This window comes from Streptomyces sp. NPDC002513, from assembly GCF_053595355.1.
In genome coordinates this window covers 1-55,869 of record NZ_JBSFXK010000018.1, presented here as the reverse complement: position 1 = coordinate 55,869, position 55,869 = coordinate 1, and the positions used below count along the sequence as shown (strand labels likewise).

The following is a 55,869-nucleotide window of genomic DNA, read 5'->3' as shown; positions in this document are numbered from 1 at the left end:
CCCAGGACCCGTGCGCACTCGGCGAGCGCGGCCAGCCGTGCCTCGTCGGGACGGTCCGCGCCGCCGAGGCCGAGGGAGACGCCGTGCGGGACGACCGTGACACCGCGCTCGCGCAGCCGCACCAGCGACTCGGGAAGATGACCGGGGCACACGTTCTCGGCGACGGCCTCGACCCAGTCGATGCCCGGCATCCGCTCCACGGCTCCGGCGATCTCCGGCCGCCACCCGATGCCCGTACCCAGTCGTTCCATCGTTACCTCCTCCGCCACGGGTCCTCCGCCGCGTCCTCGGGCGGACCACGGCCGCCGCACCGGGCGACCCGGCCGCCTCCGCGTCCTCGCCCGGCCGACCCCGCCCGTCGCCCGGCCGACCCCGTCCGCCCCCCCGTCGACGACCGCCGCCGCCGGTGTGACGGAGTGATGGCCCCGGTCCCCGGGGCCGAACCCTCCCCGGGGACCTTCAGAGGAACATTTGAGGGTTCCACTCCAACGGCGGGCACTACGGCACGCGACCTCCAGGAAGAGCTGCTGGTGACCATGCGGCACCGCGCGGCGGCCCACGGCGTACGCCTGCCGCCCGCGGCTCGCGGCCACGGCCCACCCGGAGGAACCCGTGATCACCCGTCTCCACAGGCACCGCCGGCGCGGTGCGGTCGCCCTCGCCCTGGCCGCCCTCGTGGCGTCTCCCGTCGTGACCCGCAGCGGGGTCCCGGCGCACGCGGCCACGCCGTCGCAGGACGCCTGCCACACCGTCGGCGACGCGATGCCCTACGGCGACTGCGGGCCCTTCCACCAGGTCTTCGCCGACAACTTCAACGGCCAGTACGTGCCGCTCGGGGCCTTCACCGGCTGTGCCGGCGACGGTGACTTCCACTGCGCCGGGCTCAGGACGTCCGGCGGCGTCTACCACCAGATCGGCGCCTACCCCCGCGGCTGGTACGACACGGCCAACCCCAAGAATCACTCCAACGGCAACACCCGGACCTTCGGCGGCGAGTACCGCGCCGACGACACCACCTGGATCGGCCCGTCCGCCACCGGCGACGGCCAACTGCACGTGCGCATGTACCGGCCGGCGACGGGCGACAACCATGTGGCCGCACTGGTGCCGCTGGGCTGCATGAACATCCGCTACGGCAAGTTCAGCGAGCGCTGGCGCGTCCACGGCGCGCTAGACGGCTACAAGATGGCCCATCTGCGCTACGCCGGAAGCGAGATCGACTTCCCGGAGGCGGGCGAGAACTTCGTCCACGACCCGATCAGCGCCTTCGTGCACGGCTTCCGCGAGTACAACGCCGACGCCCCCGGCCGCTGGACCGACTGGCACACCAGCACCTACGAGATCACTCCCTCCGGCGTCACCTTCTACCTGGACGGCAAGAAGATCGGCCATGTGACGGGCAACAACCCCGACACCACGCCCTGGGTGCTCCAGAACGAGTCGAGCCTCGGCGGCCACTACGCCGCGAAGGGCTCCTCCGTCCAGATCGACACGACCTGGCTGACCTGCTACAGATACGAGGCGGCGCGCCGATGAACCCCTGACGAGCCGCAGACCGCGGACCGTCGACCTCGGCTCAGGCCTGCGGCCCCGCCGGCCACCGTCGGCCGCGCGCCCGGCCCGGGAGCGCGCCGGGCCCCGGACACCCCTGCGTCACACCGCGTGGATGTTCGGCCGGACCTCCACGATGATGTCCGCGTCCGCCGCGTCGCCCTCCTCCTCGCGCCAGAGGAAGACGCGCACGTGCTTCGCCCGGGGAAGGCCGCGCGCCTTCCACTCGGTCATCAGGTCGGCGACGACGAGGGCGACGGCGTACTGGGCGCCCTCGCTCGAATCGGCGGCGGTGATCGCGCCCCGCCACCGTTCGGGGTCGCTGCCGTAGGGGCGCCATCCCTCCGAGCCATGCGGCTCGAACACCTGGTACACCCAGTCCGTCTCGGTGCCCATAACGCCGATCCTGTCACCAAGGAGTCCCCCGCGCCGCATCGGACTCTTGTGCGGGACGGCGCGCGCCGCGGGCCGTCAGCCCCGGCGCAGGGCCGGGTGGTCCGCCACCACGGTGCAGCTTCCGGGGGCGATCTCCGTGAAGCCGGCGTCGCGTACCAACGGCAGGCCGGACGCGGTCAGTTCGGGCCAGCGGGACGGGGGCGCCGTGCGGACCTGGAGCGTGAAGCCGGCATCGCGCCAGGCGGCGCGCTCGTCGTCCGGCAGGGCCCACCAGGCGAGCTGTGCGCCGTGACCGGCCTGGGCCATCGCCTTGCCCGCGGTCATCTCCAGGTCCGGGTTCAGCCACAGCACCGGCGTCGACGGGTCCGGCTCGACCGGCGGCTCCGGGTCGTCGAGGTCCGTGCCCGAGACCTGGAGCCGGGCCAGGTCCTTGGGCCAGCCGTCCAGCGGCACCGGGGGGAAGACCCGGATCTCGGCGGACTTGCCCGTGACCGTGATGCCGGGCAGTGCCTCGGCCCGGCGCCACTCCGCGCCGCGCGCCCGGCGCACCACCTTGCGGATGCGCGCGTCCTGCCAGTCCCGCATCGCCTGGGCCCATTCGCCCTCGCCGAGCGAGCGCTCGTCGCTGAGAAGCACGAGCACGGCGCGCGCCGCGGTCTCCAGCGCGTCCGTTCGCGCCGGGGGAGCGGCCCGCTCGATGCGCACCACCATCGGCATGACGAACTGCGGTGCCTCGTCGCGTGCGGTGCGCTCGGCGTGGAAGGGGCTGTCGCTGTCCTGGCCGTCGTTCGGGGAGTCCGCCGACGCTGCGGGGGTCTGGTCACTGCTCACGACGCCAAGTGTGCCAGGCGGAAGATCGGGTCATCGGGTGAGCCGTCGTGGGGGAGGAGGCGGCCGGGACGTCATCCGGAGCAGGCCGTGCGCTGTGCCTCCTGCCACGTGCAGACCGGGCAGAGCGTGATCCCCTTGAAGGACTCCGGGTACTCGGTCGGCTCCCGGCACAGCACGCACTCGGCGAACGGCGGGCCGCCCGCCGCGGGTACCGGGGCCACCGCCTCTGCCGCCCGGGTATCGCAGTAGTCGCTCATGCCCCCAGCGTAAGCGGAGGCGGCCGACGCCCACCGGCGTCCGCCGGGGCGCGAGGCCGTGCCGGCCGGGCCGCTGCCCGGCCGGTCGGGTGGATACGGCCCCGGCGTCGGTGCGCCGGGCCGGGGCGACCGCGAAGTCATCCGCCCGGCCGCCGCAGCCGCCCCGCCGGCCGGCCCCTCGGGAGCGGAGCCGGCCGAGGCGGTGGGTCACTCGTCGTGGGTGACCGAGGCGGGGGCAGGTGCCGGCGGCTCCTCCTCGGCCGGGGGCTCCGCCCACAGCTCCGGAGGGGCCTCGCCCGAAGGAGTCGCGGCGCCTTCGCCGATGGGTACCTGGGCGAGCCCGTGCGCGGGCGCGGCGGCCTCCTCCGGAGGCTGTGGTGCCGCCTCACCCGTCGGCGCGCCCTCGGCCGACCGCTCCGGAGCCTCGACGGCCGGCCGGACCGACGTGCCCGGCGCTGACCGTGCCCCGTTCTGCCCCGTCGCGCTCTCGGAGTACGCCGACCGCTCCAGGAACCGCAGCAACTCGACCGGGAACGGCAGGACCAGCGTGGAGTTCTTCTCCGCCGCGACCGCCACCACGGTCTGCAGCAGCCGTAGCTGGAGCGCGGCGGGCTGCTCGGACATCACCCCGGCGGCCTCCGCCAGCTTCTTCGACGCCTGGAGTTCCGCGTCCGCGTTGATGACGCGCGCCCGGCGCTCGCGGTCCGCCTCCGCCTGGCGGGCCATCGACCGCTTCATCGTGTCCGGCAGCGACACGTCCTTGATCTCGACCCGGTCGATCTGCACGCCCCAGCCCACGGCCGGGCTGTCGATCATCAGTTCCAGGCCCTGGTTGAGCTTCTCCCGGTTGGACAGCAGGTCGTCCAGATCGCTCTTGCCGATGATCGAGCGCAGCGAGGTCTGCGCCATCTGCGAGACCGCGAACCGGTAGTCCTCGACCCGGATGATCGCGTTCGCCGGGTCGATCACCTTGAAGTAGACGACGGCGTCCACGCGCACGGTCACATTGTCCCGGGTGATGCCCTCCTGTGCCGGGATCGGCAGCGTCACGATCTGCATGTTGACCTTCTGCAGCCGGTCGACGAAGGGCACGATCACGGTGAAGCCCGGCGGCCTGGGCGTGCCGAGGAGCCGTCCGAAGCGGAACACGATCCCGCGCTCGTACTGTTTGACCACCCGGGCCGCCGCGGACACGTACACGAGTCCCACGGCACCGAGTCCGACCAGCGCACCCACCAGCTCCGAGAGCATGACGACCTCCTCACAGAGAGGTCCGGTATATCCCGTCAATCTGGTGTATCCGTCAATCTGGCATATCCGGATGCATCTGCACCTACCACGATAATTCCGCCAGGGTCTATGAAGCGAGGGCCCGCCGGTGCGGCACCGGCGGGCTCCCGTGTGTCTGGCGCCGAGCGGTCCCGGGTGTCAGCCGCCGGAGGTCAGCCGGACGGGATCCGTCCCGGCCGCGCTGTGCCGCTCCGCCCAGTTCTCCAGGGCCGTACGGCAGGCGTGGTCCAGATGGTGCAGCCCGGCCAGGTCCAGCTCCACCGGCCGGTCCTGCGGCAGCGCCTCCAGGCTGTCGAGGATCTTCGGCAGCCGCAGGAACGTCGCATTGCCCGACAGATACGCCTGCACCGGGCCCGCGCCCTTGTCGATGACCTCCAGCCGGATGTGCGAGGCCTCCCACGCCGTCTTCACCACGGCCAGCGCGAGCCCGATGAGCACGCCCTCGAACATACTGATCGCCACGATGGACACCGCCGTGACCAGCAGGATCAGCGCCTCACCCCGGTGCTCGCGCCACAGGGTCACCAGCACCCGTACGGGGACCAGCTTGGCGCCGGAGTACACGAGAACGCCGGCGAGCGCCGGGATCGGTATGTACGCCAGCGCGGACGGCAGCAGCGCCGCGAACAGCAGCAGCCACACACCGTGCAGCACACGCGACGCCTTGGTACGGGCACCCGCCTGGACGTTGGCCGCGCTGCGCACGATCACCGCGGTCATCGGCAGTGCCCCGAGCAGCCCGCACACGGTGTTGCCGGTGCCCTGCGCCATCAACTCCTTGTTGTACTGCGTGCGCGGACCGTGGTGGAGCCGGTCCACGGCGGCGGCGCTGAAGAGGGACTCGGCGGAGGCGATCAGCGTGAACGCGACGATCGTGCCGAGCAGGCCCACGTCCGCCAGTTGGCCATAGGCGCTCAGGGAGGGCGGCTGGACCGAGTCGAGCAGCCCCTTCACCTCGACCGTGGCCACCGGCGGGCCGAGGACCACGGTGGCGAGGGTGGCGAGGCCGACCGCGGCGAGCGGACCGGGCACCGTGCGCACCGCGCGCGGCAGGTGCTTCCACAGCACGAGGACGGCGATGGTGCCCGTGCCGAGTGCCAGGGAGGCCAGCGCGCGGGCGCTCGACGCGGCGTCGACGAGCGCCCAGGGCAGTCCGGCCATCTTGCCCAGGCCCGAGGCCGGGGGCTTCGCCCCGACCACGGAGTACAGCTGTCCGGCGATCAGCACCAGGCCGATGCCGGCCAGCATGCCCTCCACGACGGACAGCGAGATGGCACGGAACCAGCGCCCCAGTTTCAGCGCGCCCATGAGGAGTTGGAGCACCCCGGTGGCGAGCACGATCACGCCCAGCGCCGGCAGCCCGAACTCCCGTACCGCTTCGAAGACCAGCACGGTCAGTCCGGCCGCGGGTCCGGAGACCTGGAGGCTGCTGCCGGGCAGCACTCCGGTGACGAGGCCGCCCACGATGCCGGTCACCAGGCCGAGTTCGGCGGGCACGCCGGAGGCGACGGCCACGCCCACGCACAGCGGGAGCGCGACCAGGAAGACGACGAGGGAGGCGGTGAAGTCCCGCCTGAGGTAAGGGAATGCGCTCATCGGGCCGCTCACAGGGCTTCGAAGGTGTCGGTGGCGGTGCGGTGTTCGTGCACGGCTCCGGTGTGCACCTCGTAGTACCAGCCGTGCAGGCGCAGTCGGCCCGCCGCGAGGCGCTGTTCCACGCACGGGTAGGACCGCAGGCGCAGCAACTGGGCGAGCACATGGTTGCGTACGGCGTCCGCGACCGCCGGGTCGTCCGCGCCGGTCGCCCGGGGTTCGGGCGCGGCGTGCGCGAGCCAGTCGCGCACGGCCGGGACGGCGGTCAGGTCGTCGCCGCGCACCAGCGCGCCGACGGCACCGCAGTGGGAGTGGCCGCAGACGACGACGTCCTTGACGCCGAGCACCTCCACGGCGTACTCGATGGTGGCCGCCTCGCTGGTGGGGTGCTCGGAGGCGTACGGGGGCACGATGTTGCCCGCGGTGCGCAGTTCGAACAGCTCACCGGGCCGGGCTCCGGTGATCAGGGCGGGCACGACCCGGGAGTCGGAGCAGGTGATGAACAGGACCTGCGGGGACTGGCCCTCGGCCAGCCGGGCGAACTCCTCGGGGCGCTGTCCGTGCGCACGGGCGTGATCGATGAGGGGCTGCATTGTCAGTTCCTCCTGGCGCGCTTGGTCCGGCGCGTCGGTGTACGAGAACGTGGCATATGCGGATACGGCGACAGGACCCCACGTCGACGCGCTCGGCCAACGTGGCGTGGTGAGGGGAGGTCGCTGTCCGTCCGTACCGGATGGACCGCTCAGTGGCGGAACACCTGGAGTGCCGCGGGAGTGTGAGCGGTCGAGGGTCTGGATATGTGCGGTGAGGCGGGCCGGCCGGCCGGGGCGCCGCTCGCCGACGGCGTCGGCGTGGGGGCCCCCGAGACGGGTTCCGCGGCCGTGCGGTGGCGGTCGCGGGTGCGCAGCGGGCCGGTCGGGCCCGCCAGATGTCCGGTCCCGCCGCAGCGGACGATCTCGTCCGTGTCCTCCGCGCGCTTGCTCGTGACAGGCTCCGGGAAGCCGGCGGCGGTTGCCTGGGTCCGGTCCGCGGAGGCGGAGGAGGCGGTGGGCGTGACGAGGTGCAGAGCCAGCAGGGCCGACAGGACGGCGGACAGCGCCGTCAGCACCCACCGGACCGTCGTGCCGCGAACCATGCGCCCCCTCCCCGCTGCGTGCGTGCGTCCGTCACGGATGACGTGAGCAACACGTTAACCTGGCCGGCTCGTTTGCAGGGTTAACTTCACGTTTCAGGTAAAGGACAGCCCAAAAACCGAGGTGAGAGTGGCTAGAACGCGCCGGTGGCGCACAACCGTTTGGGACTGTTACGCCTTCACGAGACCCTGTGCGTCGCGGGCGAGGGCGGTGAGGCGGGAGATCGCACGGAAGTACTTCTTGCGGTAGCCCCCTTGCAGCATGTCCTCGCTGAACAGCCGGTCGAACGGCACGCCGGAGGCGAGCACCGGCACCTCCCGGTCGTAGAGCCGGTCCGCGAGCACGACCAGCCGCAGCGCCGTCGACTGGTCCGGCACCGGCCGGACATCGGTCAGGCAGACGGCCTTCACCCCGTCGGTCAGCGCGCCGTAGCGGCTCGGGTGGACGCGGGCGAGGTGCTCCAGGAGATCCGGGAAGGCGTCGAGCGAGGCGCCGTCGGTGGCGTACGCCGCCTTCTCGACCTGCTCCTCGGTGAACGGCGCCGGGGCCTCGGGCAGGCCGCGGTGCCGGTAGTCCTCGCCGTCGATGCGCAGGGGGCGGAAGTGCGCGGACAGACCCTGGATCTCCCGCAGGAAGTCGGCGGCGGCGAACCGGCCCTCGCCGAGCTTGCCCGGCAGGGTGTTGGAGGTGGCGGCGAGCGCGACGCCCGCGTCGACGAGCTTGCCGAGCAGGGTGGAGACGAGGACGGTGTCGCCGGGGTCGTCGAGTTCGAACTCGTCGATGCACAGCAGACGGTGCCCGGAGAGCGTTCGGACCGTCTGCTGGAAGCCGAGCGCACCGACCAGATTGGTCAGCTCCACGAAGGTGCCGAAGGCCTTGAGCGCGGGCTCGGCCGGGGTGGCGTGCCACAGGGAGGCCAGGAGGTGGGTCTTGCCGACGCCGTAGCCGCCGTCGAGGTAGACGCCGCGGGGTCCCGCCGGGGTCTTGGGGGTTCTCGCCTTCCCGAAGCCGAAGAGCGAGCGCCTGGCGGGCGCGGCCGGGGTACCGCCGATGCTCGTGGCGAAGCTCTCCAGGACGCGCACGGCCTCGCTCTGGCTGGGCTGGTTCGGGTCCGGAACGTACGTCGCGAAACGGACCGAGTCGAAACGCGGCGGCGGCACCATCTCGGCGACGAGCCGGCCGACGGGGACGTGCGGGTCGCGGGCGCTCAGGGACAGCGGAACCGCTTCGGCTATCGGGTCGATCCCGGAAGCGGCGGAGGAGGAGGACACGGTTCCCCATGCTAAAGGCCGTGCCACACTGCACGTCATGCGACGCCTGTTCCCTGTGACCGACGAGACAGCGCCCCGGCCCGGTGGCACGCCCCCCGGCGGGGCGGAGACCGCCGATGCCGGCCCGATGGGCGGGCATCCCGCCCCGGACGCCACCGACCGGGAGTGGAGCCTTCGGGAGCTGGCCGCGGCGTACGCCTACCCCGAGCCCGGACCCGGCGGCCGGGAGCCCTGGCTGCGCGCCAACATGGTCGCCACCCTCGATGGCGCCGCCCAGCACGAGGGGCGCTCCCAGCCCATCTCCGGCACCGGCGACAAGCGGATCTTCGGCACGCTGCGGGGGCTCGCGGACGCCGTGCTCGTGGGCGCGGAGACGGTACGGCAGGAGGGCTACCGCCCGGCACGCGTGGGTGCGGACTTCGCGGGGCTGCGGGAGGCGGCCGGACAGGGTCCCGCGCCCGTGATCGCCGTGGTCAGCGCCGGCCTCGACCTGGACTTCTCGTGGCCGCTGTTCACCTCGCCCCTGGTGCCCACGCTGGTGCTGACCGGCGCCGGCGCGGCGCCGGACCGGGTGGCCGCGGCGGAGAAGGCGGGCGCCCGTGTGCTGATCGCCGGGGACGGCGTGCGGGTGGACCCCGCCCGCGCCGTCCGCGCCCTGGCGGACCTCGGAATGACCCGGCTGCTGAGCGAGGGCGGCCCGCACCTGCTCGGGCAGCTGGTCACGGCGGGGGTCCTGGACGAGCTGTGCCTGACGGTCTCCCCGACGCTCACGGCGGGCGACGCGCAGCGGATCGCCGGGGGCCCCTCGATGGCGGTGCCCAAGCGTATGAGGCTGGTGTCGCTGCTGGAGGAGGAGGGGTTCCTCTTCAGCCGCTACTGCCGGGCCTGACGGTGTCCGTTTGCCGTACGGCAGGCACACTAGATCTTGCTATCCCCGTGCGATCACGGGGCAGGATGGTCTCCGCAGGGCCTCTACGGCCCACGGACAAGAGGCCCCCCGGAGGGGTCCTCGGAGGAGGAAGGGGCGCCTGCCGTGTTCACGAGCGTCTTGATGATCGAGAAGGCTCTCACGTCGGCCGATGTGGAGTTCGTGACGACCTTGCACGGTGAGGAGCCGGTCACCTTCCGTGTGCTGCTGCAGCCGCGCGGCGACCAGGCCGACCGCCTGTTGCGCGCCATCGACGACATCGCCCTCGGCGAGTTGGACGAGGCCGCACACGAACGGGAGACCCCGGAGGGCAAGAACGCCGCCGCCCTCGGGCAGCAGGCTCTGGAGGTGTCCCTGACCGCGCTGCGGGCGGCCGGCAGCGAGGCGGAGGGCCGCCTCATCGAGGAACATCCGCTGGACGCGCTGAAGACGCTGGTCGACGAGGTCCACGCGGACGAGGTGATCGTGCTGACCGACCCCCACTACGTGGAGGAGTTCTTCCACCGCGACTGGGCGTCCAGGGCCCGGCACAAGGTGGGTGTGCCGGTGCTGAAGCTGTTCTCGCACAGCAAGGCGTAGCCGCCGGGCCGGGCGGGGCCCGGTGCCCCGCGAAGCCCGCTTCCGCACGGGGCGCGGTCGCCCGCGTCCCGTGCGAGGAGCCGCCCCGGTACGCAATAGGCTGGGGGCGCGTTCTCGCGCGAGGACGCCCACCGTCGTACCGGATCTTGGGGAGATACACGCATGGCACCCGGCCTTCCTACCGCCATGGACCGACCGCACTTCATCGGCATCGGCGGCGCCGGGATGTCGGGCATCGCCAAGATCCTCGCGCAGCGCGGCGCCCGGGTGGCGGGCAGTGACGCCAAGGACTCGGCGACCGCCGAGGCCCTGCGGGCGCTCGGTGTGACCGTGCACATCGGACACGCCGCCGAGCACCTCGCCGACGACGCCACCTGCGTCGTCGTCTCCTCCGCGATCCGGGCGGACAACCCGGAGCTGACGCGTGCGGCGGAGCTGGGCATCCCCGTGGTGCACCGCTCGGACGCGCTCGCCCGCCTGATGGACGGCCTGCGCCCGATCGCGGTCGCCGGCACCCACGGCAAGACGACCACCACGTCGATGCTGGCGGTGTCCCTGACCGAGCTGGGCCTCGCCCCGTCGTACGCCATCGGCGGCGACCTGGACGCCCCCGGCTCCAACGCCCTGCACGGCGAGGGCGAGATCTTCGTCGCCGAGGCCGACGAGAGCGACCGCAGCTTCCACACGTACGCGCCCGAGGTCGCGATCGTCCTCAACGTCGAACTGGACCACCACGCGAACTACGCGTCCCTCGAGGAGATCTACGAGTCCTTCCAGACCTTCGCGGGCCGGATCGTGCCCGGCGGCACACTGGTGATCACGACCGACCACGAGGGCGCGCGCGAGCTGACACGGCGGCTGGACGGCTCGGTGAAGACGGTGACGTACGGCGAGGCGGAGGACGCCGACGTACGCATCCTCTCGGTCGTTCCGCAGGGTCTGAAGAGCCGGGTGACGGTGCTCCTGGACGGCGCGGAGCTGACCTTCACGGTCTCCGTCCCGGGCCGCCACTACGCGCACAACGCGGTCGCGGCACTCGCGGCGGGCGTGGCGCTGGGCGTCCCGGCGGCCGAGCTGGCCACGGCCCTGGCCGCGTACACGGGTGTCAAGCGCCGCCTCCAGCTGACGGGCGAGGAAGCCGGCGTCCAGGTCATCGACTCCTACGCGCACCACCCCACGGAGATGACCGCGGACCTGGAGGCGATGCGGGCCGCGGCCGACGGCTCCCGCATCCTGGTCGTCTTCCAGCCGCACCTCTTCTCCCGCACCCAGGAGCTGGGCAAGGAGATGGGCGAGGCGCTTGCTCTCGCGGACGCCTCCGTGGTCCTGGACATCTACCCCGCCCGCGAGGACCCCGTCCCGGGCGTGACGAGCGAGCTGATCATCGCGGCGGCGCGGGCGGCGGGCGCCGAGGTGCGGGCCGTCCACGACAAGGCGGAGGTCCCCGAGACGGTGGCGGGAATGGCGAAGCCGGGGGATCTGGTTCTCACCATGGGCGCGGGGGACGTCACGGACCTGGGCCCGCTCATCCTGACCCGTCTGTCGAAGTAAGGGGCTGACACAGCATGGCGTACGACGTGGAGAAGCCGGACGAGCAGTGGCGCGCGGAGCTGAACCCGGCCGAGTACGCGGTTCTGCGCAGGGCCGCGACGGAGCCCGCCTTCGTCGGTGAGTACACCGACACCAAGACCCGGGGCGTCTACTCCTGTCGGGCGTGTGGCGCCGAGCTCTTCACCTCGGACACGAAGTTCGACTCGCACTGCGGCTGGCCGAGCTTCTACGACCCGAAGGACAGCGACGCGGTGGAACTGGTCGAGGACCGCTCGCACGGGATGCTCCGCACCGAGGTGCGCTGCGCCCGCTGCGGATCGCATCTCGGGCATGTCTTCGAGGGCGAGGGCTACCAGACCCCGACGGACCAGCGGTACTGCATCAACTCGATCTCACTGCGGCTGGAGCCGACCGAGGACTGAGGTCGGCGCCTTCCGCGCCGGTGTCACCACGGGCAGCGCCGGTACGACGCCACCATCCCGCTCGCCGAGAAGCGCCACCAGGCACACCTCGCCGAACTCGACACGGGGGAGTACGGGGGACGCCGACCGGACGGAAGTCGCGACGCTGCGGTCGTACGTGGAGGCCCTGGGAGGCAGGCTCCGCGTGATGGCCGACTTCGGCGACACGGAGTACACCGTCGCCTGATCCCTTTCCCTGCCGATGGCGGAGCAGAGCGAGGGGAGAGGTACCGCTCGGGTTTGCGGCGCGGCCGTGACGTATCGCGGCACGTAAGTCAATCGACTGAGTCGCGCCTGCCCGGCTTGCGCGAGGGTGGGCGCAGGACGCCCGTCGGACCCTGCGGTCCGCTGGCCTCCAGATGTTCGGCAACTGCCCCAGGAGACGACGTCATGTCTGCCTATGACCCCCTTGGGCCCGGTGACCCCCGGACCGCGCCGACCGCGCGGCCCTCGGAGGAGTCCCTGGCCATTCCCCGGCTGGCGCCCGGCCGCGCGCTGGCGCACCTCTACCGGCCGGCCGGGACCGGCGCCCCGCTGCCGGTCATCCTTGCCGCCGGCGGGGGCGCGGAACCGGGGGGCGATCCGCTGTCCGGCGACACCTCGCTGCGCAGCCTGGCGCGCCTGACGAACGCCGCCGTGGTCCAGTTGGCGTGTGGTGACAATGCAGGCACCTCGGCTCTGGACGACGACTGCTTCACCGCGTCGTCGTGGCTCGCCGCCCATGGACACGAGGCGGGCCTGGACGGCACGCGTCTGGCTCTCGTGGGCCTGGGGGAGGCGGCCGGCGCGATGGCGCGGGCCGCACGCATGGCCACCGCGTGGGGCAGCCCGAAACTCACCGCGCTGGTGCTGGCGCCTTCCCGGGACGAGGCGGAGTCACCTTCCCTCGGTCCGCAGGACACCCGGGACTTCGCGGCTCTGGATCCCCGCTACCCGTGGCCCCGCATCTGGATCACGACCGAGCAGACCTGGGAAGGGGCGTTCGAGAAGGTGGTCGCCTTCCTGCGTTCGGCACTGACGGAGACCTGGCCGGCCGACGGACGGGAAGAGGCCTGAGGGTCCCCGCGTCAGGGGATCGGTACCCGCACCCGCGCACGTCGGCTGTCGGCGCTCGACCGGGATTGCCCGCCGCCCGGTCGGGGACTATGGTCTGTCAGGATCAGTCAAGGGATCATCCGGTGGCAGTTGCCATGCCGCCGCACTTCCATCGCCGCCCGGTCGCCCAGGAGCCGTCGGAGACGGCGTTCGTCCGTGAGGCACCGGCACTGTGCCATGCGTCACTTCTTCCCCCGGCGGCCTGGCGGTGTGTCACAGCCGCGTCTGGCGGTCCGTCCCAGGGGCGCCTGGGGCCGGTGGGGTCGGTGAAAGGACGTACGAGGTGGGGACCCACGGTTCCGCCGAGCCTGGCGTGGGCAGGGGTGCTGGGATCGTGGGCCGAGCGGAGGAACTGGTCCTGCTCGCCTCCGTACTGAGTGGCGTGCGGGAGTCCGGGGCAGCGCTGCTGCTGCGCGGCGACGCAGGAGTGGGCAAGACCGCCTTGCTGCAGTGGGCGGAGGACTACGCCCGTGAGGCCGGCACCCGTGTGATCCGCGCCGAAGGGGCGGAGCAGGAGTCGGAACTCGCCTTCGCGACTCTGCACCAGGCGCTGTATCCGCTGCTTGACCACATGGAGCGGCTTCCCCCCGCCCAACAGGCCGCGCTGAACCGGGCCTTCGGAGCGCTGGACGACGAGGCACCGGACCGGTTCGCCATCTCCGCGGCGGCCCTCGCCCTGCTGCGCTTTGCTTCCCGGCCCCATCCCCTGCTGGTCATCGTCGACGACACGCACTGGATCGACGCCTCGAGTGCCCAGGTCCTGGGCTTCGTCCAACGCCGGATCGCCGCGCTGCCCGTCGTCCTGCTGACCGCGGCCCGCGTGGGCTGGGGCAAGCCGATGGATCTGACGGGTGTTCAGGCGGTGGATGTCGCTCCGCTGCCTCCCTTGGAGGCTGCCGCGCTGCTGGCGCGGGAACACCCGCACCTCGCGATCCCGACCGCGGAGCGGCTTCTCGCGGAGGCGGCGGGCAATCCCCTGGCCCTCGTGGAGTTACCCACGCGGCTCGACGAGCGGCAGCAGCGCGGAATCGCCCCGTTGCCTTCGGCGCTGCCCCTGAGTGATCGGCTGGAGGACGTCTTCGCGGGACGGGTCCGGGCGCTTCCGGAACCGGCCCGCTACGGGCTGCTGCTGGCCGCCCTCGCGGGAAGCGGCGCAGGCGGCCTGCGTACGGTCCGGGCAGCGGCCCAGGGCTGGGAGGGGTGGAGCGAGCAGGCACTCCAGGCCGCGGTCGGCAGCGGACTGGTCAGCATCGATTTCACCCGCGAGGCGATCGCCTTCCGGCATCCGCTCGTGCGCTCCGCGGTCGTGCATGTCACACCTCCCGTGGTGCGCCGTGCCGGACACCGGGCGCTGGCCGAGGTGCTGGCCGACCAACCCGAGCGGCAGGCCTGGCATCTGGCGGATGCCGCGGCCGGGCCGGTCGAGGCAGCCGCAGTGGCACTGGAGCACGCGGCCGATCGGGCCCTGGGCCGAGGCGGCCCGGCGGAGGCCGCGGCGGCGCTCTCCCGTGCGGCCGATCTCAGCCCGACGGCGGAGGGCCGCGCGCGACGCCTGGTCGAGGCGGCTTTCGTCGCCGTGATCGGCGGCCAGATGGAGCTGGCCGAGGGGTTGCTGGAGACGTGCGAACGCGAAGCCCTGCCCGCTGATCCGCTGAGACGGGCCACCGCGGCCGCCTACCTCATGTTCTTCCGCGACGGCGATCTCGAGGGAGTCCGCAGAACGCTCCCGCCCCTGCTGGACGAGGCCTACGGGGGCGAGCAGTCCGAGCCGGTCCTGGACGACGCGTTGTACGTCCTCATGAGAGCCTGCGTGTACCTGGGCCAGGCCGATCTCTGGGAACCGGTCATCGGGGTGCTGGACAAGGGGTCCCCGCACGCCCGTATCGGCTTCGACGCCATCGCCGATCCGGCGCGCACCGCGTACACCGTCGCCGACCGGCTCCGCGCAACCGTCGCGGACCTGCCGTCCGGCCTGCCGGCGTGGCAGGCGCGATGGCTGACCCTCGCCTCCATCCACCTCGACTTCTACAGCGAATTCGCGGAGGTGTGGGTGGGGCTGACGAGCCGCAGCTCCCACGCCATCCAGCAAGTGGTGACGGCACTCGCCCTCTACCCCATGTTCCTGGAGGGCCGCTGGGACGAAGTCGAGGCCATGGCCGAGGAGGCCGTCGAGCGGGCCCGCGGGCACGGCGACCAGTTCCACGTCGGTCTGATGAGCTACTACCTCGCCCTGGTCGCGACCGGACGCGGGGACGAGGAGCGGCTCACCGTGCTCAACGCGCGGATCGCCGACTGGGCGCGACCGCAGCGGCTGAACGCCGTGCTGGGCATGGTCGAGGAGACCAACGCCCGGGCCGCTCTCAGCCGGGGCGCTTACGAGGAGGCCTACGCACACGCGAGCTCGGTCACCCCGCCGGGCGTGCTGCCGCCCTTTTTCTTCATCTTCCACCGGGTCTTCCTGGACGTGGTGGAGGCGTGCATGCGCACCGGCCGCGTCGACGAGGCGCGGGCCCATGTGGCAGCCGGTCGGCAGGCCCGCATGGACGCCATCTCCCCGCACTACGCGTTCATCCTCGCCGGCGCGGCCGCCACGGCTGCCGGGGACGAGGAGGCCGATCAGTTGTTCCAGGACGCTCTGTCCCTGGCCGACCGTGACCGGTGGCCCTTCGAGAAGGCGCGGATCCAGCTCAACTACGGCGAGTGGCTGCGCCGCCGCCACGACCGCCGCCGCGCACGCCAGCTGCTGAACCGCGCACTGTCGACCTTCCGCCGGCTCGGAGCCGAGCCCTGGGCCAGGCGCGCCGCCGAGGAGTTGCGTGCCGCGGGTGCCGCCGCGCCGGCCATGGCCCTCGCCGAGGGTGCCTCCGCGCTCACCGCCCAGGAACTGCGCATCGCGGAACTGGCGGCGCAGGGGAAGACCAACAAGGACATCGGCCTGCTGCTGCACCTGTCCCCGCGCACGGTCGGAGCCCATCTCTATAAGATCTACCCCAAACTGGGCATCTCTTCCCGCACCGCTCTGCGGGACGCCCTCGCGGGCGGCTCTCCGCCGGGTTAGATCTGCCCCCGCGACTGCGTCAACTCGCCTCCCGGGTCTCCTGCTCTGCCACGGCGCAGCGCCACTCGCGCAGTGACATGCCGTACGCCGCACGAAAGGCCCGGCTGAAGTGGGCCGGGCTGACGAAGCCCCAGCGCTGGACGACCGCCGACACCGTGGGACTGACCTGGCCGCGCCGGGCGAGTTCGCTTCTGCATTCCTCCAGCCTGCGTAGCTGGATCCAGCGTTCGATGGTGTGCTCCTCGCCCTCGAAGATCGTGTGCAGGTGCGGCACGGAGATGGACAGGTGAGCGGCGATCGTCTCGGGCGAGAGATCCGGGTCGGCCAGGTTCCGGCTGACGTACTCGCGTACCCGTGCGGTCATGGGATCGAGGTCGCCCCTGCTCTCCCGGGCCGTGCCCCGCTCGCCGACCAGCGCGGCCAGCAGATCGCCGACGGTTCCCCCGAGGAGCTCGCTCACCGGCGCGGGGTGGCTGAACCGGCTCTCGGCCAGCATGGACAGAAGCGGTGCCAACCTCCCGGCCACGCCCTCGTCCGCGGACAGCGGCAGGGCGGTGACCGAGCGGACGTCGCGGTCCGGAACCGCCAGAACGCTTTGCGGCACCTGGAAGACGTGCATGCGGAAGGTGCCGGGCTGGTCCAGGGTGAAGGGCCGGGCCGACGAGTAGAGCACCATGTCGCCCGGGTTCAGGAGTGCGGTCCTGCCGTCCTGGACGAGTGTGGACCGGCCCTGGGCCTGCAGGCCGACGGACACGAAGTCGCCGGCGGTCCGGACGCTGGCCGCGTGCGCGGCGGTCCGGCTCATCCGTTGCGCGTCCGCCTCGATGGTCGCGACCTTGACGTAGCCCAGGCGGCCACTGGCGATCTGTCCGGCGAAGGACGACGCGCTCTTGAGCGTGACGGACAGCGGGCCCAGGGTGCGGCTGACAGCGTGGTTCCAGAACTCCCGTTTGGCGTGACTCGGCACGGATGCTGTTGTCAGGATATTCCGCATGTGAACGACTTCCCGGGATAAGGGCGCCCGATAGGGAATCGCCCTGCTCAGACCGTAGCCGCGAACCGCAGCGCCATCGTTTCGACCGGTCTGGTCCTCTCCGAGGCGTGGGTCCGCACACATGAGGGTGGCGGTGCCGGCCGTCCTGGCAGTAGGTCAAATGACTGCTCATCCGTCGACGGAGCGGTGCGTCCGACGTAGGTATGTCCGACGAGAGCCGGTGCACCGCCCTCCATCCCGCCCGACCCCCGGGGCGTGCCGCGTCCACACCCCTCGTCGCCCGTCCGGCGGCGGCGTACACGGGCCCGGCGGCCGCTCCCGGGCGGGCTGACCGCCAGGTCACCCGCCACAGAGCCGCAACACTAGCCGTCTAGACTCTCCCGGCAACGGCCTGTGCGACACCGGCCGGAATCGGGCCGCTCCTGCCACACCCGAAGGGTATTCGGCGCTTTGATACGGATAGATTCAGTCACCAAGCGGTACCCGGACGGCACGCTGGCGGTCGACCGGCTGTCCCTGGAGATACCCGACCGCTCGATCACCGTCCTCGTCGGCCCTTCCGGCTGCGGCAAGACCACGACCCTTCGCATGATCAACCGCATGGTCGAGCCGAGCGAGGGCACGATCACCATCGACGGCGTCGACATCAGCCGCCGGCCCGTGAACTCGCTGCGCCGGTCCATGGGGTACGTCATCCAGAACGCGGGCCTCTTCCAGCACCGCACCATCGTCGACAACATCGCGACCGTGCCCCGGCTGCTCGGCTGGAGCAAGGACCGTGCCCGGACGCGCGCCCGGGAGCTGATGGAACGGGTCGGCCTCGACGCGTCGCTCGCCCAGCGGTACCCCTACCAGCTCTCCGGCGGGCAGCAGCAGCGCGTCGGCGTGGCGCGGGCGCTCGCCGCGGACCCGCCGGTGCTGCTGATGGACGAGCCGTTCTCCGCCGTCGACCCGATCGTGCGCAACGGGCTGCAGGAGGAACTCCTCAGGATCCAGGACGAGTTGGGCAAGACCATCGTCTTCGTCACCCATGACATCGACGAGGCGATCCGGCTCGGCACGATGGTCGCCGTCATGCGGATCGGGGGCCGGATCGCCCAGTTCGCCCCGCCCGCCGAACTGCTCACCTCCCCGGCAGACTCCTTCGTGGAGGCCTTCCTCGGGAGTGACCGGGGCATCCGGCGGCTGTCCTTCTTCATCTCCGGGACACTGGAATTGGCCATGGCCCCGGTCGTCGCCGTCGACGCCACCGCCGAACAGATCGCCTCCCGCGCCACCCCGGACACGCCCTACCTCCTCGTCACCGGCCTCGACGGCAGGCCGCTCGGCTGGAGCGAGCCGGAGAACCTGGTCGCGGGGGACATCGCGCCGGAGCGGCTGCTGCCGTACGGGAGGCCGTTCGTCCACGGCAAAGACTCACTGCGCACCGTGCTCGACGGCGCCGTGCTCTCGCCCACCGGCTGGGCCGTCGCTGTGGACGGCGACGGCCGGGTGGTCGGGGTCGTGTCGCAGCAGTCGGTGGGCGAGGCCATCCGCAGTGCCCGCACCGCAGGCGCGCAGGGGGAGAAAGTCGCCGGATGAATCGGTTCTTCGATATCCCGAGCGATCTGCAGAGCAGCTATCTCGGCCTGATCGGCCTGCACCTGAGGGAGGCGCTGCTCCCGGTCCTGGCGGGCCTGCTGGTCGCCCTGCCCGTGGGTCAGATCTGTGTGCGGTTCCGATGGCTGTACCCACCGGTGCTGTGGGTGACGACCGTGCTGTACGCCATCCCGTCGCTGGCCTTCTTCGTCGTCCTCATCGACTACACCGGCCAGACGGAGACCACGGTGATGATCCCGCTGGCCGTCTACAGCCTGGTCGTCCTCGTTCCGGCGATCGTGGACGGCGTCCGTTCCGTGCCGCAGGAGACGCTCGACGCGGCCGCCGCGATGGGCTTCGGACCCGTACGCCGGTACCTCCAGGTCCAGTTGCCGATCGCCGTGCCCGCCGTCATCGCCGGACTGCGGGTGGCCACCGTGTCCAGCATCAGCCTGGTCAGCGTCGGCATGCTGATCGGCAACCAGGGCGCGCTGGGCAACCTGCTCAACGACGCGAACATCTACCACCGTCCCGAACTCGCGTGGAACTCGGTGATCACCACGGCGGTCCTGGCGATCCTCGCCGACGCCGCGCTGGTCCTCGTCCGTGTTCTGCTGACCCCGTGGATGCCGAGCGGCGCGCGCCGCCGGAAGCCCAAGGCCGCCGTGGCCCGGCCCGATCAGGCCGTGCCCGCCCTGGAGGACGCCGCCCGGTGAACGTACTCGGTTTCGTCAGCGCCTTCTTCAACGACAGCGCCCACTGGCACGGCTACGACGGCATCCCCACGCGCCTGTGGGAGCACATCCAGTACTGCCTGGAGGCACTCGCCTTCGCCGCCGCCATCGGGCTGCCGGTCGGCCTGGTCACCGGCCACTACGGGCGCGGGGGCACCGCCCTCTCCCTGATCGCCACCGCCGCCAGGGCCCTGCCCAGTTTCGGCCTGCTGGTCCTGATGGTCACCCTGCTCGGGTTCGGTCTGCTGCCCGTGATGATCCCCCTGGTGGTCCTCGCCGTTCCGCCGATCCTGGTCACCACCTACGAGGCCGTCCGTTCCGTGGACCCGTCCCCGGTGGACGCCGCCCGCGGCATGGGCATGCAGGAGTCACGCATCCTCTTCCAGGTGGAACTCCCGGTCGCGCTCCCGCTGATCCTCAGCGGTCTGCGCTCGGCGGCCATCCAGATCGTCTCGACCGCCACCATCGCCGCGTACCTCGGCCTCGGCGGCCTCGGCCGGTACATCATCGACGGTCTCTACCAGAAGAACTACGAGAAGGTGGTGGGCGGCGCCACGCTGGTGGCCGTGATGGCGCTGACGACGCTCGCCGTGTTCGGGGCGGCCGGGCGGCTCGCGGTGTCGCGGGGGGTGCGGCGGAGCGCCTGACGCGACGACCGGGGGCCGGGAACCCCCCTGTCCCGGGCCCCCGTGTGGTGTGTCATCCCTCGCTGCGGGCCAGCGCCTGCTCCAGTACGACGAGCAGCGCGTCCCGCACCGAGCCGCGCTCCCGGGCGTCGAAGACGACGACCGGGACGCGCGCGGCGACATCCAGTGCCCAGCGGACCCCGTCCAGGCCGTACTCCACCTTTCGGTCGAAGGCGTTGAGGGCGACCGCGAACGGGATCTTCCGGTGCTCGAAGTAGCCCACGGCCGCGTAGCAGTCGTCGAGGCGGCGGGTGTCGACGATGACGAGCGCGCCGACCGCGCCCTCCACGATGGTCCGTCCGTCATTTCTTCACGACCGGACGTGCACTCCGGACCATGCATCGAGGCCAATCGGTGACCGAAATGGTCTTGACCGACCGAGAACCGGCTGGATTGGATCGGTGGGTGCGGTGCCCGCACCCCCGCACAGCTGTGCCATGCCCTGCTTCAACCCCATAGCCCGGAACGGGAATCGTGACTTCTACCGCGAACACCAGCACGTCCAGCAGGAGACTCCCCGGCGCGGCCGCCGTCGCCCTCGCCGCCACGGCGGCACTGCTCGCGGGGTGTTCCTCGTCCTCCGGCAACAAGTCCGACAACCCCCTCGCGGGCGGCCAGGCGGGCGGTGACACCGTCGTCGTCGGCTCCAACAACTTCGCCGAGAGCATCCTCCTCGCCGACATCTACGGCGAGGCTCTCAAGGCCAAGGGCATCAAGGTCACCTACAAGCCCAACATCGGCAGCCGCGAGACCACGTACGGCCTGCTCAAGAACGGCTCCCTCACGGTCCTTCCGGAGTACAACGGCGCCCTGCTGGCCTATCTCGACAAGAGCGCCGCCCCGAAGACGGCCGCCGCCACGACGGCCGCGATCAACGCCAAGCTCGACGCGAAGCTGATGTTGCTCGACGCGGCGCCCGCACAGGACAAGGACTCCGTCACGGTCAACGCGGCCACCGCGACGAAGTACCACCTCACCGACAAGTCCAGCATCGCGGACCTCAAGGACGCCGCCAAGGACTTGGTCATCGGCGGCTCGCCGGAGTTCCAGACCCGGCACCAGGGCCTGGTCGGCCTGAAGGACGTCTACGGACTGGAGTTCAAGTCCTTCAAGGCGCTCGACGCGGGCGGCCCGCTGTCCGAGGCGGCGCTGCAGAAGAACACCGTGCAGGCCGCGGACCTCTTCACCACGAACCCGACCATCTCCAAGGAGAAGTTCGTCGTCCTCCAGGACACGGAGAACCTCTTCGGGTTCCAGAACGTGCAGCCGCTGGTCTACAAGCCGGGACTGTCCCAGAAGGGCGTCGACGCGCTCAACGCCGTCTCGGCCAAGCTCGACACCGCGGCCCTGCTCGACCTCGACACCCAGGTGCAGCTCGGCAACAAGGACCCGCTCGACGCCGCCCAGGCCTGGCTGAAGTCGGCGGGCCTGGACTGACCCGTCCGCCGTGGAGACCACCGCGGACGGACGGTGACTACGTCGACGTGCGGTAGGTGCAGCGCGTGCGGTGGGCAGTAAGCAGGACGAGGTCCTGGAGGCAGTACGCCCCGGCCCCGGGGAACCCCCTGTTCCCTGGGGCCGGTTCGGTGTCCGGTGAGCCGGGCGGCACGGCCGCCGGGGCGGCGCCGGACGAGGTCATCCGCGGGACGGCTCCTTCACCTGCGCCGCCGGGGTGCCGCGGTCCTGGCGCGGCGGGGCGGGAACCCCGACCAGCAGGGCGACGAGGCCGAGGACGACCACGCAGCCGATCAGGTAGATGACGTAGTTGATGCTGCCGGTCCCGTCCTGGATCCAGCCCGCGACGTACGGGATGACGAAGCCGGAGAAGGTGCCCATCGAGTTGATGATGGCCAGCGCGCCGGCGATCGCCGCACCGCTGAAGAACCGGCCGGGCAGGGGCCAGATCAGCGGGAAGGCAGCGGTGATGCCCGAGGCCGCGATGGTGAACAGGATGATCGACAGGACCGGGTTGTGCACCCAGGTGGTGACGACCAGCGCCGCGATGCCGATGGCCTCCGCCACCGCGATGTGCCAGCGCCGCTCCTGCGTCCGGTCGGAGTGGCGGCCCAGCCAGATGGTGGCGACGGTCCCCGCCGCGAAGGGCACTGCCGTGACGAGTCCGATCTCACCCGAACTGAAGTGGCCGAGCGTACCGACGATGGTGGGCAGCCAGAAGCTGATCAGGTAGAAGCCGGAGAGCAGGGCGAAGTACACGAAGCCGAACACGTACAGCCGCGGCTCGCGCAGGGCCGCGCGGAAGTTGTGGTGCTGTTCCGTGTGGACCGTGGAGTTGTCGTCCTTCAGGAGTTCCTTCTCCTCGGCGGTCAGCCAGCGGGCGTCCTGCGGTCCGTCGTCCAGGACGCGGGGCAGGAGTATGCCCAGGATGAGGGTCGGCACTCCCTCGATGAGGAGCAGCCACTGCCAGCCGCTGAGCCCGAGTGCGTGGTGCAGCTCCTGGATGATCTCGCCCGAGATCGGGCTGCCGAACGCTCCCGCGAACGCCGCCGCGGCCAGGAACCACGCGCTCGCCGCGCCGCGGCGCCGCTCCGGGTACCAGTACGTCAGATAGAGCAGGACACCGGGGACGAAGCCGGCCTCGAACGCGCCCAGCAGGAAGCGCAGGACGTAGAACTCGGCCGGCGAGGTCACGAGGGCGGTGCCGGCGGACGCCAGGCTCCACAGGACCATGATCGTCGACAGGGTGCGCCGGGCCCCGAACCGGGTCATCAGCAGGTTGCTGGGGACCTCCAGGGCGATGTAGCCGATGAAGAAGATGCCCGCGCCGAGGCCGAAGGCGGCGTTGCTGAGATGCAGGTCCTGCTGCATCTGGAGCTTGGAGAAACCTATGTTCACCCGGTCGAGGAACGCGACCGTGTAGCAGGCGAAGATGAAGGGGATCAACCGGCGGTTGACCTTGCGGTAGACCTGGTCCAAGGGGTTGTGCGGCATCGCTTTCTCTTCTCCCTCCCGTGCGGCGGATGTCTCGGTCATCTGATCCGCACCCGCTCTTTGGCCATGTCGTCCACGGAGTTGACCCCGATGAGCTGCATGGTCGTGACCATCTCCGTACGGAGGATCTCCAGGACGCGGTCGACGCCGGCCTCTCCGCCCGCCATCAACCCGTACAGGTACGCCCTGCCGATGAGTGCGGCGCGGGCGCCGAGACCGACCGCGGCGAGGATGTCCGAACCGGACATCACGCTTCCGTCGACGTAGACCTCGGCGCGGTCCCCGACGGCCGCCGCGATGGCCGGTAGCTGCTCCAGCGGCGTCGGCGACTGGTCGAGCTGGCGACCGCCGTGGTTGGAGACGACGACGGCGTCCGCGCCGGCGTCGACCACCGCCTGGGCGTCGGCGACCGTCTGGATGCCCTTGACGATCAGGTGCCCGGACCACTCGTCCCGCAGCCAGCGCAGGTCGGCGACGGTGGTGCTGGGGTCGAAGACCTGGGTGGCCAGTTCCGAGACCGTTCCGGCGAACGAGGACAGCGAGGCGAACTGGAGCGGCTCGGTGGTCAGGAAGTCGAACGTCCAGGCGGGGTGCCGGATGCCGTCCAGGAAGGTCGACGCGCTCAGGGCCGGGGGGATCGTCATGCCGTTGCGCACATCCCGCAGGCGCAGCCCGCCGACGGGCGTGTCCACCGTGAGCACCAGTGCCTCGTAGCCGCTCCGCGCCGCGCGGCGGACGAAGTCCCTGCTCGCCTCGCGGTCGCGCCACAGGTAGAGCTGGAACCATCGGCGTCCGCCCGGCGCCTGCTCGGCCAGCTTCTCGATGGAGGTCGTGCCCATCGTGGACAGGGCGTACGGCAGCCCGGCCCTGGTCGCGGCCCGCGCGACGGCGGGCTCGCCGGCGTGGTGCATCATCCGCGTGAAGCCGGTCGGAGCCAGCACCAGGGGCATGGCGGCGGGCCGTCCCAGCACGGTGGTCGAGGTGTCCACCTTCGTGACGTCGCGCAGCACGCCCGGCGTGAACTCGACCCGCTCGAACGCCTCGCGGGAGCGGCGCATGCTCACTTCCCGCCCGGCGCCGCCGTCGGTGTAGTCGAAGACCGCCCGCGGCACGCGGCGCTTCGCCTGCCGGCGGAGGTCTTCGATCGAGGCGGCCTGCCGCAGTCGACGGGTCGTGGGGCTCTCTGCGGACAGGTTGGTGCGGAGCAGCGGTCGCAGCTCCGACCAGCGGGGGAGTTGTCGGCGGGTCATCGCCAGCCTCCAGGAAATGAGAGGGCGGATAGAGACTCCCTGTACGCTGCATGCTGAATGCAGCATGCGGGCACGCCTTGAAGGATGCGACTCCGAGTGGCGGAAAACAAGAGCCCGGTATGCTGCATGCATCACGCGAAGGAGTGGCAATTGATCCGATTCGAACCGGTTCAGCGGCCGTCGTCGCTGACCGACCTGGCCTACACCCGGCTGCGTGCCGCCATCCTCGACGGCGATCTGGCGCCCGGGGAGGCGATCAGTGTCGTCGCCCTCTCCGAGCTCCTCGACATGAGCCGCAGCCCGGTGCGGGCGGCCGTCGAGCGGCTGACCGCGGAGGGCCTGTTCTCCCTGTCGGGCGGCAGTCCGGTGGTGCGGGAGGTCAGCAAGGCCGATCTGCTCGACGCGCTCCAGATCAGGGCGCCGCTGGAGGGACTGGCGGCGGAGCTGGCGGCGCCGAGGCTGACCGAGGAGCAGACGACCGAACTCGCCGAGCTGAACGAACGCTTCGCGGCGGCCGTGTCGCAGGGCGACAGCAAGGCGGCCCGCAAGGCCGATCTGGAGTTCCACCAGCGCGTCCAGGCCGAGTGCGGCAACGCCATGCTGGTGGAGCACCTGGACCGCGTGCAGTCGTTCCTCGTGCTCGCCGCGTACTCCGCCGCGTGGGAGCACACCTGGGACCAGGCGGTGCCGGAACACGCGGCGATCATCGACGCCCTGCGAGCGCGTGACCCCCGGGCGGCGTGCCTGGCCGCCTCGGCGCATGTCAGCCGGGCGCGGGAGCGGGCGCAGCGGGAGTTCGCTCGGTGAACCTGCCGGACAGCTCCCGAACTGCGGTGACGATCCCATAGGGTGCGGCGGACGGTGGCGGTGCCGAGGTCTTCCCCGCGCACGCCGAGGAGTTCGCCCTTGTGCAGGCCGGTGCGCAGGGCGAGTTCGAACGTCGTGCCCACCCCCTCGCGCGGGATGCACGGCCGCCGTCCGTCGCGAACATCCGCCTACCGAAGCAGCCTGCACCGTGCACAATGCAATTTTCAACTTGCTGGTTGCGAGGAGTTGTTGGCGGATGCCAGAGTGTCCGTATCGCCGGAGGCCGATGAACGTAGCGGCTGAGCAGCTCGGTTGGGGGACCGGGCTGTGCGTTCAGTCATCTGCGGCGCGGGGGACACGGGGCGCGCGTCCGGGCGTCCGGCGGCGGGCACCGGCCAGGGTGCCCAGGCAGACGAAAGGCGCACGGCGATGGCTCCGCCCTCCCTCCCCCTGTCCTCCGCCCGCCTGCCCGCGGGTGATTCCCTCCGCCGATCCGGTGTTTTCTACCTCCGGGCCGTCCCGGCCACGGTCGGCGCGGCCCGCAGCAGCGTCCGGGGGCTGCTCCGCCGGTGGGGCACCGGCGCGGAGACGAGCGAGAACGCCGTTCTGGTGATCTCCGAACTCGTCACCAACGCGGTGCTGCACACCGCGAGCGAACGCGTCGTCTGCCGGGTGAGCACCGACGGCCAGCGGCTGCGCATCGAGGTCGAGGACCAGAGCCTGAGCGGCACCGTGCCGGCCCGGGGCTGCCCCGGCCTCGACGACCAGGGCGGCCGCGGGCTGATGCTCGTCTGCGCCCTGAGCATCGACTGGGGCGTGCAGGGCGCCCCGCGCGGGTCCGGGCGCGTCGTCTGGGCCGAGCTGGCACCGGAGCCCGGCGAAGTGATCGCGGGCGGCCCGCCGCCCACCCCGCATCTGTAGGCCCGTCCCCACCCGGCCGACCGAGCCGACGGGGCGCACCGGCGGGGAGGGCGCGAGCGCACGCCCGGACCTCTCCACCCCTGCGCAGGGCCCCGGAGGTGAACGAGCACCAAGGACTGTCACCCCCCACGGAACGACCGCACGCCCCCGAACCGCTGCCTTGTTCGTCCCTCAGCCGACCGTCCCCCAGCCGGCAGTCTCCGGGTCAGCCGTTCCTCAGCCGGCGGTCTCCGGGTCAGCCGTCTCCCGGTCGGCCGTCCGCCTCCGCCGGGCGGCTGCCCCTGCCCGACGAGCTGGCCGCCACCCTGGGTTACGACGCCGTGGGCATCCCCCGGGAGCACAGCGAGAAGATCACGAGCCGTCTCTTCCGTATCGGCTGCGTCTTCGCCGACGACCTCAGCTGGTGGTGGATCGTCCCGGAAGGCTCCGACATCGGTGTGACCTGGCCGCCGTCGACGTCCTACGCGGTCGGCGCGTGCCTTCGGCGGTCCGCCGGCCCGGCGACGGACGTGCGGCTCGCCGACCCCTCCTGGGGCAGCCCCCGTCCCAGCCGGCCGCTGCTGATCCACCGCCCGGACGGTGACTCTCCGTACACGCCGCTCGTCCCGTTGTACTTTCTGGCCTGCCGCCTGGCCGGCAGCGCCCCGCACTGGTCCCCGGGTGTTCGGCGCCTGAGGCGGCTTTGGGTCTCGGGCGCCTCGTCGGTCCCTCTCCGGATGACGTCCGGCGCCCGGTGGCGCATCCTTGCAGGGGCGCGATCGGGGTACCCGGATGCCCTGAGCGAGCGACGGGAGAGGTGCCGGCGCCTCCCCCTCGACAGCGGGCGGTGTGTGGGCATGACCAAGAACGAGACAAGCGGCAAGGGGGGAGTCTCCAGCAACGCGGTGTTCGGTGCGCCGTGCTGGGTCAGCCTGACCACGCGGGACGTCGAGACCACGGAGGAGTTCTACCGGGCCGTGTTCGGCTGGGAGTGGCGGTCGAACAGCCTCGGTGACCGGTTCAGGGTCGCGCAGGTGGACGGGGTGCCCGTCGCCGGGATCGCGGCGGTGGCCTCGATGTGGCAGATGGCCGTGGCCTGGACCGTGTACTTCGCGGTCCCGAGCGCCGACGAGGTCGCGGCCCGCTGCCGCGAGCGCGGCGGCACGACGGCCGTCGGCCCGCTCTCCCTGCCGCCGGGCCGGGCGGCCCTCCTCGCGGACCGCGACGGAGCCGTCTTCGGCATCTGGGAGGGCCGGCTCCTGACGGACTGGGAGCAGTGGCGCGAGGCCGCTCCCACCTTCATCCGGCTGCACACCCGCAACGCCTTCGACGCCGCCATCTTCTACGGGGAGGTCCTCGACTGGGCGTCCTCGCGCCAGGGCTGCTGCGAGGTGCAGTACGACGGTGACGAGGTCGTCCTGCGCAGCGGGGAAGTGGTGGTGGCGCGGATCCACTCGGGGGCCGTGGAGTCGGCGCCGGACCCCACGATCCGCCCGCACTGGCAGGTGAACTTCGCGGTCGCCGACGTCGCCGCCTGCGTACGGACCGCCCTCACTCATGGCGGCGAGGCGCTGCAGTGGGAGGAGGGTGCCGAGGAGGCGGTCCTGGCCGATCCGGACGGTGCCCGCTTCACGGTGACCTCCCAGCGGGAGCGCTGAACCCGGCCCGGCTCCCTGGGGCCCCGGCGGGCGGGGCCCGGTGGGTGCCCGTGGTGGGGAGGCCGGGCTCAGGACGTGGCCGAGTCGGCGGTGGGGGACGGTGCCCGGCGGCGGCGCAGCAGGCGCCGGCGTGGCTCCTGGTCCGGCAGCCAGCCGAAGGCCAGACAGCTTCCCGTCGCGCCCAGCAGCAGGCCGACCAGAAACCCGCCGAGGTTGGACGTGACCCAGGTGCCGAGGGACACCAGGATGCCGACGATCGAGTAGAAGAGCCGCTGCGCGGGGTTGAAGAGGACCAGCAGACCGCACAGCAGCATCACCGTCGGCAGCAGATAGCCCGCGAGGCCCTGCATGCCGATGTGCAGGACCACCTTCAGCGATGCCTTCTCCGTGAGGAGGATCTCCGCCCCGCCCAGCGCGAGCAGCAGCCCGCCCCAGAAGGGGCGGTTCCCCCGCCAGCTCCGGAAGGCGGACCTCGCCCGGCCGGACATCAGCACCCCGTGTCGTGGAAGCCGAGATGGAGCCCGGGCAGGGTGAACACACCGGCCGTGGTGGCGTAGTTGGTCTGCCGCAGGTTGTCGATGTGCACGGTGTCGGCCTGCTGGCTGAAGACGCCCTTGGCGCCCTGCACCCCGCCCTTGTCCAGGGTGCTCGCGTCGTTGCCGATCTCGATGCCGTGGAACGAGGCGTTGCCGGACATCACGGTGGAGTCGGTGGTCAGACCGGTGGCGGTCACCTTGTCCTTGCCGCCGCCGGCGGTGATGTACAGGTTGGTCCCGCCCAGGTCGACACTCTGGCACAGCTTGGTGAGCGTCGCGTTCTTCACCACGGAGGTGACGACCAGCACCTGGCCGCCGGTGTCGCCGGCGTTCGGGCTGTCCTCCGCCATGGTGTCGAGGTTGCCGAACTGCTCGAAGCCGGTGCCGTCCAGGTCGACGGCGGTGACCGTGAAGGGCATGCCGGAGATCGCGAACTGCACGCCCAGCGCCCCCTGGGCGGTCATGATCGCGAGACCCGCGGCGAGGGCGGTCGCAGGCACCGCCATCACCGCGGCGCGGCGCAGGCGGACCCTCCCTCGTCTCGCGGGCGACCTCTTGGCGGTGGAACCGCTTTCTCGGTGCTCGGGGGTGGAACCGGGGGACGCCGTGGCGTCCGAGGACGAGGCCATGTCTGCTCCTGGGCATAGTCAATGCGGGGAGGGCTGCACGGGCGCGGTGTCCTGGCGCGGACAGCGGCTGCCGCGCGACGCCTCCTCACACCTCCCGGCGTGCGCAAGGGCTTTCTCGTGGCGCGGCAGTTACCGACGAGAAAGTTACCGATGGTTACACAAAGGGTCAAGGGACTTGTGGCAGAACGGTGTCGATGGCGTGACGCCCATGCGAGGAAGGCGTCGGCGTCGCACCCGGCGCACCGTCCCTCCACCTGGTCCGCGCTGACGCCACGCTCCAACTTCCTTACAACGTATTGACGGTGATGGTGCATCAGGTTTACAACTTCGACTGTTTCCCATGTTTTCCACGGATCCGTGGCGCCGGATCCGTCGCACCGCGCACGTCGCTCTCCCGGCCCCGTCCGCCTGGGGCGTCGGCGACGCCCCCGTCCGCGCGGTGCACTGCACGGATCCCCTCACCTTCCGACCGCGATCCGTTCGTTCTCCCCCGCGGCACCGGCACGGCCGCCCTCCCCTGTGCGCGGCCGGCCCCGGCGGCCGACGGTCGCTGCCGGCCCGTCCCGTCCCGTACGCAGAAGGCGTCCCGGACCGGCAACGGCACCCATCACCCGCACAGCTCCCCGTTTCGGAGAAGAGGCCCCCCATGCGTACGACTCGATCTCTGCTCGCCCTCACCGGTGCCGCCGCGGCGCTCGCCGTGGCCGCGGCCTCCCCCGCCTCCGCGGACGGCGCGGTGCTCACCGCCTCAGGCACCGCCGTCGCCGCCGGCGACGTGCTCAACGCCTCGCTGGCGAGCGGCACCACCGCCACGCTCTCCTCCAGCGCCTCCGGCGCCAGCGGCGTCTCCTGCACCTCGTCCGCGTTCACCGCCACCGTCACCGACAACCCGGCCGCGCCCGGCACCGCCACGGAGTCGGTCACCGGCCACACCTTCACCAGCAGCAGCTGCACCAGCAATGTCACCGGTGTCCTGGGCGTCACCGACATCACCGTCGACCATCTGCCCTACACCGCGACGGTCGCCTCCGACGGGACGCTCACCGTCACCCCGCCCGCCGGCTCCACCGTCCAGACCACGGTCAGACTGCGCACCCTGCTCGGCACGATCACCTGCGTCTACCAGGCCCCCAGCCTGACCGGCAAGGCCGACAACGCCGACCACAGCCTCGCCTTCACCAACCAGCAGTTCACGAAGTCCTCCGGCTCGTCCCTGTGCTTCGCCAACGGCTACTTCACGGCGAAGTACGCCCCGGTCACCGACACCAGCCAGCCGGGGAACCCGGCGGTCAGCGTCAACTGAGCCGGAGCTCCAAGGCCGCCTCCGGCCCGCCCGGACCGGAGGCGGCCGTTAGCGTAGGACCATGGCAACGGAGAGCGCCCGAGGGGCGGTCGGAGTGATATGTCCGGGCTGCGGCTCGCCCCGCGCGCGGCCGGTACCGGAGGTCTGCGCCGGCCGGACGGCCCGGAGCGAGGGCCTGGCCGACCGGCTGGCGGGGTCGCCGGACGTGCCGTCGCGGTTCGACAGCTCCCTGCACGTCGTGGAGGGCATGCTGCTGGCCGGCGTCGGTATCGCCGTCGCCTACGGCGGCATCGACGGCGGCAAGCCGCTCCACACCGCCGGCGGCTGCCTGCTCGCCGTGCTGCTGCTCATCGGCACGATCGTCGTGGTGCGGGGCGAGAGCCGCGAGCGGGCCCTCGTGGCGGCGGGCGCGCCCCACGCCCACGCGCTGTGGCGATCGGCGTACTACTGCGCCGGGTGCGCGTCGGTGTTCTGCCCCGGCGGCACACCATGGCAGGGTCGGCTGACACCGGAGCAGTTCAAGAAGCTGGTGTGGACCGAGGCCGGCTACGGACCGCAGCTCGAGGAACGGTTCACGGACGTGCACCTGCCGTCCGGGATCCCGGCCGGCCCCGGAGGAAGCCCCGACCATGTCTGACGCCCCCGTGATCCTCGCCGACGAGCCGGGTTCCTTCGCACACGGTGTGCTCGCCGGGCGCCACCCCGCCCTCATCCGCGCGGTGCGGGACGCCTTCCCCTACGGCCCCGGGCAGCGGCGGGCGCTCGACGCGCTGCTGACCAGCGCCACCGAGGGCGTCATCGAACCGCTCGGCACCGAGGACGACGAACGCTGGGCGGAGTGGGGCGCCCGCCGCTACCTCGGCCGCTCCTGGTTCGAGGTCCCCTTCCTGTGGTCCGAGAGCTACTTCTACCGCCAACTCCTCCAGGCTGTCGGCTACTTCGGCCCGGGCCCCTGGCAGGGCATCGACCCCTTCCGCCCCCTCAAGCTCGCCGAACTCGACGCTCCGGAGACGGACGAGGAACTCGCGGCGCTCGACCGGCTGACGGGGCAGCCCGAACAGGAGCAGGCACGGGCACTGCTCCACGGCTCGCTCTGGGGCAACCGCGCGGACCTCGGCTTCCGGCTCTCCGCACCCGGCGCCACCACGGCGGTCTCCCAGCTCGTCGCCGACGACAGCGAGACGCTCTGGTCGCTGCTGCCCGCCGGCACCGTCTGCCTGGTCGCCGACAACGCGGGCCGGGAGCTGATCCCCGACCTGCTGCTCCTCGATCATCTGCTGCGCCACGGGCGGGCCCGGCGGGCGCTGCTGCACGTGAAGCCGTACCCCTACTACATCTCCGACGCCACGACGGCCGATGTCGTGGACGCGGTACGCCGGCTGACCGCGGCCGACGGCGCGGCCGCCGACGCCGGGGAGCGGCTGTGGGCGGCGCTGGCCGACGGCCGTCTCGACGTCCGGGCGCACCCTTTCTCCTGCGCCCCGCTGCCGTACGCGGACATGCCGCAGGACCTGCGCGCCCAGTTCGCCGCGGCGGACCTGACGATCTTCAAGGGCGACCTCAACTACCGGCGCCTGGTGGGCGACCGGCGCTATCCGCCGACGATCCCGTTCGCGGACACCACCGCCTATTTCCCCGGCCCGGTGGCGGTGCTGCGCACCCTGAAGTCCGACGTGGTCGTCGGCCTGGACGCGGCCACGGAGGCCGCCCTGGTCGCCGCCGAGGGACAGCGATGGCGCACCAACGGCACGCACGCGCTGATCCAGGTCCGGCCCTGACCCTCAAGTGACGTGCACAGCCGGTGATGTGACGCCGTCGATGCAGTGGGAGACGAGCCGTCCCGGCGGCGTGGCCGGCCGAGCACGTCGGGCTCGTCCCGCCGGACGACGGGACGGTGCTCGCGCAGGGTGCGGCACGCCGCGTGGGGCACCCCGTCGGCGTACCGGCGGGGTCGAAGACGTCGGGCGTCGGGGACGGGCGGCGACTGCCGTACGGTCACGCCGGGGCGTCCTCGGCCCGCAGGAAGTCCTCCACCGTGCGGATCAGATCGAGGGGCGCCTCGTCCATCGCGTAGTGGCCGACCGACGGCAGTTCGACCAGCGAGCCGCCGGGATACCAGCGCAGCCAGGTCTCGCGCAGCAGCCCCGCCGTCAGCGCCGGGTCGAGCGCGCCCGCGACGGCCAGCGCGGGCACGGTCGCCCCCTCGACCTCGGCGTGGAAGTCCTCCCCGGCCCACGAGTCCAGCCACGCCCGGAACGCCGTCGCGTCGCTGGTGGCCAGCGACCGCGCGACCATACGGTCCAGCCAGGCGGCCGGGGCCCGGCCGCCGGTGGTGACATCGAGGATGGCGCGCCGGTTCGCCGGCTGGTGGGCGGCCCCCGCGAACAGCTCCCACTGGTCGGCGGGCAGCGCCACCCCCGAGGCCGGGACGGGCGAGACACCGACGATCCGGCGCAGGCGGCCTGGGGCCAGCGCGAGCAGCCGCTGCGCGACCGCGCCGCCCATCGAGTGCCCGATCACCGAGAACCGGTCCCAGCCCAGCCGGTCCGCCAGTACCACGAGGTCGGCGGCGGCCTCGGCAGTCCCGAACGCGCCGGGCGCGTCCTTCGCCGCCCCGTACCCGCGCAGATCCACCAGGGCGTAGGTGAAGGCGCGGCGGTCGAGATCCGGCAGCACCGTCGCGTACGCGGCCCGGTCGGCGAACCAGCCGTGCACCGCGAACACCTTGTGGGCGCCGTCGCCGTGCACTTCATGAGGCAGTACGAAGGAGGTCATGCGACCACCGTGGCCCCGGGGAGGAGGGGCGGCAAGAGGATGTGACGTCCCGTCCCCCGGAAAGCCGCCGCAGCCCCGGCCGCGGAAGGCTCCCGCGCCCCGGATTCACGCGATGGTGTGATCACATCCCGTCACACGGATGGCCCGCTCGGCCCACGGGTAGTGCCCGGCCATGACGCAGCCGTTCCAACTCCCGCACTTCTACATGCCGTACCCCGCGAGGCTGAACCCGCATCTCGACGAGGCGCGGGCCCACTCCACGCAATGGGCCCGCGCCATGGGCATGCTGGAGGGCTCCGGCATCTGGGAGCAGTCCGACCTCGAAGCGCACGACTACGGGCTGCTGTGCGCGCACACCCACCCCGACTGCGACGGCCCGGCCCTCTCCCTCATCACCGACTGGTACGTCTGGGTGTTCTTCTTCGACGACCACTTCCTGGAGGCCTTCAAACGCACCCAGGACCGCGACGCCGGCAAGGCCCACCTGGACCGGCTGCCGCTGTTCATGCCCACGGACCCGGCGACCCCCGTACCCGAGCCGGAGAACCCCGTCGAGGCGGGACTCGCCGACCTGTGGGCGCGCACCGTGCCGTCGATGTCGCCCGACTGGCGGCGCCGGTTCGCGGTCGCGACCGAGCACCTGCTCAACGAGTCGCTGTGGGAGCTGTCCAACATCAACGAAGGACGGATCGCCAACCCCGTCGAGTACATCGAGATGCGCCGCAAGGTCGGCGGCGCCCCCTGGTCCGCGGGCCTGGTCGAGTTCGCGACCGCCGAGGTGCCCGCCGCCGTGGCCGAGTCACGCCCGCTGCGGGTGCTCATGGAGACGTTCTCCGACGGCGTCCATCTGCGCAACGACCTGTTCTCGTACCAGCGCGAGGTCGAGGAGGAGGGCGAACTCAGCAACGGCGTCCTCGTCCTGGAGACCTTCTTCGGCTGCACCACCCAGGAGGCGGCGGACACCGTCAACGACATCCTCACCTCACGGCTGCACCAGTTCGAGCACACCGCGCTCACCGAGGTGCCCGCGCTCGCCCTGGACAGGGGACTCACCCCGGACGAGGTCGCCGCGATCGGCGCGTACGCGAAGGGACTCCAGGACTGGCAGTCCGGCGGCCACGCATGGCACATGAAGTCCAGCCGCTATATGAACAAGGACGTCCGCCCCGGGCGCCGCTTCGCCCCGACCGGCCCCGGCACGTCCGCCGCCGACGTCCGCGCACTGCTCGCCGACACCGGGGCCACGGGGAGGCTGCGCGCCTACACCCACGTCCCCTTCCAGCAGGTGGGACCGTCCCTGCTGCCCGACTTCCTGATGCCCTACGAGCTGGAACTCAGCCCGCACCTGGACGGGGCCCGTGCGAGGCTCACGCCCTGGGCGCACCGGACGGGCATCCTCCAGGAGGGCGTCTGGGACGAGGACAAACTCCTCGCCTACGACCTCCCGCTGTGCGCGGCCGGCCTGGACCCGGACGCGACCGGTGAGGCGCTGGACCTCAGCTCCCGGTGGCTCGCCTGGGGCACCTACGGCGACGACTACTACCCGCTGGTCTTCGGTCTGCGGCGCGACCTCGCGGCGGCGCGGGCGTGCACCGAGCGGCTGTCGTCGTGCATGCCGCTCGACGGCGGGGAACTCCCGGTGCCGGCCAGCGGCATGGAGCGCGGTCTGATCGACCTGTGGGCGCGCACCACCGCCGGCATGACCCTCGACCAGCGGCGCACGCTGCGCGCCGCCGTGGACACGATGACCGAGAGCTGGCTGTGGGAGCTGTCCAACCAGCTCCAGCACCGCATCCCGGACCCCGTGGACTACCTGGAGATGCGCCGTGCGACGTTCGGCGCCGACCTCACCAAGAACCTGTGCCGCATGGGCCACGGCCCCCAGGTGCCGCCCGAGGTGTACCGCAGCGGCACGGTCCGCGCCCTGGAGAACGCGGCCATCGACTACGCGATGCTGATCAACGACGTGTTCTCGTACCAGAAGGAGATCCAGTACGAGGGCGAGATCCACAACGCCCTGCTCGTCGTGCAGAACTTCTTCGGCTGCGACTACCCGACGGCCGTGCGGATCGTGGGCGACCTGATGACCCAGCGCATGCGGCAGTTCCAGCATGTCGCCGACCGCGAACTTCCCGTGCTCTACGACGACTTCGACCTCTCGAAGGAGGCCCGGGCCATCATGGACGGCTATGTCGTGGAACTGCAGAACTACATGTCCGGCATCCTGAACTGGCACCGCGGCTGCCATCGCTACGGCGCGGCCGACCTGGCCCGGCGCACCCACGGTTTCGTCCCGGACCTGGCGTCGGCCGTACGCCGGCGGCCGGAGCCGGCACCCCGCTGACCGCGTCCGGACCGAGCCGAGGCGGTACGAACGGAAGGCGATCCATGGACCAGACCGCGTCGCGCCCCGACCCGGTGCCCGGCGGGGGGCGGTCGTCCGGCCCCGCACGGCGCCCGCAGGCCCCTGCGCGCCGGGGCGGACGCCTGACCACCCTGCTGTGCGCCCTGGTCGTCGGGACGTTCATGGTGCTGTCCGGGGTGGGACTCGGCACGGTGGGCGCCACGGTCACCGGCATGAGCAGGCTCGCCCAGATGAAGCGGCACGCGGCGGCGTCCGGGCGGTTCACACCGGTCCTCGGCGGCCGGTCGCGGGACGCCGTGCTGCACGCCCCGGCGCACACCACCACGGCCCACGGGGGCGGTGCGGACCCCGTGCCGGCGCTCCCGCGGGTCACACTCGGCGTCGAGGCCGTCGACGCCGCGTCCGGCGGCGCGCTCCTGGCCGGCGTGCGCGTCCCCGGTGCGGGCCACACCGCGGGTCTCGTGCGCGGCGACGTCCTGCTCGCCCTCGACGGAACGCGCCTCGGCTCGGCCGCCGACCTCGCGCACGCGATCGCCGCCGTCCGCCCCGGCACCCCCGTCACCCTCACCGTCCGCCACGCCGACGGCACCCGTGCGCACCTGACCGCGACCCCCGGCGTCCTCACCTGAGCCGTTCCGCCGCCCGTCCCCGCCACCGGCACGCCGCGGGCCGCCATGGCCGCAATACGCTCGCGTCCGTCCCGGTGGAAGGGCAGGATGCTGCCCGTAGACCCTGGGAGAATCCGGACCCGCGGAGGACATGGATGACCGGCACGCCCGCGCACCCCGGCCAAGGCGGCCCCGCGCCCTTCACCGCCGACGACTACGCGGCCCGTATGCGACGCGCCGCCCAGGCCGCCGACGCCGCCGGGCTCGCCGGGCTGCTGATCGCGCCCGGACCCGACCTGGTGTGGCTGACCGGGTACCGGCCGGCGGAGACCGAACGCCTCACCCTGCTGGTGCTGAGGGCCGGGCACGACCCCGTCCTCGTCGTGCCCACCCTGGAGGCGCCCGACGCCGCGGAGGCGGCCGGCGGACCCGCGCTGACGCTGCGCGACTGGACCGACGGCAAGGACCCGTACGAGAGTGCCGCCGCCCTGCTGCGGCCCGACGGCCGCTACGGCATCAGCGACAACGCCTGGGCCCTGCATCTGCTCGACCTGCGCGAGCGCCTCCCGGACACCGGGCACCTCGCCCTCACCCGCGCCCTGCCGATGCTGCGGGCCGTCAAGGACACCGCGGAACTGGACCGGCTGGCGGCCGCCGGGGCCGCCGCGGACGCGACGTACGAGGAGATCAGGAAGGTCCCCTTCGCGGGCCGCCGGGAGCGGGAGGTCGCCGCGGATCTCGCCGATCTGCTGCGGCGGTTCGGGCACACGCAGGTCGACTTCACCATCGTCGCCTCCGGCCCCAACGCCGCCAACCCGCACCACGAGGCCGGCGAGCGCGTCATCGAGCGCGGCGACATGGTCGTCCTCGACTTCGGCGGCCTCAAGCACGGCTACGGCTCGGACACCTCCCGCACCGTCCACGTCGGCGAACCGACCGACGAGGAGCGCACGGTGCACGACCTGGTGCGCGCGGCCCAGGAGGCGGGCTTCCGCGCGGTCCGGCCGGGTGCCGCCTGCCAGGACGTGGACCGGGCGGCCCGCGCGGTCATCGCCGACGCCGGGTACGGCGAGTACTTCATCCACCGCACCGGGCACGGCATCGGCGTCACCACCCACGAGCCGCCGTACATGATCGAGGGCGAGGAACAGCCCCTCGTCCCCGGCATGTGCTTCTCCGTGGAGCCCGGTGTCTATCTGCCCGGCCGCTTCGGCGTCCGGATCGAGGACATCGTGACGGTGACCGAGGACGGCGGGCGCCGCCTCAACAACACCCCCCGGGAGATGGCGGTGGTCGACTGAGAGGGCAGGGCCGGCCCCGCCGCGACCGTACGGCGGAGACGGCCGGCCGCCCCGGCACCAGGAGCCCCCAGCACGCCCCCGAGACGACAACGGCACGATCATGACCCAGGCACCGACACCGACGGCGGAGACCGTACGGCGACTCGTCCGCTCCCTGCTCCCCGACGAGGAGGGACCGGACGTGAGGCCCGCCGCCGAGCGCCCGGGACAGTCCACCTGGTGGGTCGGCACCCGCCATGTGCTGCGGCTGGCCACCGACCGCGACGCCTCCGCCCGCCAGCGTCGCGCACTGCGGCTGCGCGCCCTGGTGCGGCCGCACGCCGGGGTCCCGGTCCCGACGAGTGTCGCGCACGGAGAGTGGGCCGCCGGCCTCGGCTACACCCTCGACACCCGGCTGCCCGGCACCACCGGCGAGGAGCCGGACATCTCCGCGCTCGGCGAGGCGGACCTCGCTGCGCTGCTCAGCGGATTGCGCGAGGTGCCCGTGCGTCAGGTCGAGTCGCTCGGCGTGCCCCGCGTCCCGCCCCGCTCGCTGGAGGTGCTCCGGGCCGTCGCCGCGAGCGCCGCCGGCCGCCTCGCCGCCGTCGAGGAGTTCGACCCCGCGCGACTCGCCCAGCTCACCGCGCCCGCCGGCCGCCAGCTGATCACCCAGCCCGGCGCCGCCGTCCTGGTCCACCGCGACCTCGGCGGCGACCACCTCGTGGTGAGCGGCGACGGGCGGGTGCGCGGCGTTCTCGGCTGGTCCGAGGCGGTCATCGGCGACCCGGCCGAGGACATCGCCGCTCTCGCGGTCGCCGTCGGCGCCCCCGCGGCGGTGCGCGCCGCGACGCTCGCGGGCTACGGTGCCCGCCCCTGTCTGCGCGGCCTGTGGCTCGCCCGCTGCGACACGCTCGCCCGCCTCGCCGACGGGCTCGAGGGCCGCGATCCCACCCCGCCGCCCGTCCTGCGCGCACGGCTGCGCCGCGCCTGGGAGGCGATCCTCCTGGAACGGGTCACCGAACTGCCGGACGCCGAGACACCCTAGACCTCCGGGCGCGCGGCCGACCCGCCTCGCACCAGTGGTCCCGCGCCCTCGTCACGCCCAGGTCAGCACCACGCACGACTCGCCGGGCAGATGCAGCACCCCCTCCTCGTCCGGCGGCGGCACGGGCTCCCACGCGGCCAGTACGCGCGCGTGCGGGAGGCCGAGAGGGATTTGCGCGGGCTCCTCGGCGAGATTCACGGCGACCCGTACGTCACCGCGGTGGAAGGCGAACCAGCGGGCGTCCTCGTCGTAGGCGACCTTCACCCCTTCGAGGTCGGGGTCCATCAGGTCGGGCTGGTCGCGGCGCACGGCGATCAGCTCGCGGTACCAGGCCAGCACACGCGCGTGGGGCTCACTGTCCGGCTCGGACCAGTCGAGGCACGAGCGGTCGCGGGTAGCCGGGTCCTGGGGGTCCGGCACGTCCTCCTCGGCCCAGCCGTGGGCCGCGAACTCCCGGCGCCTGCCCCGGCGTACGGCCTCGGCCAGTGCGGGATCCGTGTGGTCGGTGAAGAACTGCCAGGGCGTCCCCGCGGCCCACTCCTCGCCCATGAACAGCATCGGCGTGAACGGCGCGGTGAGCACCAGGGCCGCCGCGCACGCCAGCAGCCCGGGGGAGAGGGACGCCGAGAGCCGGTCCCCGAGGGCGCGGTTGCCGACCTGGTCGTGGGTCTGGGCGTAGCCGAGCAGACGGTGGGCGGAGACTCGCGAACGGTCCAGCGGACGTCCGTGCCGCCGGCCGCGGAACGTCGAGTAGGTGCCGTCGTGGAAGAAGCCGCCCGTCAGGGTCTTGGCGAGCGCCGCGAGGGGCGCCCGGGCGAAGTCCTCGTAGTAGCCCTGCGACTCGCCGGTCAGCGCGGTGTGCAGCGCGTGATGGAAGTCGTCGTTCCACTGGGCGTGCAGCCCGAGCCCGTGCTCCGCGCGCGGGGTGATGACCCGGGGGTCGCCGAGGTCCGACTCGGCGATCAGGAAGAGCGGCCGGCCGGTCTCGGCGGCCAGCGCGTCCACGGACGCGGACAGCTCCTCCAGGAAGTGCAGCGCGCGTGTGTCGTGGAGCGCGTGCACCGCGTCCAGGCGCAGCCCGTCGAGGCGGTAGTCGCGCAGCCAGGTCAGGGCGCTGCCGATCAGATACGCGCGCACCTCGTCCGAGCCCGGCCCGTCCAGATTGACCGCGGCGCCCCAGGGCGTGTGATACGTCTGCGTGAAGTAGGGGCCGAACGCGGGAAGGTGGTTACCGGAGGGGCCAAGGTGGTTGTGGACCACGTCCAGCACGACCCCGAGACCGCGTTCGTGGGCCCGGTCGACAAACCGTTTCAGCGCCTCGGGCCCACCGTACGGCTCGTGCACCGCCCAGAGACTGACACCCTCGTACCCCCAGCCGTGCCGCCCCGGGAACGGGCACAGCGGCATCAACTCGACATGCGTGACGCCCAGTTCCACGAGATGGTCCAGCCGCCGCGCCGCCGCCTCCAGCGTGCCCTCGCGGGTGTACGTCCCCACATGCAGCTCGTACAGCACCGCACCGGGCAGCCCGCGCCCCGCCCACCGGGCACGCCAGTCGAACCGCCCCTGGTCGACCACCGCACTCAGCCCGTCCGGACCGTCCGGCTGGCGGCGCGACCGCGGATCGGGCAGCACGGGGCCGTCGTCCACCGCGAACCCGTACCGGGTGCCGTCCCCGGCCTCCGCCTCACCGGTCCACCACCCCGAGCGCTCCGGATCGCGCTCCAGCGCGCGCGTGGCGCCCTCGCAGTGGAGCGTCACCCGCTCTGCCTGTGGTGCCCACACCTCGAACTGCACGGACGGTTCCCCCTCGTCTGCTCCTCGTGATGTAGCGCGTCCATGGTGCTGCATAAGAGATCAATCAGCCGCCGGATCCACCCGTTTGACACGCCCGAAGGACCCCGACGGCGTCGGCGGTCGTTTTGTCGTTTCCTGGACAGTGCGGGCCGACTGACCGACAATCACCTTCGTGACGTCGTCTTTCGAGTTCCACACGTACCCCGCGCGGCTCTCGGACGCCGAACGTGACAGGGCGCTGAAGATGCTCAGCGACGGCGTCGCCCTGGGGCGCCTGTCGCACGACACGTTCATGCGGCGCATGGAGCTGGCCCTGGCCGCCCGGCAGCCGCAGGAACTGGCCGCGCTCACCGCCGACCTGACCACCGAGAAGCGCTGGTCGCGTCTGGTCTTCGGGACCGTCGAGGCGGTCTCCGGGTTCACCGTGCGGCTGCGCCGCGCCTGGCAGGCCGAGCGGCTGCCGAAGCTGCTGCTGCCCCAGCCGGACAACCCCTATCCGCTGCGGATCGGCCGGGACCCCGCGAGCGGCCTCCGGCTCAGCCACGACACGGTCTCCCGTGTGCACGCCGAACTCCGGCACCAGGGCGGCCTGTGGGTGCTGCGCGATCTCGGCTCGACCAACGGCACCACCGTCAACGGCCGCCGGGTGATCGGCGCCGCGGTCGTCCGCGACGGCGACCAGGTGAGCTTCGGATCGATGGCCTTCCGGCTGGCGACGCAGTAGCGACCACCGCGCCGCCCCGGTACGCCACGCCCCTGCGGCTGGCCCCGTCGGCCACGGCGGGCGCCGCGCCCTCCCGTTCGAGTGAGTCCGGCTGGGGTCCGGGGGCCGCCATGCCGATGCATACGGAATGACGACGAAGACCACCCTCGCCCTGCGCGGCGTCCTGATCGCCGCGACCGCCCTGCTCCCCATGGCGCCGGCCCAGGCCGCGCCCCGGCCGGCCGCCACCGGCAACTGGCTCTATCTGACCGTCGCCAACGGCGATGACCGGTCCCGGGACATCAACGGCACCCTGCTGCTGTGCGACCCGCCCCAGGGCCACTCCGAGGCCGTAGAGGCCTGCGCGGAACTCGACGCGGCGCAGGGGGACATCGGCCGCATCCCGCCCGACGACTCGTTCTGCCCGATGCTCTACGCCCCCGTGACCGTGTCCGCGCGCGGCGAGTGGGACGGCCGCCCGGTGGAGTACAGCCACACCTTCGCCAACACGTGCGAGCTGCAGGCGCGGACCGGAGCGGTGTTCGCGCTCGCGGACCGGGCGCTGCCCGGCGTACGGCACCGGTCGGTTCCGGGCGTACGGCACTGAGCCACGCCTCCGCGCGCGTGCCCGGCGTCCACCGGGGCACGCGCGCGGGGTGGCTGCTTGTGCCCTCGTGCGGGGTGGCGCTTGTCCGCACGCGAGGGGGCGCCTGCGCGGGCGCCCGCGCGCCCGCGTGGCGCGGCGCGTGTGCGCCCGCGCGGGGCGGTGCCGGCGGGTGCGCCCTGGGTGCCCGCCGCCCGTGCCCGTGGGCAGTGCGCGGGGAGCGGTGCCGGGCCGGCCGGCGACGGCACGGGCGTTGACCGAGCCTGGCGCCGGGGGCGCCGCATGCGGTGCGCCGTACGTAGGTCCTCACTCCCCGGCGACCCGCTCCAGCAACGCCACCGGCAGCCGTGCGAAAAGGTCCGCCACGCGCGTGTGCCCCTCGAACCGGCGCTCAGGGGCGAGTACGTCCGCCCACCGGCCGGGTGGCAGCGTGAGGGACGTGTCGCGCCAGCCGCCGCTCTCCGCGAGACGCAGCGACAGCCGGGTGACCGCCGTGAGCACCTCCCCGGACCGCGCGAAGGCCACGCAGTGCGCGGCGGCCGGACCCTCGGCCCGAAGCGGTGTGTACGTCCCCGACGCGCCGAAGACCTCCGGGCGCCGTCCGCGCAGCCGCAGCGCGGCCCCGGTGAGGTCCGCCTTCTGCGAGGGTGCCTCCCGCGGCGCGAACGGCCGCCGGTTGTCCGGGTCGACCAGCGCCCGGTACTCGCCCTCCGTGCCCTGGTAGACGTCGGGCACGCCCGGCATCGTCAGATGAACCAGCGCGGCCCCGAGGACGTTCGCCCGGATGTGCGGCGCCAGCGCGTCCCGCAACTCCGTCACGAGCCGCCCCGGGGCCCCGCACGGCCCCTGGGCGACGAACGCCGCCACGGCCTCCTCGTAGCCCGGGTCCTGCTCGGTCCACGTGGTGTGCAGCCCCGCCTCCCGTACGTGCTTGAGCAGTGCCCCGCCCAGGCGCTCCCGGTCGGCCCGCCCGAGTCCGAAGAGCGTCTGCCAGGCGACCCACGCCAGGTGCGGGTCGGGCCCGGCGTCGCCCGCGCGGGTCACCTCGGCCAGCACGTCGGCCCAGCGCTCCGGGCACTGGGTGAGCACCGAGACCGCGGCCCGCACATCCGCGCTGCGCTTGGTGTCGTGCGTCGACAGCACCGTCCCGGTGGCGGGCCACTCGCGCCGCACGCGCGCGCAGTACGCGTGGAAGTCCTCCGGGGCGACGGCGGGGTCTCCGGGGTCGCCGCCGACCTCGTTCGCGGACAGCAGCGGCACATAGCGGTAGAACGCCGTGTCCTCCACGGACTTGGCCCGCAGCGCCGACGCCGTCTGCGCGAACCTGGCCCGGAACTCGGCGTGGACGGGCCCGTCCCCGGCCCGTCCCAGCGCGAGGTCCCGGACGACGGTCACCGCGTGGGCCTCCTCGGGTACGGCGAAGGCGGCGCGGGCCTCGGCGGCGGCCTCCTCGGTGACGACCGCGGCGGCGTCCCGGGAGGCATACGGCCGGTACACCTCCAGACGGACGAGTAGTTCGCGCAGCGCGGTCCGCAGCGCCCAGGGCGCGTGGTCGTGCAGCGCCGGGTCCGGGGAGGTCGCGCACAGGCGGCTCGCCACGCGGGTGAGACGGTCCATCTCGGTCGCCAGCTCATGGGTGACCACCTCGTACGCGGCGCGCCGCACGGTGGAGGCCCAGTGCCCGCCGCGGTCGCCCACCGGGGCCGCGAACCGCCGGTAGTGGCCGAGCAGGTCCGCGGCGCCCGCGGGGTCCGTGAACAGCCCGTCCACCCGGCGCAGGGCGTCGTATCCGGTGGTGCCCGCGACCGGCCAGGCGGCGGGCAGGTGCTCGCCCGCGGCGAGGATCTTCTCCACCACGGTCCACCGCCCGCCGGTGGCCTCGTGCAGACGGCGCAGATACCCCTCCGGGTCGGCCAGCCCGTCCGGGTGGTCCACGCGCAGACCGTCGACCACCCCCTCGTCCAGCAGCCGCAGCAGCGTCGCGTGGGTCGCCGTGAAGACCTCCGGGTCCTCCACGCGCACCCCGATCAGCTCGGAGATGGTGAAGAACCGCCGGTAGTTCAGTTCCGTACGGGCCAGCCGCCACCACACCGGGCGGTACCACTGGGCGTCGAGCAGGTGCGGCAGCGGCAGCGTCCCGGTGCCCTCGCGCAGCGGGAACACCTGGTCCTGGTAGCGCAGCACGTCCCCGTCGACCTTCAGCCGCCCGATCTCCTCGCCGAGCCGGCGCTCGAGCACGGGCAGCAGCACCTGTCCGCCCTGCGCCTCCCAGTCGATGTCGAACCAGCGCGCGTAGCGCGACTCGGGCCCCTCGCGCAGCACCTCCCACAGGGGGCGGTTGTGGCGCGGGGCGGCGGCCATGTGGTTGGGCACGATGTCCACGACCAGGCCCAGCCCGTGCTCGCGGGCGGTGCGGGCCAGGGCGCGCAGTCCCCTCTCGCCGCCGAGTTCCTCCCGTACGCGCGCGTGGTCGACGACGTCGTAGCCGTGTGCCGACCCGGGGACGGCCTCCAGGACCGGAGACAGATGCACATGCGAGACGCCGAGTGCGGCCAGGTACGGCACGGCCGCCTCGGCCGCGCCGAACGGGAACTCCGGCTGGAGCTGGAGCCGATAGGTGGCGGTGGGCACCGGCGGGGCGGGACGCTCAGGTGTCATGGAGTCCTACGTACCCGCCCCACCGGTTTTCGTGCCGGGGACGCGCCGTCGGGTGCCGTCCTGCCGCGCTCAGGCGGGCCGTTGCAGCACCACCAGGCTCCGGTCCACCAGGGCCAGCAGAGCCCCCGCCGCGATCTTGTCACCGGTGCCCGGTGTCACCCCCTTTGGGACGGCAGTGTCGACGACCACCTGCCATTCGCGCCCGTGGTCGACCGGCACCACGAACTCCAGCGGTTGCGGCGAGGCGTTGAACAGCAGCAGGAAGGAATCGTCGGTGATCCGCCCTCCGCGCGGGCCGGGCTCGGAGATCGCGTTGCCGTTCAGGAACACGGTCAGCGCGCTCGCCTGCGCCGACGTCCAGTCCCGCTGGGTCATCTCCTGGCCCTGCGGGGTGAACCAGACGATGTCGGACAGCTCGTCGTGCGTGCCCTGCACCGGGCGGCCGTGGAAGAAGCGGCGCCGGCGGAAGACCGGGTGGTCCCGGCGCAGCCACACCATCGCGCGCGTGAACTCCAGCAGGTCCCCGCCGCCGTCCTCGGGCCACCGCACCCAGGACAGTTCGTTGTCCTGGCAGTACGCGTTGTTGTTGCCTCGCTGGGTTCGCGCGTACTCGTCGCCGTGGCTGAGCATCGGCACGCCCTGGGAGAGCATCAGCGTGGCGATGAAGTTCCGCATCTGCCGGTCCCGCAGCCGCAGCACCTCCGGGTCGTCGCTCTCGCCCTCGGCCCCGCAGTTCCAGGACCGGTTGTAGCTCTCCCCGTCGCGGTTGTCCTCGCCGTTGGCCTCGTTGTGCTTGTCGTTGTACGCGACGAGGTCGTGCAGCGTGAAGCCGTCGTGGCAGGTGACGAAGTTGATCGAGGCGAGAGGCCGTCGGCCGTCGTCCTGGTAGAGGTCCGAGGAGCCGGTCAGCCGGGAGGCGAACTCCGCGAGCGTGCGGGGCTCGCCGCGCCACAGGTCTCGTACGGTGTCGCGGTACTTGCCGTTCCACTCGGTCCACAGGGCCGGGAAGTTGCCCACCTGGTAGCCGCCCTCGCCCACGTCCCAGGGCTCGGCGATCAGCTTCACCTGGGAGACCACCGGGTCCTGCTGGACGAGGTCGAAGAACGACGACAGCCGGTCGACCTCGTGGAACTGCCGGGCGAGCGTCGCCGCGAGGTCGAAGCGGAAGCCGTCGACATGCATCTCGGTGACCCAGTAGCGCAGCGAGTCCATGATCAGTTGCAGCACGTGCGGGGAGCGCATCAGCAGGGAGTTGCCGGTCCCGGTGGTGTCCGTGTAGTAGCGCGGGTCGTCCGCCAGCCGGTAGTACGAGGGGTTGTCGATGCCCCGGAAGGAGAGCGTCGGGCCGAGGTGGTTGCCCTCGGCGGTGTGGTTGTAGACGACGTCCAGGATGACCTCGATGCCGGCCTCGTGCAGCGCGCGGACGGCCGACTTGAACTCCAGGACCTGCTGGCCGCGGTCGCCCCAGGAGGCGTACGCGTTGTGCGGGGCGAAGAAGCCGATGGTGTTGTAGCCCCAGTAGTTGGCAAGGCCCATGTCCACCAGACGGTGATCGTTGACGAACTGGTGTACGGGCATAAGCTCCAGAGCGGTGACGCCCAGCTCGGTCAGGTGTTCGATGATGGCCGGATGGGCGAGCGCCGCGTAGGTGCCGCGCAGTTCGTCGGGCAGCGCCGGGTGGCGCATCGTCAGGCCCTTCACATGGGCCTCGTAGATCACCGTGCGGTGGTACTCGGTGCGCGGCCGGCGGTCGTCGCCCCAGTCGAAGTAGGGGTTGATCACCACGGACGCCATGGTGTGGGGCGCCGAGTCGAGGTCGTTGCGCCGGTCGGGGGAGCCGAACGGGTACCCGTACACCTCCTCGCCCCATGTCACGGTGCCGCTGACGGCACGCGCGTACGGGTCGAGCAGCAGCTTCGCCGCGTTGCAGCGCAGCCCGCGCTCCGGGGCGTACGGGCCGTGCACCCGGAACCCGTACCGCTGCCCGGGCATCACCCCGGGCAGATACGCGTGCCGCACGAACGCGTCGGTCTCCCGCAGCTCCACCGCCGTCTCCGAACCGTCGTCGTGCAGCAGACACAGCTCGATCCGGTCGGCGGCCTCCGAGAAGACCGCGAAGTTGGTCCCTGCGCCGTCGTAGGTGGCGCCGAGCGGATATGCCTCTCCAGGCCAGACCTGCATGGACACGACTCTCCCAGGTGTGCCGGCCCCAAGGGGCGCCCTGAAGCCGAGTCTTCCCCGAAAGTAAGGGAACCCCCTATGGCGTACCTCCCTCTTACCGGCCGACCAGTGCATACGTGAGGGCCGCGGTCACCCGTGCGACCGCGTATGCCGAACCAGTGGGGCTCAAAGCCAGGCGCTGCTCAGCGTGCGGCTTCACCACGCCCGGCAGCCGGGAATCCCAGGCCGTGTTCGTGTGCAGGAACCCGGACTGCGGCTGGTCGGGCAACGCTGACCACAACGCAGCCCGGAACGTCTTGCACCTGTACCGGATGGGCCTCGCGCTCATCCCGGCTGCCGGGAGGGCAGTCGTCAGGCGCGCCAAGCGCGTCAAGCCCGCTACCGCAAGGCAAGCAGGAATCTCCCGGCCTCAGCCAGGAGAGCACTTCAATTCACCGAGTACAACCGGTGTGAGCAGTTCGCCAGCGACAACCTCGGCAACTGCGACGCCGGCGCGGGCAAGTCGGTCGACCGGTGGGTCAACGGACAGACGCTCACTCACCCGGTGGTGTGGGTGAATGTCGGCTTCCACCACATCGCGCGCGACGAGGACCAGCAGCCCATGCCGGTCCACTGGCAGGGCTTCTCGATCGCTCCACGCGACGTCACGGCTATGAATCCCCTCACTCCGCCGGCCCTCGCGAACCAGAACGGGCAGGTGCCGCCTGGCAGTTGAGAAACGACCCTGTCCATCCGGCTGCGTCCCGCCGCTCTCCCGGAGTACTCTTCCTTGATCGTTGGCTGGGGCCTGGCCCCTGAGGAGGCTCGGGGGAGCGGAAGGCGGTGCGCGGGTGGGCTCGGGAGGGCTGGAGCTGCCCCCTGGTGACGAGGGTCACGAGGGGAACTCCACGGATGTCCCGCCCGGGGCGGTGTCCCTGGCACGGCCGATGGAAATGGGTTCCATCGGACCGGAACTGGACTGGGACGCCGAGGCATGGCGCGAGGTACGGACCCGCGCCCAGCGGGCGGGACGCGCCTACATCTGGCTGAACCTGGTCGAACAGCGGTTGCGCACGGTCGTGGCCGCTGTTCTCCGTCCCATCTACGAACCCGTCCACGGCGACGACTGGGTGGTCGCCGCGGCCGGCCCGGCCGGCCAGGAGTGGGTGCAGCGCGCGGTCGCGGTACGCGAGGTCAGCCGCCGCAAGGGGTACATGCTCGACCCCGCCGACGACAATGTGCTCAGCTTTCTGACGCTGCCGCAGCTGCGCGAGCTGATGGTGCAGCACTGGCCGTGCTTCGAGCCGTACATAGACGAGCGCCGTGACGTGGAACTCGCCCTGGACGAGCTGGAAGTGACCCGGAACGTGGTCTCGCGCAACCGGGCCCTGTCGGAGACGGTGCTCGCCCAGGCCGAGCGGGCCTCCGCCCGGCTCCTGGAAATCCTCGGCGCGGGCGGCGACGTGCCCTCCGCGCGCCGGCTGCCCGTGGACGCGGTCGAGGACCTGGTGGGCGACCGGTACGCGGACCTGGTCGCCGTCCATCCCGACCGGGTACGGCTGCTGCGGCAGTTCCCCGCCGAGGACATCTTCGGCGGCGCCCGCCGCCTCGACGCCATCGGCATCGGCCTCAACCTGCTCGTGCAGAACTTCTCCGGGCGCCGGCTGGTGCGCCTCGCGGAGACGGGCTCCCGGATGCGGCTGCTGTTCCTCAACCCGGCCTCCAGCGCCGTCAAGCGGCGCGAGCGGGAACTCGGCATCAAGAAGGGCGAGCTGAGCCGGGCCGTCGAGATGAACATCCTGCACATGCGCCGGGTGCGCGCCCGGCTCCGCGACCCGGGCGCCTTCGAGATCCAGGTCTTCGACGAGACGCCCCGCTTCACCGCGTACCTGGTGGACGGGGACGGCTCCGACGGGATCGCCGTCGTGCAGTCCTATCTGCGGCGCACCCGTGGCATGGAGGCGCCGGTGCTGGTGCTGCGCAACGGCACCCGGGTCGTCAAGTCGGACGAAGCCGTCGAGGGCGGGCTCTTCCCGACCTATCGCGAGGAGTTCGAACTGGCTTGGGCGGATTCGCGCCCCGTGTCCTGAACTGTGCCGCGCGGTAAGCGGAACGCGATCCTCGGATTGTCAGTGGTGCATGCGAAGGTGGAGCCCACTGGGGGAAAGCACCACCGAGAAGGGGGGCCGCCATGGCCTGGCACCGAGAGCTGCTGACCGGATTCGACCTGGAGACGACCGGGACGGATCCGTATGAGGCGCGCATCGTCACGGGAGCGGTGATCGAGGTCAAGGACGGGGAGCCGCTCGGCCGCCGCGAATGGCTGGCCGACCCCGGCGTGGAGATCCCGGCGGACGCGGTCGCGGTGCACGGGATCAGTAATGAGCGGGTGGCCGCCGAGGGCAGCCCGGCCGACCAGGTCGCGGACGCGATCGCCGACGTCCTGGCGGAGTACTGGAAGGCGGGCGTCCCGATCGTCGCGTACAACGCGTCCTTCGACCTCACCCTGCTCACGGCCGAGCTGCGCCGGTACGGACTGCCCTCACTGCGCGAGCGGCTCGGCGGTCTGGAGCCCGGGCCCGTCATCGATCCCTACACCGTCGACCGCAGGGCCGACCGCTACCGCCGTGGCAAGCGCACCCTGGAAGCGGTCTGCGGGGAGTACGGCGTCCCGCTGGACTTGGCGCACGACGCCGCCGCCGACGCCCTGGCCGCGGCCCGCCTCGCCCGCGCGATAGCCGGCCGTCACCCGAAGATCGCGGCGCTCGGTCCCGCGGAGCTGCACCGTCGGCAGATCGAGTGGCACGCGGACTGGGCGGCGGACTTCCAGGCGTTCCTGCGCCGCAAGGGTGACACGGAGGCCGTGGTGGACGGGGCGTGGCCGCTGCGGGAGGCCGCGGAGCACAAGGTCTGACGGGGGCTCGCAAACTCAGAAGGGGTACCAGCGCACGGTCTCGTCCCCGTCCCGCAGCGACGCCACCCGTCGCTCGAACTCTGCGAGGGCCTTGGGGTTGCTCGGCGCGTGCTGGGCCACCCAGGCGCAACTGGCGGTCTCGCGCGCGCCGCGCAGCACGGAGCAGCCCTCCCAGGTGCGCACGTCCCAGCCGTAGGTCCGGGTGAAGGAGTCGTACGCCTGCGCGGGCAGCCCGTAGCGGTCGCGGGACAGGGCCATGACCACCAGGTCGTGCTCGCGCAGATCCGCGGCGAAGGTCTCCAGGTCCACCAGGACCGGTCCGTCCGGGCCGACGTGCACATTGCGGGGCAGCGCGTCGCCGTGGATCGGGCCCGGCGGCAGATGGGGCGTCAGGGCCGCCGCCGCGGCGGCGAACCCGTCCCGGCGCTCGCGCAGATACGCCGCGTCCGCCGCGTCGATCGCATCGCCCGCCAGCCGCAGCCAGCGCTCCACCCCGCCCAGCAGATCGCGGGGCGGCAGAGGGAAGGAGGGGGAGGGGAGTGCGTGCACGATCCGCAGCAGCTCGGCCAGGTCCCGTGGCTCGGCGGGGCGTACGGGATCGGGCAGGCGGTGCCACACCGTCACCGGGTGGCCGTCCACGAGAAGCGGCCGGGGGTCGGCGGCCCGCACCGCGGGGACGTCCTCCTCGGCGAGCCAGACGGCGGTGTCCAGCTCCCGCCGTGCCCGGTCCAGGAGTTCGGCGTCGCGGCCCACCTTGACCACGAGGTCACCGGCGGCGAACACCGCGTTCTCGCCCAGGGCGAGGAGCCGCGCGTCCCCGGCCGGCCCGGGCAGCACGCCCGCCGCCGCCAGCACGCCGCGCGCCGTTGCCTCGTCCATGTGTTCGCCTCCGTGCCTCGACGCGGTCCTTGATGCGCTCGTGAACGACCGCCGAGCACACGCCCCGGCCGTCCGCCCGCCAGTCTCGCATTCCCCCAGGTCGCACCGTGAGCGGCCCTGACCCCTGCGTGGGGTTCCCGGGGACCGCCGGCAGAGCTCTGAGCAGCCGTAGCCAGTCATGTCCGCCACTCGCTCGTACCCCATCCCGGACACTGGAAGCGCAGAAATCTCCCCGGCCCGGGGGCGCCGCCTGGTCAGCCGGCAGCGTTCTCGGCGACCGGCACCTCTTTGATCGCTGGACGCTGCGCTGGTGCGGGGGATCGCAGCAGGGTGGCGGCGAGGAGGAGAGAGAGGGCGACGAGGCAGGCGCCGATGCGGAAGGCGAGCTGGTAGCCACCTGCGAGTGCTGAGGTGGTGCTTGCCCCGTCGGCCAGCAGGGTGTCCGTGTGCGAGGTGGCGAGGGTGCTGAGGACCGCGAGGCCGAAGGCGGCGCCGATCTGTTGCATGGTGTTGAACATGCCGGAGGCGATCCCCGAGTCCTCGGGCGTGGCCGCTGACATCGCGAGCGTGGCCAGCGACGGCATCGCGAGGCCGAATCCGATGCCGAGCGGCAGCAGTGCGGGCAGGACGTCCACGGCATAGCTGCCGCTCGCCGGTACGCGGCCGAGCACCGCGAGACCTGCCGCGATCAGCGAGAGTCCCAGAAGGAGTACGGCACGGGGACCGAAGCGCGCGATCAGCTTGGGCGAGAGGCCGAGGGACAGGGCACCGATCGCGACCGAGACCGGGAAGATGCCGAGGCCGGTGTGTATCTCGTCAAGTCCGAGCACCTTCTGCAGGTAGAGGACGCCCAGGAACTGGAAGCTGAACATCCCGGCCACCATGAGGGCCTGGATACCCATCGCTCCCGAGACGTTGCGTGAGCGGAACATACGCAGCGGCAGGAGTGGGTGGGTCGCCGTCGCCTGGCGGCCGACGAATGCCAGGAGCAGGACGAGTGCCACGGCGCCGAAGCTCAGCGTGTGTGCCGAAGCCCAGCCATGGTCGGTGGTCTCGACGATCGTGTAGACGCCGAGGATCAGTGCGGAGGTGACCAGGAGCGCGCCCATGACGTCGGTCCCCTTGCCGAGGCCGACACCCTGTTCGGGTGTGAGTACGCGCCAGGCCGACAGCACGGCCACGATGCCGATCGGGACGTTGACGAAGAAGATCCAGTGCCAGCTGATGGTCTGCGTCAGGGCGCCGCCGGCGAGGAGGCCGAGCGAGCCGCCGGCGGACTGGACGAAGCTGTAGACGCCGATGGCTTTGGCCCGCTCCTTCGGCTGCGGGAACAGGGTCACGACCATGCCGAGAGTGACGGAGGAGGTCACCGCGCCGCCGATGCCCTGGACGAACCGGGAGGCGAGCAGCATCGCCGGGTCCTGGGACACGCCGCACAGCAGCGAGGCAGCAGTGAAGAGGCTCAGGCCGGCGGTGAAGACGCGCTTGCGCCCGATGAGGTCGCCGAGCCGTCCGGCAAGCAGCAGCAGGCCGCCGAAGGGAACCAGGTAGGCGTTGACCACCCAGGCCAGGCTGGACGAGGAGAAGCCGAGGCTGTGCTGTATGGACGGCAGCGCCACGCTCACGATGGTCCCGTCGAGAATGACCATCAACTGCCCGGCACAGAGCACGGCCAGTGCCACCCAACGCGATGCCTGAGCTGATGAGTTGGTACTCCGCACGGGAACCCCTCCCAAAGGTGCATGGTTTGTTACAGCGGCCATCTTCTGTAACCATGACGCGTAGCGGAAGGAGGCACTTTGATGTCACGCAGTCACACCGATGTGTCCGACCAGGTCAGCAACGAGGCGTGCCCGCTCACCGAGGTCCTCGACCACGTAGCGGGCAAGTGGAGCATCGGAATCCTCGTCGCCGCCGCACACGGACCAGTCAGATTCACCGAGTTGGAACGCGCCATCACAGGCATCAGCCGACGCATGCTCACCTTGAACCTGCGCAAGCTGGAACGCGACGGCCTGCTCATCCGGACCGTCTACCCCACCGTGCCACCCAAGGTTGAATACAGCCTCACGCCCATGGCCCACGAACTCCACGCAACCCTCACCGGACTCGTCGGCTGGGCAGAACGCCACCGAACCGACATCACCACCGCCCGCGCCACCTACGACGCCGCCACCACATCGGCTCTGACGCCTACGCAGGACTCGGCAGGTTGAACAATCTCCTACTGGGGGACGCTCCCATTCGGTCGAGGTGGGCGGCTGGATGCGGCAGACTCCGACGGTGCGTGATCACGTGGAGGTTCCGACGGGTTTGTGGCTGCGAGCTGGTCGGCCGGTGACGTGCGGGCGGTCTTGACGGCATGTGCGGACCCTCTGATGCGCGGACAGGCCAGGGAGTCCGTGACGTCGGTGGAAGCCGCGGAATGTTGGCTGGCTGGGCAGGCTGAGCGGTGGCGTGCGGGTTCAGCCTTCGCGTTCGCTGTCGTCGACGGGCAGAACACCGTGTTGGGCAATGTGTCCGTGGGCGTGATCGATCGGCGTCATGGAACCGGCTGGGTGTCCTACTGGACCACCCCAGAAGCCAGGGGCGCCGGCGTCGCCTCCCGGGCCTGCCGGTCCTTGACCCGATGGGCCTTCGACGATGCCGGACTCTTCCGTCTGGAACTCGGCCATCGGGTCAACACCCCGGCCTCCTGCGGCGTGGCCAGGGCAGCCGGATGTGCGGTGGAGGGCTTGCAGCGGCAGAAACTGGAGTACGACGGCGTGCGCTCTGATGTCGAGCTTCACGCCCGCCTTGCCACCGACGCAGATTCCGACCGCATCTCTGTCGCCTGAGCCGCTCGTCACCGCTCAGGGCGCGTATCGGGTCATGATCAATCTGCGGGAATCGCCCTCGCGGCGGGGCCTGGACCGTAGATCTTCTTGCGTGACGCGAGTGCAACTGACTGACGAGGAATGGGAGTTCATCGAGCCGTACCTGCCGATCGGCGAGTACGGCCCCTACCCCGAGCGGCTGCGACAGCAGTTCGAGGGCGTGATCTGGACCAAGGGCGCGGCCGTGGCCATGCCCGTCCCGTCGCCGCGCGCGTCACCGCGGTCCTCGACGACGCCTGGCAGCGCAGGCGGTCGGCGGGCACTTCTCGTGGACGCTGATCCACACAGAGGCCCTGTAGTCGCTGGCGTCCGACTCCTACGCCGACTTCTTGCGCCGTTCCGAGGAGGAGTAGCGCATGGCCGCCCAGTTCTATCGGGCCGTACGGGACGCCGCACGCCGCGAGTTGCCGCACCTGGCCGCCGGCCACACCACCGCCCTGCAGGCCGCGAAGGCCGTCGCCGACCGGCTCGCCGCCGAACACCAGCTCACGTACGTACCCTCCGTAGAACTTGATTGCTTCCTTAGGGTGGAAAGAGGAGGAGGCAGAGAGGTGCGCAAGAGATCCGGGTACTCATACCTACCAGCAGCTAATAGTCAAGGAATCCACTTCAGGCGGGGAAACTCTTCTGCGTAACATTATCGCCCTTATGTGAATTACCGCGTCGTGTGAAATCAGGGATCCAGTCCGCTTCTAGCCGAGAGCTGCATCGCTATGCCTGATGGTTCTCATTGGTCGAGGCCGCAGTACCTCCATGAGGCCGTAACCAACCCCAACATCCACGTGGCAGGAACTCACAGTTACTACAGCCACGCCTGGTCCGGCGATTTCGAGGGGTCCGTGGTGCGTTACCTCCACGGAGATGCCTACAGCCGAGAGAACCGGAACTGGGTGCCACCCTGGCCCATTGACCAACTGCATATCGGCGACTATGTGTGCATCGGAGCCGAAGCTGTCATCCTCATGGGCGGCAACCATCTTCATCGCACAGACTGGTTCAGCCTCTATCCTTTCCGCGACATTCGCGTCGACGCTTATCAGGGAAAGGGAGACACTGTCATCAAGGATGGTGTCTGGATCGGCATGCGCGCCATGATCATGCCTGGCGTAACACTAGGCGAAGGCGCCGTAATTGCTGCTCAAAGTGTAGTCACCCGCGATGTGCCGCCCTACACCCTTGTGGCCGGCAGCCCTGCACGGGAAGTGCGGAAACGCTTCACTCCGGAGGTCATCGACCGACTCCTGGCACTGGATATCTACAAGTGGAGCGACGAAAAATTTGAGTCTCTACGTTCGGTTGTCTGCGGAGCAAGTATCGACGCCCTCGAGGAGATGTCCCAGACATGGGACATCTCAAATCTAACGGTCCATAGAAATGCAGCCGCTGCCCCTGTGGTGTGACCTCGCCCGTACATGCGCGCAGACGGAATCGGAATCACGAGGTACGGGTCTCTTCTAGACGCTTCAAGGAGGAAACAGGAATGTGTCAGATTCCTTACTCTCGTGTCGCTCTCGTCACCGGTGGGTCCGGCGGGATCGGTCGCGCCATAGTCAGACGACTGGCGGAAGAAAAGTTTTCTATAGGTGTTCACTACGCAGAAAACAAGGATGCGGCCTACAGTCTGGTGGAGGAAATAGCGTCGCGTGGCGGTCGGGCTATCGCAATCCGCGGCGATGTCGCCGATGAAGACGCGATGGCCGCAGCCTTCGATGAAGTCGAAGTCGAATTCGGGGGAATCGACGTCCTCGTGCACACCGCCGGTATCATGCGGCCTGGACCAATCGCGGCCCTGGACCTGACTGACCTCGACCAAATCCACCGCACTAACATCCGCGGCACGTTCGTCGTCGACCGGTTGGCGGCCCGGAAACTACGCGCCGGCGGAGCAATCATCAACTTCTCCACCTCCATGACCCGCACGCAATGGCCCGCCTACGGTGCATACGTCGCGAGCAAGGCGGCTGTCGAGGCAATTACTCTGGTGCTCGCTCGCGAGCTGCGCGGCAAGGACATCACGGTCAATGCTGTCGCCCCCGGCCCTACCGCCACCTCGATGTTTTTCGATGACAAGAACGAGATAACCATCGGCAACCTCACCAAGGCCGCACCGCTCGAGCGTCTGGGACGCGCCGAGGACATGGCCGAGATAGTGGCCTTCCTCGCAGGACCGGCGCGCTGGATAAACGGCCAGGTACTGTTCGGCAACGGTGGTCTTGCCTGAACCGAACAAGACTCGGTGTTGAACGTGCGCATCACGTCTGGTCATCGATGTCTTTGGCTGACGCCACATCGGGACAAAGTGATGACTCTAAACCCTCCGACCTGCAGGAACGTGAACCTCCGACTGTAATGCCAGTCAACTGATCGGGAAACTCGAATGCAAGCCCCCCAAAGAAGAGTTAGGGCATCAGAAAGTGAACAAAACGAGAACCATTAGGGTAGTCGCTGGTGCGGTATTTGCTTTGATGGGCGTGTCAGCCACTGCCTCGCCAGGAACAGCTGCTACCAGGGATGTCGGCACAGAGAAGCTCTACCTGACGGTCACTGGAACCACGCAGTACGGGTATCCGTTTACATCAAAGAAGCCGGGGGACGAATTCGGCGGCAGCGGGAAAGTTAGTGAGAGGAACGCCAGAGTAGGCGACGGAAAATTCTCGTACTACTGCAAAATCACTGCTGTCAGTACCGCTCCCAACACGCTCACCAGCATCTGTCACGCCGCGCTGGACCTGCCAAAAAAGGGGCAGATCACGCTGGAGGCACTGGTAACCCAAAAGGCTGGCACTTCGGGTTTCATGATGGCGGTTACGGGTGGAACAAACGACTACGAATTTGCAAGGGGTCATGCTGACTTCACTGAAACACCACGACCCGCGAGAATCGTCGTCTCTCTGGTCCATCCAAAGACGCCGGCGTAGTGCCCGGCGTGGCAGCACCTCGCTGACCGGCACTGTCAAGTTACTGCAGCCGGAGTTCGGCTTGCCTCGCCGAGGGCGGGGGGCACGAATTGGTGTTGAACGCGCGCATCAGCCCTGGGTCGTACAGCAGGCCCGCGCGCCGCTCGTCAGCCCGGAAGAGATACCTACACCTGGCTAGTAGGGCTTTGTTAGGTCCTGTGGTGGGGTTCGGGAGTGGGGGCGGGTTGGCCGCATATCGAGCAGGCGCCGGTCCAGGTGGCCAGGATCTT

General features: G+C 71.4%; 51 protein-coding genes and 4 pseudogenes (1 of these 55 only partly in view). 33 read left to right on the top strand and 22 right to left on the bottom strand.

What is annotated here, in order from left to right; genetic code table 11:
* On the bottom strand, positions 1–251 hold the beginning of the coding sequence (locus ACWD5Q_RS15060) for a DUF692 domain-containing protein (RefSeq protein ID WP_451427418.1). Its footprint begins 1,201 nt before the window's first position; only the first 251 of its 1,452 coding nucleotides appear in the window; its start codon is at positions 249–251; the stop codon falls past the left edge of the window.
* A gap of 361 nt (positions 252–612) precedes the next feature.
* Here ACWD5Q_RS15060 and ACWD5Q_RS15055 point away from each other — a divergent pair, with 361 nt between their 5' ends.
* Positions 613–1,536: a glycoside hydrolase family 16 protein gene (locus tag ACWD5Q_RS15055; protein WP_451427417.1), complete on the top strand. Its 924-nt coding sequence runs from the start codon at positions 613–615 to the stop codon at positions 1,534–1,536.
* A 117-nt stretch (positions 1,537–1,653) separates the two neighbouring features.
* On the opposite strand, the gene ACWD5Q_RS15050 is transcribed toward ACWD5Q_RS15055, so the two are convergent.
* The 8 genes from ACWD5Q_RS15050 to zapE all read right to left on the bottom strand — a co-directional run bounded on the left by ACWD5Q_RS15050 (position 1,654) and on the right by zapE (position 8,322).
* Positions 1,654–1,947 carry a hypothetical protein gene (locus ACWD5Q_RS15050; protein ID WP_451427416.1) on the bottom strand — a complete coding sequence of 98 codons (294 nt, stop codon included), beginning with the start codon at positions 1,945–1,947 and terminating at the stop codon, positions 1,654–1,656.
* Between the two features lie 75 nt (positions 1,948–2,022).
* Positions 2,023–2,778 (bottom strand): aminoacyl-tRNA hydrolase, encoded by a 756-nt coding sequence (locus ACWD5Q_RS15045; protein WP_451427415.1) that lies wholly within the window; start codon positions 2,776–2,778, stop codon positions 2,023–2,025.
* Positions 2,779–2,849: 71 nt separating this feature from the next.
* The gene (locus tag ACWD5Q_RS15040) at positions 2,850–3,035 is read right to left on the bottom strand and encodes a hypothetical protein (protein ID WP_451427414.1); all 186 of its coding nucleotides are present in this window, start codon (positions 3,033–3,035) and stop codon (positions 2,850–2,852) included.
* A gap of 207 nt (positions 3,036–3,242) precedes the next feature.
* Positions 3,243–4,286 carry a slipin family protein gene (locus ACWD5Q_RS15035; protein ID WP_451427413.1) on the bottom strand — a complete coding sequence of 348 codons (1,044 nt, stop codon included), beginning with the start codon at positions 4,284–4,286 and terminating at the stop codon, positions 3,243–3,245.
* A 177-nt stretch (positions 4,287–4,463) separates the two neighbouring features.
* The gene (locus ACWD5Q_RS15030) at positions 4,464–5,921 is read right to left on the bottom strand and encodes a SulP family inorganic anion transporter (RefSeq protein WP_451427412.1); all 1,458 of its coding nucleotides are present in this window, start codon (positions 5,919–5,921) and stop codon (positions 4,464–4,466) included.
* Between the two features lie 8 nt (positions 5,922–5,929).
* Positions 5,930–6,511, bottom strand: coding sequence for a carbonic anhydrase (locus ACWD5Q_RS15025; RefSeq protein WP_451427411.1), 582 nt, complete (start codon positions 6,509–6,511; stop codon positions 5,930–5,932).
* 149 nt (positions 6,512–6,660) lie between these two features.
* On the bottom strand, positions 6,661–7,053 hold the full coding sequence (locus tag ACWD5Q_RS15020; protein ID WP_451427410.1) for a hypothetical protein: 393 nt from the start codon (positions 7,051–7,053) through the stop codon (positions 6,661–6,663).
* A 168-nt stretch (positions 7,054–7,221) separates the two neighbouring features.
* The gene (gene zapE, locus ACWD5Q_RS15015; RefSeq protein ID WP_451427409.1) at positions 7,222–8,322 is read right to left on the bottom strand and encodes a cell division protein ZapE; all 1,101 of its coding nucleotides are present in this window, start codon (positions 8,320–8,322) and stop codon (positions 7,222–7,224) included.
* A 37-nt stretch (positions 8,323–8,359) separates the two neighbouring features.
* Between zapE and ACWD5Q_RS15010 the strand changes: the two genes are divergently transcribed.
* From ACWD5Q_RS15010 to ACWD5Q_RS14985, 6 genes are all read left to right on the top strand, one after another.
* Positions 8,360–9,211, top strand: coding sequence for a pyrimidine reductase family protein (locus tag ACWD5Q_RS15010; RefSeq protein ID WP_451427408.1), 852 nt, complete (start codon positions 8,360–8,362; stop codon positions 9,209–9,211).
* Between the two features lie 144 nt (positions 9,212–9,355).
* Positions 9,356–9,829 carry an indole-3-glycerol phosphate synthase gene (locus ACWD5Q_RS15005; protein WP_451427407.1) on the top strand — a complete coding sequence of 158 codons (474 nt, stop codon included), beginning with the start codon at positions 9,356–9,358 and terminating at the stop codon, positions 9,827–9,829.
* A gap of 162 nt (positions 9,830–9,991) precedes the next feature.
* The gene (murC, locus tag ACWD5Q_RS15000; protein WP_451427406.1) at positions 9,992–11,380 is read left to right on the top strand and encodes a UDP-N-acetylmuramate--L-alanine ligase; all 1,389 of its coding nucleotides are present in this window, start codon (positions 9,992–9,994) and stop codon (positions 11,378–11,380) included.
* A 14-nt stretch (positions 11,381–11,394) separates the two neighbouring features.
* Positions 11,395–11,802 (top strand): peptide-methionine (R)-S-oxide reductase MsrB, encoded by a 408-nt coding sequence (msrB, locus tag ACWD5Q_RS14995; RefSeq protein ID WP_451427405.1) that lies wholly within the window; start codon positions 11,395–11,397, stop codon positions 11,800–11,802.
* A gap of 429 nt (positions 11,803–12,231) precedes the next feature.
* Positions 12,232–12,897, top strand: coding sequence for a hypothetical protein (locus tag ACWD5Q_RS14990; RefSeq protein ID WP_451427404.1), 666 nt, complete (start codon positions 12,232–12,234; stop codon positions 12,895–12,897).
* Between the two features lie 373 nt (positions 12,898–13,270).
* Positions 13,271–15,994: an AAA family ATPase gene (locus ACWD5Q_RS14985; protein WP_451427403.1), complete on the top strand. Its 2,724-nt coding sequence runs from the start codon at positions 13,271–13,273 to the stop codon at positions 15,992–15,994.
* Positions 15,995–16,013: 19 nt separating this feature from the next.
* On the opposite strand, the gene ACWD5Q_RS14980 is transcribed toward ACWD5Q_RS14985, so the two are convergent.
* Entirely contained in the window at positions 16,014–16,961 is a 948-nt protein-coding gene (locus ACWD5Q_RS14980) for an AraC-like ligand-binding domain-containing protein (RefSeq protein WP_451427402.1), read from the bottom strand.
* Positions 16,962–17,438: 477 nt separating this feature from the next.
* On the opposite strand from ACWD5Q_RS14980, the gene ACWD5Q_RS14975 reads away from it, so the two are divergent.
* From ACWD5Q_RS14975 to ACWD5Q_RS14965, 3 genes are read left to right on the top strand one after another with little or no spacing between them, the layout of a single operon-like run.
* On the top strand, positions 17,439–18,569 hold the full coding sequence (locus ACWD5Q_RS14975) for an ABC transporter ATP-binding protein (RefSeq protein ID WP_451427401.1): 1,131 nt from the start codon (positions 17,439–17,441) through the stop codon (positions 18,567–18,569).
* The gene (locus tag ACWD5Q_RS14970; RefSeq protein ID WP_451427400.1) at positions 18,566–19,282 is read left to right on the top strand and encodes an ABC transporter permease; all 717 of its coding nucleotides are present in this window, start codon (positions 18,566–18,568) and stop codon (positions 19,280–19,282) included. The genes ACWD5Q_RS14975 and ACWD5Q_RS14970 overlap by 4 nt, the downstream gene beginning before the upstream one ends.
* Positions 19,279–19,947: an ABC transporter permease gene (locus ACWD5Q_RS14965; protein ID WP_451427399.1), complete on the top strand. Its 669-nt coding sequence runs from the start codon at positions 19,279–19,281 to the stop codon at positions 19,945–19,947. Before ACWD5Q_RS14970 ends, ACWD5Q_RS14965 begins: the two co-directional genes overlap by 4 nt.
* Before the next feature lie 52 nt (positions 19,948–19,999).
* Here ACWD5Q_RS14965 and ACWD5Q_RS14960 read toward each other — a convergent pair.
* Positions 20,000–20,278, bottom strand: a pseudogene (locus ACWD5Q_RS14960) (ATP-binding protein); the annotation flags it as partial.
* 182 nt (positions 20,279–20,460) lie between these two features.
* Between ACWD5Q_RS14960 and ACWD5Q_RS14955 the strand changes: the two are divergent.
* Positions 20,461–21,423 (top strand): ABC transporter substrate-binding protein, encoded by a 963-nt coding sequence (locus ACWD5Q_RS14955; RefSeq protein ID WP_451427398.1) that lies wholly within the window; start codon positions 20,461–20,463, stop codon positions 21,421–21,423.
* Between the two features lie 37 nt (positions 21,424–21,460).
* Here ACWD5Q_RS14955 and ACWD5Q_RS14950 read toward each other — a convergent pair whose 3' ends face one another.
* The 3 genes from ACWD5Q_RS14950 to ACWD5Q_RS14940 are packed head-to-tail and all read right to left on the bottom strand — an operon-like array spanning position 21,461 to position 24,185.
* On the bottom strand, positions 21,461–21,625 hold the full coding sequence (locus ACWD5Q_RS14950) for a hypothetical protein (protein ID WP_451427397.1): 165 nt from the start codon (positions 21,623–21,625) through the stop codon (positions 21,461–21,463).
* Positions 21,622–22,977 carry an MFS transporter gene (locus ACWD5Q_RS14945; RefSeq protein ID WP_451427396.1) on the bottom strand — a complete coding sequence of 452 codons (1,356 nt, stop codon included), beginning with the start codon at positions 22,975–22,977 and terminating at the stop codon, positions 21,622–21,624. Before ACWD5Q_RS14945 ends, ACWD5Q_RS14950 begins: the two co-directional genes overlap by 4 nt.
* On the bottom strand, positions 22,974–24,185 hold the full coding sequence (locus ACWD5Q_RS14940; RefSeq protein ID WP_451427395.1) for an alpha-hydroxy acid oxidase: 1,212 nt from the start codon (positions 24,183–24,185) through the stop codon (positions 22,974–22,976). Before ACWD5Q_RS14940 ends, ACWD5Q_RS14945 begins: the two co-directional genes overlap by 4 nt.
* Positions 24,186–24,335: 150 nt before the next feature.
* On the opposite strand from ACWD5Q_RS14940, the gene ACWD5Q_RS14935 reads away from it, so the two are divergent.
* From ACWD5Q_RS14935 to ACWD5Q_RS14925, 3 genes are all read left to right on the top strand, one after another.
* Positions 24,336–24,992: a GntR family transcriptional regulator gene (locus ACWD5Q_RS14935; RefSeq protein WP_451427394.1), complete on the top strand. Its 657-nt coding sequence runs from the start codon at positions 24,336–24,338 to the stop codon at positions 24,990–24,992.
* Between the two features lie 429 nt (positions 24,993–25,421).
* Positions 25,422–25,913 carry an ATP-binding protein gene (locus ACWD5Q_RS14930; protein WP_451427393.1) on the top strand — a complete coding sequence of 164 codons (492 nt, stop codon included), beginning with the start codon at positions 25,422–25,424 and terminating at the stop codon, positions 25,911–25,913.
* 836 nt (positions 25,914–26,749) lie between these two features.
* Positions 26,750–27,550, top strand: a complete 801-nt coding sequence (locus ACWD5Q_RS14925) for a VOC family protein (RefSeq protein ID WP_451427460.1) — start codon at positions 26,750–26,752, stop codon at positions 27,548–27,550.
* A 68-nt stretch (positions 27,551–27,618) separates the two neighbouring features.
* On the opposite strand, the gene ACWD5Q_RS14920 is transcribed toward ACWD5Q_RS14925, so the two are convergent.
* The gene (locus tag ACWD5Q_RS14920; protein WP_451427392.1) at positions 27,619–28,038 is read right to left on the bottom strand and encodes a DUF6114 domain-containing protein; all 420 of its coding nucleotides are present in this window, start codon (positions 28,036–28,038) and stop codon (positions 27,619–27,621) included.
* Positions 28,038–28,715 carry a DUF6230 family protein gene (locus ACWD5Q_RS14915; RefSeq protein ID WP_451427391.1) on the bottom strand — a complete coding sequence of 226 codons (678 nt, stop codon included), beginning with the start codon at positions 28,713–28,715 and terminating at the stop codon, positions 28,038–28,040. Before ACWD5Q_RS14915 ends, ACWD5Q_RS14920 begins: the two co-directional genes overlap by 1 nt.
* 646 nt (positions 28,716–29,361) lie before the next feature.
* On the opposite strand from ACWD5Q_RS14915, the gene ACWD5Q_RS14910 reads away from it, so the two are divergent.
* The 3 genes from ACWD5Q_RS14910 to ACWD5Q_RS14900 all read left to right on the top strand — a co-directional run bounded on the left by ACWD5Q_RS14910 (position 29,362) and on the right by ACWD5Q_RS14900 (position 31,796).
* Positions 29,362–30,018, top strand: a complete 657-nt coding sequence (locus ACWD5Q_RS14910) for a Tat pathway signal sequence domain protein (RefSeq protein ID WP_451427390.1) — start codon at positions 29,362–29,364, stop codon at positions 30,016–30,018.
* Between the two features lie 61 nt (positions 30,019–30,079).
* Entirely contained in the window at positions 30,080–30,655 is a 576-nt protein-coding gene (locus ACWD5Q_RS14905) for a hypothetical protein (RefSeq protein WP_451427389.1), read from the top strand.
* Entirely contained in the window at positions 30,648–31,796 is a 1,149-nt protein-coding gene (locus ACWD5Q_RS14900; protein ID WP_451427388.1) for a damage-control phosphatase ARMT1 family protein, read from the top strand. The genes ACWD5Q_RS14905 and ACWD5Q_RS14900 overlap by 8 nt, the downstream gene beginning before the upstream one ends.
* Before the next feature lie 217 nt (positions 31,797–32,013).
* On the opposite strand, the gene ACWD5Q_RS14895 is transcribed toward ACWD5Q_RS14900, so the two are convergent.
* Positions 32,014–32,793, bottom strand: a complete 780-nt coding sequence (locus ACWD5Q_RS14895) for an alpha/beta fold hydrolase (RefSeq protein WP_451427387.1) — start codon at positions 32,791–32,793, stop codon at positions 32,014–32,016.
* 172 nt (positions 32,794–32,965) lie between these two features.
* On the opposite strand from ACWD5Q_RS14895, the gene cyc2 reads away from it, so the two are divergent.
* The 4 genes from cyc2 (at position 32,966) to ACWD5Q_RS14875 (ending at position 38,091) form a co-directional block, all read left to right on the top strand.
* Positions 32,966–35,137 (top strand): germacradienol/geosmin synthase Cyc2, encoded by a 2,172-nt coding sequence (gene cyc2, locus ACWD5Q_RS14890; RefSeq protein WP_451427386.1) that lies wholly within the window; start codon positions 32,966–32,968, stop codon positions 35,135–35,137.
* A 44-nt stretch (positions 35,138–35,181) separates the two neighbouring features.
* Positions 35,182–35,787 (top strand): PDZ domain-containing protein, encoded by a 606-nt coding sequence (locus ACWD5Q_RS14885; protein ID WP_451427385.1) that lies wholly within the window; start codon positions 35,182–35,184, stop codon positions 35,785–35,787.
* A gap of 134 nt (positions 35,788–35,921) precedes the next feature.
* A complete protein-coding gene (locus ACWD5Q_RS14880) occupies positions 35,922–37,067 on the top strand; it encodes a M24 family metallopeptidase (RefSeq protein WP_451427384.1) in 1,146 nt (381 codons plus the stop codon).
* Between the two features lie 100 nt (positions 37,068–37,167).
* The gene (locus ACWD5Q_RS14875; protein ID WP_451427383.1) at positions 37,168–38,091 is read left to right on the top strand and encodes a phosphotransferase family protein; all 924 of its coding nucleotides are present in this window, start codon (positions 37,168–37,170) and stop codon (positions 38,089–38,091) included.
* A gap of 51 nt (positions 38,092–38,142) precedes the next feature.
* Here ACWD5Q_RS14875 and treZ read toward each other — a convergent pair whose 3' ends face one another.
* Positions 38,143–39,888, bottom strand: coding sequence for a malto-oligosyltrehalose trehalohydrolase (gene treZ, locus ACWD5Q_RS14870; RefSeq protein ID WP_451427382.1), 1,746 nt, complete (start codon positions 39,886–39,888; stop codon positions 38,143–38,145).
* 172 nt (positions 39,889–40,060) lie between these two features.
* On the opposite strand from treZ, the gene ACWD5Q_RS14865 reads away from it, so the two are divergent.
* Complete coding sequence (locus tag ACWD5Q_RS14865; RefSeq protein WP_451427381.1) at positions 40,061–40,612, top strand: FHA domain-containing protein; 552 nt, start codon at positions 40,061–40,063, stop codon at positions 40,610–40,612.
* Between the two features lie 127 nt (positions 40,613–40,739).
* Positions 40,740–41,198 (top strand): SSI family serine proteinase inhibitor, encoded by a 459-nt coding sequence (locus ACWD5Q_RS14860; protein ID WP_451427380.1) that lies wholly within the window; start codon positions 40,740–40,742, stop codon positions 41,196–41,198.
* Positions 41,199–41,501: 303 nt separating this feature from the next.
* On the opposite strand, the gene treY is transcribed toward ACWD5Q_RS14860, so the two are convergent.
* Complete coding sequence (gene treY, locus ACWD5Q_RS14855; RefSeq protein ID WP_451427379.1) at positions 41,502–43,853, bottom strand: malto-oligosyltrehalose synthase; 2,352 nt, start codon at positions 43,851–43,853, stop codon at positions 41,502–41,504.
* Between the two features lie 69 nt (positions 43,854–43,922).
* Positions 43,923–46,034 (bottom strand): glycogen debranching protein GlgX, encoded by a 2,112-nt coding sequence (gene glgX, locus ACWD5Q_RS14850; protein WP_451427378.1) that lies wholly within the window; start codon positions 46,032–46,034, stop codon positions 43,923–43,925.
* A 170-nt stretch (positions 46,035–46,204) separates the two neighbouring features.
* Between glgX and ACWD5Q_RS14845 the strand changes: the two are divergent.
* The 4 genes and pseudogenes from ACWD5Q_RS14845 to ACWD5Q_RS14830 form a co-directional block, all read left to right on the top strand.
* Positions 46,205–46,423: pseudogene (locus ACWD5Q_RS14845) on the top strand (zinc ribbon domain-containing protein); the annotation flags it as partial.
* Between the two features lie 26 nt (positions 46,424–46,449).
* Positions 46,450–46,749, top strand: a pseudogene (locus ACWD5Q_RS14840) (copper amine oxidase); the annotation flags it as partial.
* Between the two features lie 115 nt (positions 46,750–46,864).
* Complete coding sequence (locus ACWD5Q_RS14835) at positions 46,865–48,103, top strand: SAV2148 family HEPN domain-containing protein (protein ID WP_451427377.1); 1,239 nt, start codon at positions 46,865–46,867, stop codon at positions 48,101–48,103.
* Positions 48,104–48,204: 101 nt separating this feature from the next.
* Positions 48,205–48,927 (top strand): exonuclease domain-containing protein, encoded by a 723-nt coding sequence (locus ACWD5Q_RS14830; protein ID WP_451427376.1) that lies wholly within the window; start codon positions 48,205–48,207, stop codon positions 48,925–48,927.
* A 15-nt stretch (positions 48,928–48,942) separates the two neighbouring features.
* Here ACWD5Q_RS14830 and ACWD5Q_RS14825 read toward each other — a convergent pair whose 3' ends face one another.
* Both ACWD5Q_RS14825 and ACWD5Q_RS14820 read right to left on the bottom strand, forming a co-directional pair.
* Complete coding sequence (locus tag ACWD5Q_RS14825) at positions 48,943–49,806, bottom strand: phosphotransferase (RefSeq protein ID WP_451427375.1); 864 nt, start codon at positions 49,804–49,806, stop codon at positions 48,943–48,945.
* A 254-nt stretch (positions 49,807–50,060) separates the two neighbouring features.
* Positions 50,061–51,569 (bottom strand): DHA2 family efflux MFS transporter permease subunit, encoded by a 1,509-nt coding sequence (locus tag ACWD5Q_RS14820; RefSeq protein WP_451427374.1) that lies wholly within the window; start codon positions 51,567–51,569, stop codon positions 50,061–50,063.
* Between the two features lie 39 nt (positions 51,570–51,608).
* Here ACWD5Q_RS14820 and ACWD5Q_RS14815 point away from each other — a divergent pair, with 39 nt between their 5' ends.
* From ACWD5Q_RS14815 to ACWD5Q_RS14790, 6 genes and pseudogenes are all read left to right on the top strand, one after another.
* Positions 51,609–52,022, top strand: a complete 414-nt coding sequence (locus ACWD5Q_RS14815) for a winged helix-turn-helix transcriptional regulator (RefSeq protein ID WP_451427373.1) — start codon at positions 51,609–51,611, stop codon at positions 52,020–52,022.
* A gap of 162 nt (positions 52,023–52,184) precedes the next feature.
* The gene (locus ACWD5Q_RS14810) at positions 52,185–52,643 is read left to right on the top strand and encodes a GNAT family N-acetyltransferase (protein ID WP_451427372.1); all 459 of its coding nucleotides are present in this window, start codon (positions 52,185–52,187) and stop codon (positions 52,641–52,643) included.
* Between the two features lie 91 nt (positions 52,644–52,734).
* Positions 52,735–52,851 (top strand): annotated as a pseudogene (locus ACWD5Q_RS14805) (IS5 family transposase); the annotation flags it as partial.
* Positions 52,852–53,464: 613 nt separating this feature from the next.
* Complete coding sequence (locus ACWD5Q_RS14800) at positions 53,465–54,082, top strand: CatB-related O-acetyltransferase (RefSeq protein ID WP_451427371.1); 618 nt, start codon at positions 53,465–53,467, stop codon at positions 54,080–54,082.
* An 80-nt stretch (positions 54,083–54,162) separates the two neighbouring features.
* Positions 54,163–54,903: an SDR family oxidoreductase gene (locus ACWD5Q_RS14795; RefSeq protein WP_451427370.1), complete on the top strand. Its 741-nt coding sequence runs from the start codon at positions 54,163–54,165 to the stop codon at positions 54,901–54,903.
* A 250-nt stretch (positions 54,904–55,153) separates the two neighbouring features.
* The gene (locus ACWD5Q_RS14790; protein ID WP_451427369.1) at positions 55,154–55,600 is read left to right on the top strand and encodes a hypothetical protein; all 447 of its coding nucleotides are present in this window, start codon (positions 55,154–55,156) and stop codon (positions 55,598–55,600) included.
* The last annotated feature ends 269 nt before the right edge of the window (positions 55,601–55,869 follow it).

Coding starts and splice junctions, on each gene's coding strand:
- ACWD5Q_RS14810 (WP_451427372.1), top strand. CDS start 52,185: ATGCGCGGACAGGCCAGGGAGTCCGTGACGTCGGTGGAAGCCGCGGAA.
- ACWD5Q_RS14970 (WP_451427400.1), top strand. CDS start 18,566: ATGAATCGGTTCTTCGATATCCCGAGCGATCTGCAGAGCAGCTATCTC.
- ACWD5Q_RS14820 (WP_451427374.1), bottom strand. CDS start 51,569: ATGGCCGCTGTAACAAACCATGCACCTTTGGGAGGGGTTCCCGTGCGG.
- ACWD5Q_RS14940 (WP_451427395.1), bottom strand. CDS start 24,185: ATGACCCGCCGACAACTCCCCCGCTGGTCGGAGCTGCGACCGCTGCTC.
- ACWD5Q_RS14825 (WP_451427375.1), bottom strand. CDS start 49,806: ATGGACGAGGCAACGGCGCGCGGCGTGCTGGCGGCGGCGGGCGTGCTG.
- ACWD5Q_RS14880 (WP_451427384.1), top strand. CDS start 35,922: ATGACCGGCACGCCCGCGCACCCCGGCCAAGGCGGCCCCGCGCCCTTC.
- glgX (WP_451427378.1), bottom strand. CDS start 46,034: ATGCAGGTCTGGCCTGGAGAGGCATATCCGCTCGGCGCCACCTACGAC.
- ACWD5Q_RS15025 (WP_451427411.1), bottom strand. CDS start 6,511: ATGCAGCCCCTCATCGATCACGCCCGTGCGCACGGACAGCGCCCCGAG.
- ACWD5Q_RS14815 (WP_451427373.1), top strand. CDS start 51,609: ATGTCACGCAGTCACACCGATGTGTCCGACCAGGTCAGCAACGAGGCG.
- cyc2 (WP_451427386.1), top strand. CDS start 32,966: ATGACGCAGCCGTTCCAACTCCCGCACTTCTACATGCCGTACCCCGCG.
- ACWD5Q_RS14795 (WP_451427370.1), top strand. CDS start 54,163: ATGTGTCAGATTCCTTACTCTCGTGTCGCTCTCGTCACCGGTGGGTCC.
- ACWD5Q_RS14920 (WP_451427392.1), bottom strand. CDS start 28,038: ATGTCCGGCCGGGCGAGGTCCGCCTTCCGGAGCTGGCGGGGGAACCGC.
- treY (WP_451427379.1), bottom strand. CDS start 43,853: ATGACACCTGAGCGTCCCGCCCCGCCGGTGCCCACCGCCACCTATCGG.
- ACWD5Q_RS14905 (WP_451427389.1), top strand. CDS start 30,080: ATGGCAACGGAGAGCGCCCGAGGGGCGGTCGGAGTGATATGTCCGGGC.
- ACWD5Q_RS15030 (WP_451427412.1), bottom strand. CDS start 5,921: ATGAGCGCATTCCCTTACCTCAGGCGGGACTTCACCGCCTCCCTCGTC.
- ACWD5Q_RS15010 (WP_451427408.1), top strand. CDS start 8,360: ATGCGACGCCTGTTCCCTGTGACCGACGAGACAGCGCCCCGGCCCGGT.
- ACWD5Q_RS14895 (WP_451427387.1), bottom strand. CDS start 32,793: ATGACCTCCTTCGTACTGCCTCATGAAGTGCACGGCGACGGCGCCCAC.
- ACWD5Q_RS14945 (WP_451427396.1), bottom strand. CDS start 22,977: ATGACCGAGACATCCGCCGCACGGGAGGGAGAAGAGAAAGCGATGCCG.
- ACWD5Q_RS15020 (WP_451427410.1), bottom strand. CDS start 7,053: ATGGTTCGCGGCACGACGGTCCGGTGGGTGCTGACGGCGCTGTCCGCC.
- murC (WP_451427406.1), top strand. CDS start 9,992: ATGGCACCCGGCCTTCCTACCGCCATGGACCGACCGCACTTCATCGGC.
- ACWD5Q_RS14930 (WP_451427393.1), top strand. CDS start 25,422: ATGGCTCCGCCCTCCCTCCCCCTGTCCTCCGCCCGCCTGCCCGCGGGT.
- ACWD5Q_RS14910 (WP_451427390.1), top strand. CDS start 29,362: ATGCGTACGACTCGATCTCTGCTCGCCCTCACCGGTGCCGCCGCGGCG.
- ACWD5Q_RS15035 (WP_451427413.1), bottom strand. CDS start 4,286: ATGCTCTCGGAGCTGGTGGGTGCGCTGGTCGGACTCGGTGCCGTGGGA.
- msrB (WP_451427405.1), top strand. CDS start 11,395: ATGGCGTACGACGTGGAGAAGCCGGACGAGCAGTGGCGCGCGGAGCTG.
- ACWD5Q_RS14915 (WP_451427391.1), bottom strand. CDS start 28,715: ATGGCCTCGTCCTCGGACGCCACGGCGTCCCCCGGTTCCACCCCCGAG.
- ACWD5Q_RS15040 (WP_451427414.1), bottom strand. CDS start 3,035: ATGAGCGACTACTGCGATACCCGGGCGGCAGAGGCGGTGGCCCCGGTA.
- ACWD5Q_RS14900 (WP_451427388.1), top strand. CDS start 30,648: ATGTCTGACGCCCCCGTGATCCTCGCCGACGAGCCGGGTTCCTTCGCA.
- ACWD5Q_RS14875 (WP_451427383.1), top strand. CDS start 37,168: ATGACCCAGGCACCGACACCGACGGCGGAGACCGTACGGCGACTCGTC.
- ACWD5Q_RS14885 (WP_451427385.1), top strand. CDS start 35,182: ATGGACCAGACCGCGTCGCGCCCCGACCCGGTGCCCGGCGGGGGGCGG.
- ACWD5Q_RS14830 (WP_451427376.1), top strand. CDS start 48,205: ATGGCCTGGCACCGAGAGCTGCTGACCGGATTCGACCTGGAGACGACC.
- ACWD5Q_RS15050 (WP_451427416.1), bottom strand. CDS start 1,947: ATGGGCACCGAGACGGACTGGGTGTACCAGGTGTTCGAGCCGCATGGC.
- ACWD5Q_RS14860 (WP_451427380.1), top strand. CDS start 40,740: ATGACGACGAAGACCACCCTCGCCCTGCGCGGCGTCCTGATCGCCGCG.
- ACWD5Q_RS14950 (WP_451427397.1), bottom strand. CDS start 21,625: ATGACCTCGTCCGGCGCCGCCCCGGCGGCCGTGCCGCCCGGCTCACCG.
- ACWD5Q_RS14990 (WP_451427404.1), top strand. CDS start 12,232: ATGTCTGCCTATGACCCCCTTGGGCCCGGTGACCCCCGGACCGCGCCG.
- ACWD5Q_RS14925 (WP_451427460.1), top strand. CDS start 26,750: ATGACCAAGAACGAGACAAGCGGCAAGGGGGGAGTCTCCAGCAACGCG.